Origin of the sequence: Dactylosporangium darangshiense (assembly GCF_039537565.1) — a bacterium.
Classification (GTDB): domain Bacteria; phylum Actinomycetota; class Actinomycetes; order Mycobacteriales; family Micromonosporaceae; genus Dactylosporangium; species Dactylosporangium darangshiense.
In genome coordinates, this window is the sequence record NZ_BAABAT010000005.1 from 56329 (window position 1) to 112365 (window position 56037).

The 56037-nt window shown below is 72.0% G+C and carries 55 protein-coding genes and 1 pseudogene (2 of these 56 cut by a window edge); 10 read left to right on the forward strand and 46 right to left on the reverse strand.

The window, feature by feature from the left end; genetic code table 11:
• The 4 genes in view from ABD901_RS12600 to ABD901_RS12615 are tightly spaced (at most 60 nt apart) and all read right to left on the reverse strand, a layout consistent with a single transcriptional unit that may run on beyond the window.
• Nucleotides 1-1033, reverse strand: partial view of a glutamine synthetase family protein gene (locus tag ABD901_RS12600; RefSeq protein WP_345124734.1) — the 5' portion only. The gene continues 320 nt to the left of window position 1, outside the view; only the first 1033 of its 1353 coding nucleotides appear in the window; its start codon is at nt 1031-1033; its stop codon lies off the left edge, out of view.
• Nucleotides 1034-1069: 36 nt separating this feature from the next.
• Nucleotides 1070-1810: a FadR/GntR family transcriptional regulator gene (locus ABD901_RS12605; RefSeq protein ID WP_345124737.1), complete on the reverse strand. Its 741-nt coding sequence runs from the start codon at nt 1808-1810 to the stop codon at nt 1070-1072.
• A 60-nt stretch (nt 1811-1870) separates the two neighbouring features.
• Nucleotides 1871-3433 carry an amino acid permease gene (locus ABD901_RS12610; RefSeq protein ID WP_345124739.1) on the reverse strand — a complete coding sequence of 521 codons (1563 nt, stop codon included), beginning with the start codon at nt 3431-3433 and terminating at the stop codon, nt 1871-1873.
• A gap of 11 nt (nt 3434-3444) precedes the next feature.
• Complete coding sequence (locus ABD901_RS12615; RefSeq protein ID WP_345124741.1) at nt 3445-4404, reverse strand: choline/ethanolamine kinase family protein; 960 nt, start codon at nt 4402-4404, stop codon at nt 3445-3447.
• Nucleotides 4405-4619: 215 nt separating this feature from the next.
• Between ABD901_RS12615 and ABD901_RS12620 the strand changes: the two genes are divergently transcribed.
• A complete protein-coding gene (locus tag ABD901_RS12620; protein ID WP_345124743.1) occupies nt 4620-7070 on the forward strand; it encodes a GcvT family protein in 2451 nt (816 codons plus the stop codon).
• A 7-nt stretch (nt 7071-7077) separates the two neighbouring features.
• On the opposite strand, the gene ABD901_RS12625 is transcribed toward ABD901_RS12620, so the two are convergent.
• Nucleotides 7078-7413 (reverse strand): YybH family protein, encoded by a 336-nt coding sequence (locus tag ABD901_RS12625; protein WP_345125541.1) that lies wholly within the window; start codon nt 7411-7413, stop codon nt 7078-7080.
• Between the two features lie 91 nt (nt 7414-7504).
• Between ABD901_RS12625 and ABD901_RS12630 the strand changes: the two genes are divergently transcribed.
• Nucleotides 7505-8374 (forward strand): LysR family transcriptional regulator, encoded by an 870-nt coding sequence (locus ABD901_RS12630; protein ID WP_345124745.1) that lies wholly within the window; start codon nt 7505-7507, stop codon nt 8372-8374.
• Between the two features lie 320 nt (nt 8375-8694).
• Here ABD901_RS12630 and ABD901_RS12635 read toward each other — a convergent pair whose 3' ends face one another.
• Nucleotides 8695-9393 carry an SDR family oxidoreductase gene (locus ABD901_RS12635; RefSeq protein ID WP_345124747.1) on the reverse strand — a complete coding sequence of 233 codons (699 nt, stop codon included), beginning with the start codon at nt 9391-9393 and terminating at the stop codon, nt 8695-8697.
• 104 nt (nt 9394-9497) lie between these two features.
• On the opposite strand from ABD901_RS12635, the gene ABD901_RS12640 reads away from it, so the two are divergent.
• Entirely contained in the window at nt 9498-10313 is an 816-nt protein-coding gene (locus ABD901_RS12640) for a helix-turn-helix transcriptional regulator (RefSeq protein WP_345124749.1), read from the forward strand.
• Here ABD901_RS12640 and ABD901_RS12645 read toward each other — a convergent pair.
• The 8 genes from ABD901_RS12645 to ABD901_RS12680 all read right to left on the reverse strand — a co-directional run bounded on the left by ABD901_RS12645 (nt 10310) and on the right by ABD901_RS12680 (nt 19744).
• Nucleotides 10310-10864: a hypothetical protein gene (locus tag ABD901_RS12645; protein WP_345124751.1), complete on the reverse strand. Its 555-nt coding sequence runs from the start codon at nt 10862-10864 to the stop codon at nt 10310-10312. The genes ABD901_RS12640 and ABD901_RS12645 overlap by 4 nt on opposite strands.
• 48 nt (nt 10865-10912) lie before the next feature.
• A complete protein-coding gene (locus ABD901_RS12650; RefSeq protein WP_345124753.1) occupies nt 10913-11752 on the reverse strand; it encodes a GNAT family N-acetyltransferase in 840 nt (279 codons plus the stop codon).
• Between the two features lie 126 nt (nt 11753-11878).
• Nucleotides 11879-13045 (reverse strand): flavodoxin-dependent (E)-4-hydroxy-3-methylbut-2-enyl-diphosphate synthase, encoded by a 1167-nt coding sequence (gene ispG, locus ABD901_RS12655; RefSeq protein WP_345124755.1) that lies wholly within the window; start codon nt 13043-13045, stop codon nt 11879-11881.
• A gap of 34 nt (nt 13046-13079) precedes the next feature.
• The gene (locus tag ABD901_RS12660) at nt 13080-14375 is read right to left on the reverse strand and encodes a M50 family metallopeptidase (RefSeq protein ID WP_345125544.1); all 1296 of its coding nucleotides are present in this window, start codon (nt 14373-14375) and stop codon (nt 13080-13082) included.
• The gene (dxr, locus tag ABD901_RS12665) at nt 14372-15565 is read right to left on the reverse strand and encodes a 1-deoxy-D-xylulose-5-phosphate reductoisomerase (RefSeq protein WP_345125546.1); all 1194 of its coding nucleotides are present in this window, start codon (nt 15563-15565) and stop codon (nt 14372-14374) included. The genes ABD901_RS12660 and dxr overlap by 4 nt, the downstream gene beginning before the upstream one ends.
• A gap of 337 nt (nt 15566-15902) precedes the next feature.
• Nucleotides 15903-17147, reverse strand: a complete 1245-nt coding sequence (gene aspS / locus ABD901_RS12670) for an aspartate--tRNA(Asn) ligase (RefSeq protein ID WP_345124757.1) — start codon at nt 17145-17147, stop codon at nt 15903-15905.
• Between the two features lie 297 nt (nt 17148-17444).
• Nucleotides 17445-18152 (reverse strand): DUF2786 domain-containing protein, encoded by a 708-nt coding sequence (locus ABD901_RS12675; protein WP_345124759.1) that lies wholly within the window; start codon nt 18150-18152, stop codon nt 17445-17447.
• A 5-nt stretch (nt 18153-18157) separates the two neighbouring features.
• Nucleotides 18158-19744: a Rieske 2Fe-2S domain-containing protein gene (locus tag ABD901_RS12680; protein ID WP_345124762.1), complete on the reverse strand. Its 1587-nt coding sequence runs from the start codon at nt 19742-19744 to the stop codon at nt 18158-18160.
• A gap of 193 nt (nt 19745-19937) precedes the next feature.
• Between ABD901_RS12680 and ABD901_RS12685 the strand changes: the two genes are divergently transcribed.
• Nucleotides 19938-20156: a DUF2631 domain-containing protein gene (locus ABD901_RS12685; protein ID WP_345124764.1), complete on the forward strand. Its 219-nt coding sequence runs from the start codon at nt 19938-19940 to the stop codon at nt 20154-20156.
• 116 nt (nt 20157-20272) lie between these two features.
• On the opposite strand, the gene ABD901_RS12690 is transcribed toward ABD901_RS12685, so the two are convergent.
• The 8 genes from ABD901_RS12690 to ABD901_RS12725 all read right to left on the reverse strand — a co-directional run bounded on the left by ABD901_RS12690 (nt 20273) and on the right by ABD901_RS12725 (nt 28584).
• Entirely contained in the window at nt 20273-21418 is a 1146-nt protein-coding gene (locus ABD901_RS12690) for a DivIVA domain-containing protein (RefSeq protein ID WP_345124766.1), read from the reverse strand.
• Complete coding sequence (gene rlmN, locus ABD901_RS12695) at nt 21415-22605, reverse strand: dual-specificity RNA methyltransferase RlmN (RefSeq protein WP_345125553.1); 1191 nt, start codon at nt 22603-22605, stop codon at nt 21415-21417. The genes ABD901_RS12690 and rlmN overlap by 4 nt, the downstream gene beginning before the upstream one ends.
• A gap of 76 nt (nt 22606-22681) precedes the next feature.
• Nucleotides 22682-23650: a phosphatidate cytidylyltransferase gene (locus tag ABD901_RS12700; protein WP_425556687.1), complete on the reverse strand. Its 969-nt coding sequence runs from the start codon at nt 23648-23650 to the stop codon at nt 22682-22684.
• Nucleotides 23650-24207 carry a ribosome recycling factor gene (gene frr, locus ABD901_RS12705; RefSeq protein ID WP_345124768.1) on the reverse strand — a complete coding sequence of 186 codons (558 nt, stop codon included), beginning with the start codon at nt 24205-24207 and terminating at the stop codon, nt 23650-23652. Before frr ends, ABD901_RS12700 begins: the two co-directional genes overlap by 1 nt.
• Nucleotides 24204-24995 carry a UMP kinase gene (pyrH, locus tag ABD901_RS12710; RefSeq protein ID WP_345124770.1) on the reverse strand — a complete coding sequence of 264 codons (792 nt, stop codon included), beginning with the start codon at nt 24993-24995 and terminating at the stop codon, nt 24204-24206. The genes frr and pyrH overlap by 4 nt, the downstream gene beginning before the upstream one ends.
• A 158-nt stretch (nt 24996-25153) precedes the next feature.
• Nucleotides 25154-25981 (reverse strand): translation elongation factor Ts, encoded by an 828-nt coding sequence (tsf, locus tag ABD901_RS12715; RefSeq protein ID WP_345124772.1) that lies wholly within the window; start codon nt 25979-25981, stop codon nt 25154-25156.
• Between the two features lie 36 nt (nt 25982-26017).
• Entirely contained in the window at nt 26018-26887 is an 870-nt protein-coding gene (gene rpsB, locus ABD901_RS12720; protein WP_345124774.1) for a 30S ribosomal protein S2, read from the reverse strand.
• A 425-nt stretch (nt 26888-27312) separates the two neighbouring features.
• Entirely contained in the window at nt 27313-28584 is a 1272-nt protein-coding gene (locus tag ABD901_RS12725; RefSeq protein WP_345124776.1) for a hypothetical protein, read from the reverse strand.
• A 695-nt stretch (nt 28585-29279) separates the two neighbouring features.
• On the opposite strand from ABD901_RS12725, the gene ABD901_RS12730 reads away from it, so the two are divergent.
• A complete protein-coding gene (locus ABD901_RS12730) occupies nt 29280-30458 on the forward strand; it encodes a pyridoxal phosphate-dependent aminotransferase (RefSeq protein ID WP_345124778.1) in 1179 nt (392 codons plus the stop codon).
• Nucleotides 30459-30463: 5 nt separating this feature from the next.
• Here the strand turns inward: ABD901_RS12730 and ABD901_RS12735 are convergent, their stop codons facing one another.
• From ABD901_RS12735 to ABD901_RS12750, 4 genes are all read right to left on the reverse strand, one after another.
• On the reverse strand, nt 30464-31681 hold the full coding sequence (locus tag ABD901_RS12735; protein ID WP_345124780.1) for a DNA-processing protein DprA: 1218 nt from the start codon (nt 31679-31681) through the stop codon (nt 30464-30466).
• The gene (locus tag ABD901_RS12740) at nt 31678-33192 is read right to left on the reverse strand and encodes a YifB family Mg chelatase-like AAA ATPase (RefSeq protein ID WP_345124782.1); all 1515 of its coding nucleotides are present in this window, start codon (nt 33190-33192) and stop codon (nt 31678-31680) included. Before ABD901_RS12740 ends, ABD901_RS12735 begins: the two co-directional genes overlap by 4 nt.
• Nucleotides 33192-33545, reverse strand: coding sequence for a YraN family protein (locus ABD901_RS12745; RefSeq protein WP_345124784.1), 354 nt, complete (start codon nt 33543-33545; stop codon nt 33192-33194). Before ABD901_RS12745 ends, ABD901_RS12740 begins: the two co-directional genes overlap by 1 nt.
• 161 nt (nt 33546-33706) lie before the next feature.
• Nucleotides 33707-34699 carry a bifunctional helix-turn-helix transcriptional regulator/GNAT family N-acetyltransferase gene (locus ABD901_RS12750; protein WP_345124786.1) on the reverse strand — a complete coding sequence of 331 codons (993 nt, stop codon included), beginning with the start codon at nt 34697-34699 and terminating at the stop codon, nt 33707-33709.
• 121 nt (nt 34700-34820) lie between these two features.
• Here ABD901_RS12750 and ABD901_RS12755 point away from each other — a divergent pair, with 121 nt between their 5' ends.
• The 4 genes from ABD901_RS12755 to ABD901_RS12770 all read left to right on the forward strand — a co-directional run bounded on the left by ABD901_RS12755 (nt 34821) and on the right by ABD901_RS12770 (nt 37974).
• The gene (locus ABD901_RS12755; protein ID WP_345124788.1) at nt 34821-35084 is read left to right on the forward strand and encodes an ACT domain-containing protein; all 264 of its coding nucleotides are present in this window, start codon (nt 34821-34823) and stop codon (nt 35082-35084) included.
• On the forward strand, nt 35081-35443 hold the full coding sequence (locus ABD901_RS12760) for a hypothetical protein (protein ID WP_345124790.1): 363 nt from the start codon (nt 35081-35083) through the stop codon (nt 35441-35443). The genes ABD901_RS12755 and ABD901_RS12760 overlap by 4 nt, the downstream gene beginning before the upstream one ends.
• Nucleotides 35444-35586: 143 nt before the next feature.
• Complete coding sequence (locus tag ABD901_RS12765; RefSeq protein ID WP_345125556.1) at nt 35587-36498, forward strand: tyrosine recombinase XerC; 912 nt, start codon at nt 35587-35589, stop codon at nt 36496-36498.
• Nucleotides 36499-36813: 315 nt separating this feature from the next.
• Entirely contained in the window at nt 36814-37974 is a 1161-nt protein-coding gene (locus ABD901_RS12770; RefSeq protein WP_345124792.1) for an aminotransferase class V-fold PLP-dependent enzyme, read from the forward strand.
• On the opposite strand, the gene ABD901_RS12775 is transcribed toward ABD901_RS12770, so the two are convergent.
• Nucleotides 37971-38537, reverse strand: a complete 567-nt coding sequence (locus ABD901_RS12775; RefSeq protein ID WP_345124794.1) for a M23 family metallopeptidase — start codon at nt 38535-38537, stop codon at nt 37971-37973. The genes ABD901_RS12770 and ABD901_RS12775 overlap by 4 nt on opposite strands.
• Before the next feature lie 138 nt (nt 38538-38675).
• Here ABD901_RS12775 and ABD901_RS12780 point away from each other — a divergent pair, with 138 nt between their 5' ends.
• Complete coding sequence (locus ABD901_RS12780; RefSeq protein WP_345124796.1) at nt 38676-38858, forward strand: hypothetical protein; 183 nt, start codon at nt 38676-38678, stop codon at nt 38856-38858.
• 38 nt (nt 38859-38896) lie between these two features.
• Here the strand turns inward: ABD901_RS12780 and ABD901_RS12785 are convergent, their stop codons facing one another.
• The 19 genes and pseudogenes from ABD901_RS12785 to ftsY all read right to left on the reverse strand — a co-directional run.
• Complete coding sequence (locus tag ABD901_RS12785) at nt 38897-39217, reverse strand: DUF2469 domain-containing protein (protein WP_345124798.1); 321 nt, start codon at nt 39215-39217, stop codon at nt 38897-38899.
• The gene (locus ABD901_RS12790) at nt 39214-39960 is read right to left on the reverse strand and encodes a ribonuclease HII (RefSeq protein ID WP_345124799.1); all 747 of its coding nucleotides are present in this window, start codon (nt 39958-39960) and stop codon (nt 39214-39216) included. Before ABD901_RS12790 ends, ABD901_RS12785 begins: the two co-directional genes overlap by 4 nt.
• A gap of 2 nt (nt 39961-39962) precedes the next feature.
• Nucleotides 39963-40421, reverse strand: coding sequence for an NUDIX hydrolase (locus ABD901_RS12795; RefSeq protein WP_345124801.1), 459 nt, complete (start codon nt 40419-40421; stop codon nt 39963-39965).
• Between the two features lie 21 nt (nt 40422-40442).
• Nucleotides 40443-41084 (reverse strand): signal peptidase I, encoded by a 642-nt coding sequence (lepB, locus tag ABD901_RS12800; protein ID WP_345124803.1) that lies wholly within the window; start codon nt 41082-41084, stop codon nt 40443-40445.
• 21 nt (nt 41085-41105) lie between these two features.
• Nucleotides 41106-41978: pseudogene (gene lepB / locus ABD901_RS12805) on the reverse strand (signal peptidase I); the annotation flags it as partial.
• Between the two features lie 718 nt (nt 41979-42696).
• Nucleotides 42697-43056, reverse strand: coding sequence for a 50S ribosomal protein L19 (gene rplS / locus ABD901_RS12810; RefSeq protein WP_345124805.1), 360 nt, complete (start codon nt 43054-43056; stop codon nt 42697-42699).
• Between the two features lie 131 nt (nt 43057-43187).
• On the reverse strand, nt 43188-43904 hold the full coding sequence (gene trmD, locus ABD901_RS12815; protein ID WP_345124807.1) for a tRNA (guanosine(37)-N1)-methyltransferase TrmD: 717 nt from the start codon (nt 43902-43904) through the stop codon (nt 43188-43190).
• A complete protein-coding gene (gene rimM, locus ABD901_RS12820) occupies nt 43901-44449 on the reverse strand; it encodes a ribosome maturation factor RimM (RefSeq protein WP_345125560.1) in 549 nt (182 codons plus the stop codon). Before rimM ends, trmD begins: the two co-directional genes overlap by 4 nt.
• A gap of 7 nt (nt 44450-44456) precedes the next feature.
• Complete coding sequence (locus ABD901_RS12825) at nt 44457-44714, reverse strand: RNA-binding protein (RefSeq protein WP_345124810.1); 258 nt, start codon at nt 44712-44714, stop codon at nt 44457-44459.
• Complete coding sequence (rpsP, locus tag ABD901_RS12830) at nt 44689-45150, reverse strand: 30S ribosomal protein S16 (protein ID WP_345124812.1); 462 nt, start codon at nt 45148-45150, stop codon at nt 44689-44691. Before rpsP ends, ABD901_RS12825 begins: the two co-directional genes overlap by 26 nt.
• 287 nt (nt 45151-45437) lie before the next feature.
• Nucleotides 45438-46094 (reverse strand): ribonuclease FAU-1 family protein, encoded by a 657-nt coding sequence (locus ABD901_RS12835; protein ID WP_345124814.1) that lies wholly within the window; start codon nt 46092-46094, stop codon nt 45438-45440.
• Entirely contained in the window at nt 46091-46741 is a 651-nt protein-coding gene (locus tag ABD901_RS12840) for a ribonuclease FAU-1 family protein (RefSeq protein ID WP_345124817.1), read from the reverse strand. Before ABD901_RS12840 ends, ABD901_RS12835 begins: the two co-directional genes overlap by 4 nt.
• 400 nt (nt 46742-47141) lie before the next feature.
• Nucleotides 47142-48215, reverse strand: coding sequence for an amidohydrolase family protein (locus ABD901_RS12845; RefSeq protein WP_345125562.1), 1074 nt, complete (start codon nt 48213-48215; stop codon nt 47142-47144).
• 55 nt (nt 48216-48270) lie between these two features.
• Entirely contained in the window at nt 48271-49809 is a 1539-nt protein-coding gene (ffh, locus tag ABD901_RS12850) for a signal recognition particle protein (RefSeq protein WP_345124819.1), read from the reverse strand.
• 398 nt (nt 49810-50207) lie between these two features.
• The gene (locus ABD901_RS12855) at nt 50208-52463 is read right to left on the reverse strand and encodes a [protein-PII] uridylyltransferase (RefSeq protein WP_345124821.1); all 2256 of its coding nucleotides are present in this window, start codon (nt 52461-52463) and stop codon (nt 50208-50210) included.
• A 28-nt stretch (nt 52464-52491) separates the two neighbouring features.
• Nucleotides 52492-52830, reverse strand: coding sequence for a P-II family nitrogen regulator (locus tag ABD901_RS12860; protein WP_190249674.1), 339 nt, complete (start codon nt 52828-52830; stop codon nt 52492-52494).
• A 27-nt stretch (nt 52831-52857) separates the two neighbouring features.
• Nucleotides 52858-54243, reverse strand: coding sequence for an ammonium transporter (locus ABD901_RS12865; RefSeq protein WP_345124823.1), 1386 nt, complete (start codon nt 54241-54243; stop codon nt 52858-52860).
• 174 nt (nt 54244-54417) lie between these two features.
• Nucleotides 54418-55206, reverse strand: coding sequence for a phosphotransferase (locus tag ABD901_RS12870; RefSeq protein ID WP_344611383.1), 789 nt, complete (start codon nt 55204-55206; stop codon nt 54418-54420).
• Nucleotides 55207-55311: 105 nt separating this feature from the next.
• A protein-coding gene (gene ftsY, locus ABD901_RS12875) for a signal recognition particle-docking protein FtsY (RefSeq protein ID WP_345124825.1) crosses the window boundary here: on the reverse strand, nt 55312-56037 show its 3' portion. The gene runs 516 nt beyond the window's last position; only the last 726 of its 1242 coding nucleotides appear in the window; its start codon lies beyond the right edge, outside the window; its stop codon occupies nt 55312-55314.

Here is a 56037-nt window from a genome sequence, read left to right on the forward strand (position 1 = left end):
CCCGCATGGACGGGCCGTGCCCGACGAGGCGCAGCGCGCACGTGCGGTTGTCCAGGCCCCAGCGCACCGCGGTCGGCGCGAACGAGCCGGCCTGGAAGCGCTTGTACGAGTTGATGTTGGGCGCGTAGAAGAGGGTGAACTCGCGCAGGGTGGCGAGGATGCCCGCCATCGCGCTGCGGAACAGCGGCGAGATGCCGTGTTCGCCGTCGCCGGCGACGGCCGGGCGCCCGTCGGCGGCCGAGCGCAGCGAGAAGTGGATGTGGCAGGAGTTGCCCTCGCGGGCGTTGGGCTTGGCCATGAAGGTGATGGAGACGCCCTCCTGCGCGGCGATCTCCTTCGCGCCGTTCTTGTAGAGCACGTGCCCGTCGGCGTTGGGCAGCGCGGCGTCGTAGCGGAAGGCGATCTCCAGCTGCCCGAGGTTGCACTCGCCCTTGGCACTCTCAGGTGTGAGCCCGGCACCAGCCATCTCGTTGCGGATGCGGCGCAGCAGCGGCTCCACGCGTGCCGTCTGCAGCAGCGAGTAGTCGGAGTTGAACAGGGTCACGGGCGTCAGCTCGCGGTACCCCTGCCGGAAAGCGTCCTCGTATGACTCCCGGAACGCGATGAACTCGAGCTCGGTGCCGGTCCAGGCCGTGTACCCGGCGCCGCCGAGCGCGCCGAGCTGCGCCCGCAGGATCTGCCGCGGCGAGGCGGTGACCGGCCCGCCGGTGAGCAGCTGCAGGTCGGCCAGGACCAGGGCGGTGCCGGGGTGCCACGGTATGCGGCGCAGGGTGGTGAAGTCGGGGATCATCGCGAAGTCGCCGTAGCCGCCGGACCAGGAGGACATCGCGTAGCCGTCGACGGTGTTCATGTCGACGTCGACGGCGAGCAGGTAGTTGCAGCCCTCGGTCCCGTGCGCGACCACGTCGGCGAGGAAGTGCGCGGCGTGGAAGCGCTTGCCCTGCAGCCGGCCCTGCATGTCCGTGACGGCGACGATGACGGTGTCGATATCGCCCTCGTCCACGGCGATGCGCAGCTGCTCGATGGTCAACATCGGCGTCCCCTAAAGGTCTAGAAACAAACCATAAGCTCAACCCAGCAGGCCGCGCAACAGCGCCGCGGTGGCGTCGCAGTGCTCCTCCATCTCCGTGCGGGCCACCACCGGGTCGCCCGCCAGGATCGCCTCGACCACCCGCTCGTGCTGGGCGTCGGAGTGGTCGAGGTTGCGCCGCAGCACCGGGATCGCGGCCAGGAGGCGGTCCAGGCGCAGCTGTACGTCGGCGATCGACGCGGCCACCGAGGTCGACCCGCTGGCGGCGGCGATGGCCAGGTGCAGCCGCGAGTCGTTGACCCGGCGGGTCATCGGGTCGCGCGTGCGCGCGGCGGCCAGGCACGCGACCAGGTGCGCACGGTCGGGCGCCGACAGCGCCCGGGTGGCCGCCAGGGCCGCCGCGCCGGACTCCAGGACCCGCCGGAAGTCCAGCGCGTCGTGCAGCGCGTCGCCCATCTCCCGGGCCAGGACTGCGGCGTCCGCCGCCTGCGCGGCGCCGGTCTCGCCGCTGGCCCGCACGACGAACGTGCCGCCGGAGCGCCCGCGGCGCGACTCGAGGAAGCCGGCCTCGCGCAGCGCGCCGATCGCCTCCCGCAGCGTGACCCGGCTGACCTGCAGCCGCTCGGCGAGCTCCCGCTCCGGCGGGAGGCGCTCCCCCACCGGTACCAGGCCCAGCCGGATCGCCTGGGCCAGCCGCGCGACGGTGATCTCGAAGGCGTTGCCGCCCCGCACCGGCCGCCACATCGGCACGCCCGACAGGGGCTCCGTCGCCACCGGCATCCGACCTCCCCGAGAGGGTCCCGGGCCGGCGGTCGACCGCCGGCCCGGGACCATCATCTCCTACTGCGTCTGCTCGGCCGCGTCCTGCGCCGCGGCCGCGTCGACGGTACGGATCGGGCCCTTGAACCAGTGCCTGGCCGACAACACCCACCACAGCGCGGCGCCGCCGACCACGACGAGGAGCACGAGCGGCGCGTAGTTCACCGCGGTCCAGGTGAAGTTCTCGTTGCCCGGAACCGCGGCCGGGCTCAGCGGCAGGATGAAGTAGATCGACACCACGATGATCTCGATCACCGCGATCCAGCCGAGCACCTTGTACTTGCTGCCGAGCGTCCACGGGCCGGGCACGAACCGGTCGCCCATCCGAAGGCGCAGGTAGATCGGGATGAGGAACGCGACGTAGAGGCCGATGACGGCGACGGAGACGACGGCGTAGAACGCGATCGGCGCGCCGGACGGGCTCTTGTACAACGCGGGCAGCGTCAGCACCAGGCCGGCGATCGTCGCGCCGATGATGGCGTTGACCGGCGTGCCGTTGCGGTCCACCTTGGACCACAGCCGCCAGCCGGGCACCGCGCGGTCGCGGCTGAACGCGTACGTCATCCGGGACATGCTCGTGATGCAGCTCATGCCGCAGAAGAACTGCCCGATCGTGGAGATGAGGATGATGGCCTTGTAGGCCAGACCGGTGCCGAGCGCGCTGGCGAACACCGACTTGGACGACCCGGCATCGGCGTTGATGGCGTTGACGTCGGTCGCGGCGAACAGGAACGCCAGCAGCAGGATCCACCCGCCGATCGCCGAGTAGAAGATGGACTGCCACAGGCCCCTCGCGGCCGCGCGCGAGGCGCCGACGGTCTCCTCGGAGACGTGGGCACAAGCATCAAAACCGGTGATGGTGTACTGCGTGAGCAGGAACCCGAGCGGCAGCACCAGGAACCAGTAGGTGTTGTTGGAGTACCCCGAGTTGTTGAACCTCTCGGTGAAGACGAACTCCAGGCTCTGGTGCTTCTCGGGCACGATGACCAGGATCAGCACGACCGCGGTCGCGCCGGCGACGTGCCACCACACCGAGACGTTCTGCAGCACGTCGATGATGGTGTGGCCCCAGATGTTGATCGCCATGTGCGCGGCCAGGATGATCACGAACAGCAGGAACGTGAGGTTGAGGTTCTTGCTGTCCCAGCCGGTGTAGGCCTCCAGCACGTAGCTGAAGAACGTGGCGCAGCCGTAGTCGACCGAGGCGGTGACCGCGATGAGGCCGATGAGGTTGAGCCAGCCGGTGAACCAGCCGTGCACCGGCTTGCCCATCCGGGCCGCCCACCAGTAGATGCCGCCGGCCGTCGGGAACGCCGAGACCAGCTCCGACATGCAGAAGCCGATGATCAGGATGAAGATCGAGATGATCGGCCAGCCCCACGAGATGGCGACCGGGCCGCCATTGGTCCAGGCCTGGCCGAAGGTCGTGAAGCAGCCCGCGAGGATCGAGATGATGGAGAACGAGATGGCGAAGTTGGAGAACCCGCTCCACTTGCGGCGGAGCTCCTGCTTGTAGCCCAGTTCGGCGAGTCGCTTCTCGTCGTCGTCGATCGGCAGGTCGGCCTGCGTCGGCGATGCCGACATGGGCACCTCCTCTAATGGTTGGGGGTGGTGGGGTTCCTTCCGGTCACCGTGCCGATGAGCCGGCCGAGCTCGGGGTCCTCCAGCGCGCGCCGCGCCTGGCCCCACTTGTCGGCCGCCTCCGCCTCGTAGTCGAAGCCCACCGCACCGTCGCCGCGGGCGGCGGCAAGCAGTCCATGGTGGACGGTGAACCACAGCGCCCAGGTCACGTTGGACGCGATGTGAAACAGCCGGACCCGCGCCAGCAGCGCCGGGGTCAGCCCGTCGCCGAAGTACGCGCCGGCCAGCCGACCGGTCAGATCTGGGTCGTAGTCCGCCTCGGCGGCGATGTCGCCGAGCTCGAACGCCGGGTCGTTGTTGCCGGACAGCTGGTAGTCGATGATCCGCACGCCACTGGACGTGGCGATGAAGTTCTCCGCGAGCAGGTCGTTGTGGCAGGGCACGTGCGCCAGCGGCGCCGCGTGCAGTGCCGACCGCACGGCGCCCACCGTGGACTCGTAGTCCCGGTAGCCCGCCGGCAGCGGCAGGTCGTGGCGCCGGCAGATCTCGAGCAGCTCGGCGCGCTTGATGAAGATGTCGAAGTCGTTGCCGAACGCCGGGCCGGCGTGCAGCCGCCGGCACGCCTCGGCCAGCGCCGGCACCACCTCGGGCCGGCGCACCTCGGCGGCGCTGAGCGTGCGCCCGTGCAGGAACTCCAGCACGATCGCCGGGACGTCGGGCAGCTCGGCGTACACCTGCGCGCCGACGCTCGCCGCCGCCAGGCGCGTGTTGACGATCTCCTGCTCGGGCGCGACGCCGAGTCCGGCCGCCGACACCGCGGGCTCGAGGACCCGCAGCACGTACGGCACGCCGTCGACGTCGATCCGGTACACGTGGTGCGACAGGCCCCCCTGCAGTCGCTGCCACTGCACAGCGCGGCCCATCCACGACGGGACCCGCTGCAGCAGGTCCGCGACCGACGGCACCGCACTCATGGCATCCGGCCCCTTCGCCGCATTCCACCGCCGGCCGAATTCGGGCGAAGCCAGGCCTTTAACCCGGCGTACTCGAAGTGATCGGCGTCATGGTGGGACAGAGTTAACGCCCCTGTCAGCCGCTCGTCAAGAGCGGTCCTCGCGTTTACGAAGCCGAAACGGTTGGCACATGTTCAGACCTTTTCCGCCGCCCGCCCCGGGGCCACAATCATGCGATGTCGATCGAGTCGGACCTGCCCCGCGCGGCGCGCGCGGTCGTGGTCGGCGGCGGCGTCGCCGGTTGCTCCATCGCGTACCACCTCGCCCGGCTCGGCTGGACCGACGTGCTGCTGCTGGAGCAGCACGCCCTGACCGAGGGCACGACCTGGCACTCCGCGGGCTTCGTCGGCCAGCTGCGCTCCACGGTCAGCCAGACCCGCATGATCATGTACTCCTCCGGCCTCTACGCCGAGCTGCGCGAGCTCACCGGCCTCGACCCCGGCTGGCGCGGCGTCGGCGGGCTGCGCCTGGCCACGACCGCCGAGCGCGTCGAGGAGCTGCGCCGGCACGCGAGCGCGGCCACCACCTACGGCCTGGACATGGCCCTGCTCGGCCCGGCCGAGACGCTCGACCGGCTGCCGCTGCTCAACGTCGCCGACGTGCGCCTGGCGGGCTGGCTGCCCGGCGACGGCTGGCTCGAGCCGGCCCGCCTGGCCGCCGCGCTCGCCGCCGGCGCCGAGCGCCTCGGCGTGCGCATCGCCACCGGCGTGCGCGTCACCGGCGTCGCGGTCGAGGGCGGCCGGGTCCGCGGCGTCGTCACCGCCGCCGGGACGATCGCCGCCGATGTCGTGGTGAACGCGGCGGGCGCGGCCGCGGGCCACGTCGGTCGCCTCGCCGGCGTCGAGCTGCCGATCGTGCCGATCAAGCACCAGTACGTCGTGACCGACCCGCTCGGCGAGGCGTCCACGATGGACGTCCCGACGGTGCGCGACCCGGACCGCATCGTGTACTTCCGCGGCGCCGAGGACACCGCCCTGCTCGTCGGCGGCTACGTCCGCGCCCCCGCGCCCTGGCGGCCCGGCACCGGCGCGCCGCTCGACGAGCCGCGGACCCTGTTCGAGCCCGACATGGCCAAGTTCGCCGAGTCGTGGGACAACGCCCGCCATCGCGTCCCGGCGCTGCGCGAGCTCGACGTCGCGCGGGTCGTGCACGGCCCGGAGGCGTTCACCCCCGACGGGGAGTTCCTGCTCGGCGAGACGCCGGTGGCCGGGTTCTGGGTCGCGGCCGGGTTCTGCGTGCACGGCCTCGCCGCCGCCGGCGGCGTCGGCAAGGTGATGGCGGAGTGGATCGCCGAGGGCACGCCCGAGTACGACGTGTCCACGATGGACGTCCGCCGCTTCGGCGGCTACGCCGGCAGCCGCCACTGGGCCGGCGCCCGGGCGCTGGACGGCTACTCGCGCTACTACGACATCGTCTACCCCGGACAGGAGTGGGCGACCGCGCGGCCGCTGCGCCGCTCCGCGATCTGGCCGCGCCTGGCCGAGCTCGGCGCGGCGCTGGGCGAGAAGGCCGGCTGGGAGCGGGTCAACTGGTTCGGCTCCAACGCGGGCCTCACGCCGCAGGCTCAGCGGCCCAAGGGCTGGGCCGGGCGCAACTGGTCGCCCGCGATCGCCGGCGAGGTCGCGGCGACCGCCGAGGCCGCGGGCCTGTTCGACCAGTCGTCCTTCGCCAAGCTCGACGTGCGCGGCGCGGGGGCGCTGGGCCTGCTGCAGCACCTGTGCGCCAACGACGTCGACCGGCCGGTGGGCGCCATGACGTACACCCCGCTGCTCAATGCCCGCGGCGGCGTGGAGGCCGACCTCACCGTCACCCGCCTCGGCGAGGCGCACTTCCGCGTCGTCACCAGCACCGCCAGCGGGGTGCGCGACGCCGACTGGATCCGCAAGCACGCCCTGGCCGCGGGCGCCGACGTCCTCGTCGACGACGTCACCGGCGCGCACGGCTGCCTGTGCCTGTGGGGCCCCCGCGCCCGCGACATCCTCCAGCCGCTCACCGACACGTCCCTGGCCGGCCCGGACTTCCCGTTCATGCGCGCCGTGCGCCTGTTCGCCGGCCCAGTGCCGGTGCTCGCGCAGCGGGTCACGTTCGTCGGCGAGCTCGGCTGGGAGCTGTACGCGCCGACGGAGTACGTGCTGACGCTGTGGGACCTGCTGCTGGAGGCGGGCGGACCGCTCGGCCTGCGCCCGGGCGGCTACCGCGCGATCGACTCGATGCGCCTGGAGAAGGGCTACCGGGTGTGGGGCAGCGACCTCACCACCGACGCGAGCCCGTTCGCCGCCGGCCTGGACGCGTTCGTGCGCCTCGACAAGCCGTTCCTCGGCCGCGACGCGCTGCTCGCCGAGCGCGACGCCGGCGGGCCACCGCGCGTGCTGCGCTGCCTCGTGCTCGACGACCCCGGCACCGTCTGCCTGGGCGGCGAGCCGGTCCGGGTCAACGGGGTGCCGGCCGGGCGCGTCACGTCGGGCGGCTTCGGCTACCGGGTCGGCGCCTCGATCGCCTATGCCTACCTGCCCGGGGACGTCCCGGCCGGCACACCCGTGGATGTGTCGGTCTTCGATCGCTGGGTTCCGGGTGTGGTACGCCAGGAGCCCCTCTACGACCCGAAGATGCTCCGCGTGCGCGCCTGAGCGGTGCTCAGTCGCGCTGCTCGGGACGGTCGATCACGCGCAGCCAGCTGCCGTCGGGCTGCCGGCGCACGACCTGCACCCGGCCGCCGGTGCCGTCCTTGGCCTTCGTCGAGGTGAGCGCCAGGTCGCCGTGGTGCACGGTCGGCAGCGCCTCCTCCACCTCGAAGCGCGGCACGTGCCGGAGCATCTGCTCGCAGACCGCCCGGATGGCGTCGCGCCCGACGGTGGTGCTCCCCGGCGGGTACGCGAGCACCGCGTCCGGCTCGTACAGCTCGGCCAGCCCCGCGGCGTCACCGGCGTTGGCGCGCTCGACGAACAGGCGCGAGATCTCCTCCGGGGTCATCGCCTTCTTGGTCGTGTCCATGCCTCCACCCTGCGCCGCCGGCAAGCAGAACTCCAAGAGCGGTTCCTGATCCGATCTAGAATCAACGGTTATGGAGCTGCACCAGCTCGAGTACTTCGTGGCCGTCGCCGAGGAGGCCGGCTTCACGCGCGCGGCCGAGCGCCTGCGCGTCGCCCAGCCGGGCGTCAGCGCCCAGGTCCGCAAGCTGGAGCGCGAGCTCGGCCAGCCGCTGCTGGACCGCTCCGCCCGCGCGGTGCGCCTGACGGCGGCCGGCCACGCCGTCCTGCCCTACGCCCGCGCGGCCCTGGCAGCGGTGGAAGGCGCCCGCCAGGCCGTCGACGAGCTCGCGGGCCTGCGGCGCGGCCGCGTGGCGATCGGCACGGTCACCTCGCACACCGTCGACCTGGCGGCCATCCTCGCCGACTTCAACGCCCGCCACCCGGCCGTGGAGATCACCCTCGTCGAGGACGCCTCCGAGCGCCTCGCCGATGCGGTGCGCGAGGGCCGCCTGGACGCCGCGATCGTCGCCTTCGCCGAGGTACCGGAGGGCCTGTCCGCCCACGTCGTCACCGACGAGGAGATCGACGCCGCCGTGCGGCCCGGCCACGAGCTGGCCGGCCGCGACACGATCCCCCTCGCGGAGCTGCGCGGCCAACCGCTGATCTGCCTGCCCCGCGGCGGCGGCATCCGCGCCATCCTCGACGCGGCGTGCGCGGCGGCCGGCTTCGCACCGCACGTCGCCTTCGAGGCCGGCTCCCCCGCCGTGCTGTCGCAGCTGGCCGCCCGCGGCCTGGGCGTGGCGATCCTGCCCTCGTCGATCGCGCGCCACCGCGCGCAGCTGCACCCGCTGCGCATCGTCGAGCCGGTCCTGCGGGGGCGGCTGGGGCTGGCCTGGCGCGCGTCCGGCCCGACCAGCCCTGCCGCGGCAGCGTGGCTCGCACACGCCCGCACCTACCTGTAACCCGCCACCGCGCGCCCCCGGCCCGTGGGCAGCTACCGCGGCCGGCCGATAAGTCGGGCGCTGGCGCGCCACGACTTATCGGATTTATCTCCCGACAGGGCATAAGTCCGATTCCACGGCCTGGACAAGCGCTCGGGCGGCCACTACTGCGCGGCCGCGCCGTCGCCCTCCCGGCCACGCGACCACGCCCTCGCCCTACCGGCCACGCGACCGCGCCGCCGGCACTCACGCCCTCACGGCCGCGCCGCCGCGCCGCCGGCGCTCACGGCCACGCGGCCGCGGCGTCGGCACTCACGGCGACGCGGCCGCAGCGTTGGCAATCACCACGGGACGGGGCCCTCGTCGTCGATGAGGCCGCCGGTCGGGCCGTCCTCGGGCAGCGTGGCCAACCGGATCGCCGCGACCGCGCCCTGCTCGGCCGTGCGCGGCCCGGAGTGCATGTTGAGGTCCGTCGCGCAGTAGCCCGGATCGGCGACGTTGACCTTGATCGGCGTGTCGCGCAGCTCGTTGGCATAGGCGAGCGTGACCGCGCTGAGGGCCGACTTCGAGGAGTTGTACGCCAGCAGCGGGTTGCGGGCGTAGACGTGATCCGGCGTCGAGGCGTAGGCCAGCGATCCCAGGCCGCTGCCCAGGTTCACGATCCGGGCCGCCGGCGCACGGCGCAGGGCCGGCAGCAGCGCGTTGGTCACGGCCACCACGCCGAACACGTTGACCGCGTACGTCTCCCGCAGCATCTCCAGCGGCGTCGCGCTCGGCGGCGCGCCGCGCTCGAGCAGGACGCCGGCGTTGTTGACGAGGACGTCGAGCACCTCGATGCGCTCCGCCAGGCGCGCGATCGAGTCCTCGTCGGTCACGTCGAGCTGCACGGCGGTCGCGCCGATCGCCTCGGCGGCCTCCTTGCCGCGGATCGGGTCGCGGGCGCCGAGCAGCACGGTCAGGCCCAGCTCCCGCAGGCCGCGCGCGATCTGCAGGCCGATGCCCTTGTTGGCCCCCGTGACGAGGGCGGTCTTCGTCGTCATGCCCCCAACCGTCGGCCCCGGCGGCGCCCGGCGGGAGAGACGCATCGAACATCGGATCGGCGGTCCCTGGTTGGGCGGGGCGGGCATCGCGCAGCATGGAGGGCATGAACCGGGTACAGCTGGCCGAGTTCCTCAAGGACCGCCGCGCGCGCGTGAGCCCCGCCGACGCCGGGCTGCCCGCCGGTGCCCGGCGGCGCACGCCGGGGTTGCGCCGCGAGGAGGTCGCCCAGCTGGCCGGCATCTCCGTGGACTACTACGCCCGGCTCGAGCAGGGCCGGGGGCCGCACCCGTCGCGGCAGGTGCTCGCCGCGCTCGGGCGCGCGCTGCGGCTGTTCGAGGACGAGCGCGCGTACCTCTTCCGGCTCGCGGGCGAGCAGCCGGGGCCGCCGGCCGGGCCCAGCCAGGTCGTGTCGGCGGGCATCCGGCACCTCCTCGAGCGGCTCGACGACACCCCGGCGTTTGTGATCGACGCGAAGTACGACCTGCTGGCCTGGAACCGCATGGCGGTGCGGCTGATGGGCGCCCCGCCGCCGGAGCGGAACATGATCTGGAACGCGTTCTGCGGTCCGTGGCCGATCACGCCCGACTCGCCGGCCGAGGTGCTCGCGTTCGCCGACGAGTCGGTGGCTGACCTGCGGGCGGCGTCGGTTCGCTACCCCGACGACGAGGGCATCCGCTCGCTCCTCGCGCGGCTGCACGCGGCCAGCCCCGAGTTCACGCGCCGGTGGAACGAGCACCATGTGTGCGTGCGGCGTACGACGGTAAAGACGGTCACCCATCCCGAGTACGGCGAGCTGACCCTCGAGTGCCAGCTGCTGCACGCCGACGAACAGGGCCAGCGGGTGGTGTTCTACACCGCGGCGCCCGGCTCGCGCACCGCCGACATCCTGTGCGGCCTGCGCGAGCACGCCAACGCCTAGAGCGTCCGGGTCGTTTCCTCGGAAGGCACGTCCTGGTCTTCTTCGTCCTCCACCCGGCGGGTCGCGTCGGGACCCGCGAGCTGCGTCGCCGTCTCCGACTGGCGGCTCAGGCGCATGGTGACCAGTGCCGCCTGCCGGGACAGCCCGCCGACGACCGCCGGCACCAGCGGCAGCAGCCAGTCGGCGACGAAGCCGGTGGCCGGCAGGTGCACGACGATCAGGGCGGCGAACGCTGCGGCGGCGCCCTCGGCGATGCCCCGCCAGCCGGCCCGGCCCGCGGCGGAGGCGGCCTCGCGGCGCGGCGTGCGGGCGTTGAGCGTCTCGGCGGCCGCCAGGTCGCGGCGGCCGAGGTTGTAGCCGAAGACTCCGGACGCGGCGGTGAGGCCCATGACCGTCGAGACGAGCCAGCTGCGGGTCAACAGGTACGCCACGCCGAGCGCGGCGCCACCGGCGAGCAGGGCGACGAAGGCGCGCAGCCACTCCTTGCGGTCGCCCGGATACCAGTAGTAGCGGGTCTCGTTCGGCCCGATCTGCCGGGTCATCTGGCCCATGCGAGCATCCCTAGAACAAAACGAGCATTCCCAGAACAAAACCCGAAGTTAGAACAAAACCGTCGCGAACGTGCCGACCTGCTCGAAACCGCAGCGGTCGTACACGCGGCGCGCCGACGTGTTGTAGTCGTTGACATACAGGCTGACCGATGGCGCGACGCGGCGCAACGCATCGCGGACCACGGCGGCGATGCCGGCGGTGGCCAGGCCCCGCCCGCGCAGCTCGGGGTCGGTCCACACGCCCTGGATCTGTGCGGTATGGCGGGTCACGACGGCGAGCTCGGCCTTGAACACGACCCGGCCGTTGTGGAAGCGCGCGTAGGCCCGCCGGGCCCGCACCAGCTCGCCGATGCGCTCGCGGTAGGAGCGCTCGCCCCCGTCGGCGGTCGGCGAGACGCCGACCTCCTCGGTGTACATGGCGACGGCGGCCGGGAATAGCAGGTCGAGCTCGTCGGGGCGCACCAGGCGGACCTCGGGGTCGGCCGGCACGGACGACGGCTTGCTGATCGCCATGAGCGGCTGGTTGGGCCGCACGTCGCGGGACGGGCCCCAGTGCGGCGCGAGATGGGACCACAGGCCCAGGACGGCGTCGGCCGAGCCGACGATCGACGAGCAGCCGCGGGGCTCGCCGGCGACCATCTCGGCGAACGCGGCGACGGCGGCGGGCGTGGCGTGCACCGGGATGAGGTTGGCCCCGATCCAGCACAGCGACTCGAGGTTGCGGCGCGAGCCGTAGCCGAAGATGCGGGCGTCCTGGCGCCACCAGGCGAGTCCGGCCATCGAGACGCGCTCGGCGACCTGGGCGCCGCCGTACGGGTCGCGGTCGAGCAGGCGCTCGACCGAGCCGCGCTCGGCGTCGCCGAGGAGGCGCGCTGCCACCGTCAGCATGCGTACCAGCCTGCCAGATCCACCAGGGTATGGCTGCACATACCCACCGGCCAGTGAAGGCGTGCCCCGCCCGCCGTGAGGCGGGGTTCACCCGGAAAAACGCCCCTTTCAGGGGCAACTACGCGATCAGTGCACCGTCACCGACGGGCCGAGGCCGCGCAGCTCCTCGGGCAGGTCCACGCCCTGCTCCTCGGCCAGGCGCAGGGCCTCCTCGACGAGGGTCTCGACGATCTGCGACTCGGGCACCGTCTTGATCACCTGGCCCTTGACGAAGATCTGGCCCTTGCCGTTGCCGGAGGCGACGCCGAGGTCGGCCTCGCGGGCCTCGCCCGGTCCGTTCACGACGCAGCCCATGACGGCCACCCGCAGCGGCGCCGGGAACCCGTCGAGGGCGGCGGTGACCTGCTCGGCCAGGGTGTACACGTCCACCTGGGCCCGGCCGCAGGACGGGCACGAGACGATCTCCAGGCCGCGCTCGCGCAGGCCGAGCGCCTCGAGGATCGCGTTGCCGACCTTGATCTCCTCGACCGGCGGCGCGGACAGCGAGACCCGGATGGTGTCGCCGATGCCCTCGGCGAGCAGGGCGCCGAACGCGACCGAGGACTTGATCGTGCCCTGGAAGGTGGGGCCGGCCTCGGTGACGCCGAGGTGCAGCGGGTAGTCGCACTGCTCGGCCAGCTGCCGGTAGGCGCGGATCATGACGACCGGGTCGTTGTGCTTGACCGAGATCTTGATGTCGCGGAAGCCGTGCTCCTCGAACAGCGAGCACTCCCACAGCGCCGACTCGACCAGCGCCTCGGCGGTGGCCTTGCCGTGCTTCTCCAGCAGCCGCTTGTCCAGCGAGCCCGCGTTGACGCCGATGCGGATCGGCACGCCGGCGTCGGAGGCCGCCCGGGCGATCTCCTTGACCTTGTCGTCGAACTGCCGGATGTTGCCCGGGTTGACCCGCACCGCGGCGCAGCCGGCGTCGATCGCGGCGAAGACGTACTTGGGCTGGAAGTGGATGTCGGCGATGACCGGGATCTGCGACTTCTTCGCGATCGCCGGCAGCGCCTCAACGTCGTCCTGGCTGGGCACCGCGACCCGCACGATCTGGCAGCCCGACGCGGTGAGCTCGGCGATCTGCTGCAGGGTCGAGTTCACGTCCGCGGTGAGCGTCGTGCACATCGACTGCACCGACACCGGCGCCCCGCCGCCGACGGGAACCGTGCCGACCATGATCTGACGGGACTTGCGCCGGGGCGCCAGCGGGGGCGGCGGCACGGCGGGCAGGCCAAGGCTGACTGCGGTCATTGAAGATGCCCTTTACCTTCGCAACGAAGAAGTCTTACTTGAGCGTGATCGGGTTGACGAAGTCGGCGGTCACCGTCAGCAGGACGAAGACGCCGAGGACACCGATCACGGCAAGCGTGATCGGCGCCAGCTTGTAGTAGTCCACGCGACCCGGGTCGGGCCGGCCGCGCCGGGCGGCGATGAAGGACCGGACCCGCTCGAACCAGGCGATCGCGATGTGCCCGCCGTCCATGGGTAGCAGCGGGAACAGGTTGAAGATGCCGAAGAACAGGTTGAGGGTCGCGAACAGCATCAGCAGCGATGCCCAGTCGCCGAGCTCGAACAGCTCCCCGCCGATGCGGCTGGCGCCGACGACGCTGACCGGGGTCTCCGGGTCGCGCTCACCGCCGAGGATCGCCGAGAACAGGTTGGGGATGCGCTGCGGGATGGCCTGGAGCGACTCGAACGTGCGCCCGACGAGCGAGGCGGTCATCGAGGCGGTCTGGCCGACGCCGTCGACGGCGCCGTAGCGCACGACCGGCAGGTCCTTGTACTTCAGGTCGACGGTGATGCCGAGCAGCCCGGCACGCTCGAGGTCGGCGTCGGTGACCTTGTCGGCCGGGGTCTGCGTGTCCTGCTTGAGCCGCTTGGTCTCGGGGATCGTGACCTCGCCGCTGCGGATTTCAGTGCCGCGCTTGTACTGCACCACGACCGTCTGCCCGACGTCGTTCTTGAGCTCGTCGCGCAGCGCCTGGTTGCCCTGGATCGGGTGGTTGTTGATGCTGACGATGATGTCGCCGGGCTGCAGGCCCAGCGACGAGGCGGGGCTCTTGGGGTCGGTGCTGGGGTCGCAGGCCTTCTGCGTGCGCGTGGCCGGGTCGTAGACGTAGGTCTTGCTCACGCACTGGCTGACCGCGCCGACCTTCACGGGCACCTCGTTGGCCCGGTTCACGTCCGGGATGCCGACGAAGGAGAACAGGACCCACAGCGTGATCAGCGCGAGCGCGAAGTGGGTGATGGAGCCCGCGGCCATGACGATGGTGCGCTTCCACACGGGGTAGCGCCACATGGCCTTCGGATCGTCGGCGCCCGGCTTGCCCGTCTCCGGGTCGATGTCCTCCTCGGCGGGCGTCATCCCGACGATCTTGACGAACGCGCCGAACGGCAGCGCCTTCAGCCCGTACTCGACGCCGTTACGCTTGAACGCGAAGATCGTCGGGCCGAACCCGATGAAGTACCGGGTCGCCTTCATGCCGAACCAGCGGGCGGACCAGAAGTGCCCGGCCTCGTGCAGCGCGACGGCAATCAGAATGCCCAGGGCGAACACGACGATGCCCAGCGCAGCCATCAGACCCCTTTCCGGTCGACGCCCGCGGCGATCAGCGCACGGGCATGGGCCCGCGCCCAGGACTCGGCGGCGAGCACGTCATCGACGGTACCTGGTTCGGCGAAATCCGGGGCGTCGGCGAGCGTCCGCTCGAGCGTCTCGACGATGCCGAGGAAGGGCAGATCACCGGCTGTGAACGCGGCAACACACTCCTCGTTGGCCGCGTTGTAGATCGCCGGGCGGCATCGGCCGGCCTCGCCGGCGGCCTTGGCCAGGGAGACCGCGGGGAACGCCTCGGCGTCCAGCGGCCGCAGCTCCCACGTGTGCGCGGCGGTCCAGTCGACCGCCGGTGCCGCGTCCGGCACCCGGTCGGGCCAGCCCATCGCCAGGGCGATCGGCAGGCGCATGTCGGGCGGGCTGCACTGGGCGAGCGTGGAGCCGTCGGTGAACTCGACGAGGGAGTGGATCACCGACTGGGGGTGAACCATCACCTGGATGGCGGAGTACGGCACGCCGAACAGCTCGTGCGTCTCGATCACCTCCAGCCCCTTGTTCACCAGGGTGGCGCTGTTGATCGTGACGACCGGCCCCATGTCCCAGGTCGGGTGCGCGAGGGCCTCCTGCGGCGTGACGCCGACGAGCTGCTCGCGGGTGCGGCCGCGGAAGGCGCCGCCGGAGGCGGTCAGGATGAGCCGGCGCACCTCGCCGCGGGCGCCGCCGCGCAGGCCCTGCGCGAGCGCGGAATGCTCGGAGTCGACGGGCACGATCTGCCCGGGCGCGGCCGCGGCGCGCACCAGCGGGCCGCCGGCGACCAGGGACTCCTTGTTGGCCAGGGCCAGGATGCGCCCGGCGTGCAGCGCGGCGAGCGTGGGCGCGAGCCCGAGGGAGCCGACGACGCCGTTGAGCACCATGTCACACGGCCACTGCGCGAGCTCGGTCATCGCGTCGGGCCCGGCGAGGATCTTCGGCAGCCGGAACTCGCCGCTCGACCAGCCGCGGCGCTGCGCCTCGGCGTAGAAGGCGAGCTGCAGGTCCTGCGCGACGCTGGCGCGGGCCACACCGACGGCCTCGACGCCGAGCTCGAGCGCCTGTGTCGCCAGCAGCTCCACGTTGCCGCCGCCGGCGCCGATCGCGACGACCCGGAACCGGTCGGGGTTGCGCCGCACGATGTCGATCGCCTGGGTGCCGATCGACCCGGTGGAGCCGAGGAGCACGATCTCTCGGGGGGTCACACCCTCATTGTGTCAGGCCGCGGGCGCACATACCCGGGCCGTGCACCCGGCCCGCTCCGAACCTTCACCGGAGGTACACCCGAATCATTGTCCTATGTGGATTCGCGCCGGGGTGCGGCCGGCGCATTCCCCCCGCCGGCCGCACCTTACGTGGCGTCGCCCGTCACCGCCGGAATTGATCAACAGCGGCTTGAGCTGGGCCGATGTGATGCGCGCACGGCGCGCCCCCATCCGTCAGCGCGGTGAGTCCCAGATGCCGTCCCCGTTCGTACGCATGTATTAATTATAGATCATCACTTGTTGCGTGGCAATCGAATTACTACGGCGCCAGGCGGTGCAGGTCCCGCGGGAAGAGCGTCGTCTCGCGCACGTTCGCGGCACCCGTGAGCCGGGCCAGGAACCGCTCCAGGCCGATGGCGAAGCCGCCGTGCGGCGGCATCCCGTGCCGGAACGCGGCCAGGTACCCCGAGAGCCCCTCGGCCTGCGGGCCGAGCGCCTCCACGTAGTCGGCGTAGCGGTGGCGCCGCTGGCCGCCGGTCACCAGCTCCATGCCGCGGAACAGCAGGTCGAAGGAGTTCGACCAGCGCGGGTCCGACGGCTGCGGATGCGTGTAGAAGGGACGTTTCGCCATGGGGTACCCCTCGACGTACACGAAGTCGGAGCCGTGCTCGGCCAGTGCCCACGCGCCGAGCGCCCGCTCGTGCTCGGGCGCGAGGTCCGGCTCCGCCGGGTCGGCGCCCACCAGCCGCAACGCCTCGGCGAAGTGCACCACCGGCACCTCGTCGGGCATCCGCACGGGCTCGGCGCCCGGCAGGCCCGCCGTCGCGGCGGCCGACATGGCGCGCACCACCCGGGTGAGCACGGCCATCACGTCGCGGTGGTCGCGCACGAAGCCGAGCTCGGCGTCGAGGGAGGTGTACGTCGCCAGGTGCCGCGACGTGTCGTGCGGCTCGGCCCGGAACACCGGCCCGACCTCGTACACCCGCTCGAACACCCCGACCATCGTCTGCTTGTAGAACTGGGGTGACTGGGCGAGGTACGCCCGGCGGCCGAAGTAGTCGAGGGCGAAGACGTTGGCGCCGCTCTCGGTCGCGGTACCGACGATCTTGGGCGTCTGGATCTCGGTGAACCCGAGGCCGTCGAGCGTGACCCGGAACGCCTTGACGGCGGCCGCGGACGCGGCGAACACGGCCCGGCGGGCGGGGTGGCGCAGGGTCACCGCGGCGTGGTCGAGCAGCGCCGGCAGCCCGGCGTCGACGGCGGGCCGGAACAGCTCCACCGGCGGCGGCTCGGCCTCCGACAGCACCTCGATCGCCTCGTACGCCACCTCGAACCCGCCCGGCGCGACGTCGTTGGCCACGACCGTGCCGGTGACCTCGACCACGGACTCCTCACCCGGCACGGGCAGGCCGGGCGGCACCACGACCTGGGCGAGCCCGGCCCGGTCGCGCACGACCAGGAACGTGACCCGGGCCAGCTCCCGGCGCCGATGGACCCAGCCGCACAGCCGGATCGAGGCACCCACGTGCTTTTCCAGTTCGCCGGACATTACGCGGTACGACATCAGACACCTCCTTGGGAAGGACGCTCCCCGGAGGCGTGGGCGATGGGGCCGGTCGCGGTGCCACCACACCTTCGCCGCGGCGGGCCTGCCGCGGCCTCTCGGCCCCGGTGACGTGGGGCCGGTCCGGCGGGGCATCGCGGCGGTCGTCAGGCGCCGCCCCGCACCGTCGAGCATGACGCCCCGCCCGCGACGCCGCGACGCATTTCCGCCGCCGGGCGCGGGATATGTCGGGCGCTGGCGCGCCACGACATATCCACATTTATACCCCGTCGGCCGGAAAGTCCGAATCAGCCGATCTCAGGCGCTGGTGACCTCGTTGGCGCGGTCGTGTCCCACGCGCGGCGCGCCCAGGTCGGCGCGGCGCCCGGCGGCGTCACCGGCCTCGAAGCCGCCGCCGGTGAGCCGGCGGCGACGGCCGGTGCGCACGTTCGGGTACTCGGCCTGGACCGCCCGGTCGACGGCCTGCTCCCGGTCGGCGAGGACCACCGCGGTGCCCGGCGCCTGCGACTCCCGCTCGGACGCGGCCCGCGAGGCCTCGGCGAGGCGCTCGGACACGGCCGCGCCGAAGCCGACCAGCCACGAGCGCCGCCACGCGGCCGGCTGCTCGCCGTCGGGCACCGCCTCGCGCAGCAGCCCCCGCGCCGCCTGCACGAGCAGGGACGCGAACAGCAGCTCCACGCCGGCCACGTCCGGCTCGAAGCCGAACAGGTGCACCGAGATCCGCAGCCCGTCGGTGGTGCGCCGCTCCAGCCGGATCGACCGGCAGCGCAGCGCCGCCGCCACGACGTGCAGCAGGTACGCCTTCTCCCGCAGGTAGGGCGCGTCGAGCTCGACGCGCCGGTTGCCGACCGCGGCCGGGCGCTCCTCGCGGGCGTCGAGCAGCGCCTGGTCGATGCCGTACTTCGCGATGAGCGCCGCGGCCTTGGCGGTGAGCGCCTCGGCCTCATGCGGCGTGCACGCCGGGTCCTCGGCCTTGGCCAGCAGCTTGCGGACCTTGTCGAGCACCGGCCCTATTCGCCGTCCGCCGGGACGGTCACCGTCTCGGCGCCGGGCGCGGGGGTGCCCGCCGGACGGGAGCGCAGCTCGTGCCCGACGCTGGTCAGGCAGCGGCCGCTGGCCAGGTCGAACTTCCAGCCGTGCAGCTGGCAGGTCAGCGTCTTGCCGTCGACGATGCCGAAGCGGGTCAGGTCGGCCTTGAGGTGCGGGCAGCGCCGCTGCACGATCCAGTCGCCGAGCTTGATGTCCTCGGCGTCGGGCTTCTGCTCGGCGTACCAGCCCTCGGCGTACTGCAGCCGCTCCTCGGACAGGCACTTGAAGAACGCGTAGACGAACTCGTTGTACTGCCCGATGCGCGCCGCGGAGAACCGGCACGACAGGAACAGCGAGTTGACCCAGTCGACCTCGCCGATGTGCAGCAGGTGCTCGACCAGGGCGCGATCGGTGCGGAAGCGGTAGCGGACCTTCTCGTCGTTGTAGACGCGCACCTGCTTCTCGGGGAAGTCCACCACGATCGACTCGACGGACTCGCCATCGTAGCCGACCAGGTCGAAGCGGACCGGGCCGCCGACGCCCTTCGCGAGGTACACCGACTCGTCCAGCAGCGGCTCGATGCGCCGCTGCATCTCCTTGAGCACGTCGACCTCGGGGTGGCGCCAGGTCGCCTTGGCCGCCTCGATCATCGGCCGCTTGCGCTCGCGCATCTCCTCGAGGTGCTCGACCTTGTGCGCGAAGAACTCGGCCGGGTCGACCGGGTGCGTGGTGTCCGCCGAGCCGGCCGTGACCGTCATCACCGAGCCCGGGAGCAGGACGGTGGAGTTGGTGCCGCCGACCTTGGCGTACTCCTCCTGGAACACCCACTGGTCGGGGAAGATGTTGCCCTCGTCACCGAAGATGTCGTTGAACTGCCACAGCTCGTCGTCGAGGAAGCACGGCGGGCCGGCGATCGGCACCACGTGCGAGGCGCGCAGGTCGTCGATGTACCGGAAGGTACGGTCGAACTGCCGGTCCCGCTTCTGCTTGCCGAACGCGCGCTTGGCGGCCTCCGGCAGCTCGTAGACCATCGGGTACCAGATCGCGCCGGAGAACTGCAGCAGGTGCACGTCGACGTGGCCGAGCGCGTTGAACGTGGTCAGGTCGGTCGGGCGGGCGTCGTTCTGGTTGAGCACCCGGATCCCGTCGTACTCCACCCACAGCGACGAGTCGCCGATCGGCCCGTCGGTCGGCGAGGTCAGCGCCTGGATCATGATCTTCAGGCCGCCGTCGAGCTCGTGCACCTGCTCGGTCTTGGTCTCCAGGAACCGGGTGAACCCGAGCGCCTCGAGCTCGTCGCGCATCTCGCTGGTGGGGAACTCCGGCAGCAGTACCGTCGCCTTCTTCGACACGAACCGCTTGAGGTGCTCGGCGTCGAAGTGGTCGCGGTGCAGGTGGGACACGTAGAGGTAGTCGCAGTCGCCGAGCGTCTCCCAGTCCAGCAGGGAGTTGTCCGGGAAGGGGAACCAGGACGCGAAGTAGGCGGGGTTGACCCAGGGATCGCACAGAATGCTCCCGGCCGCCGTGTCGATACGCAGGCTGGCGTGGCCGGTCCCGGTGATACGCACCGTGCTTCCTCCTATATCGGTACCCGCGGTCGCGCTTCTCGCTGTTCTCAACGCCGTGTCGCGCCCGCACCGACGCTACCCGACCGACCCGCAACCGTCCCCGCCGGTGCCGCATGCCAGACTCAGTGCTGGAACCCTGTGCCCGCCTCGCGAAGCCCGCGCCGGCGGGGCCGACTGCCCGAAAGGACGAGCCGTGTCCGAGCACGAGCCAGTGACCTCTCCCGACCAGCTCAAGCCGGGTCACCCGCGCGCGGCGCGCATCGGTGCGGCCGTCTCGGCGCTGATCCTGCTCAGCATGACCATCGGCAACCACCAGGGCCGCATCGAAGACATCTTCCTCATCGCCGGCGCCGGGCTGCTCGTGCTGGCGCTCGTCGGCGACTGGGTGCTTCGCCGCAACGGCCTGCGCTGAGCCGTCCGCTCGGTCACACTGCGTGACGCGAGCGTTTGTCGTGTTTCGAACTGTGCACAAAGTCAGGGGCGCGCCCGGTGTACACCGGGCGCGCCCCTTCTACGTCACGTATTCGGTCAGCGACGTCGCGTGACGATGTCGCGGACCTCCTTGAGCGCCGCGTCGACCTCGGCCTCGAAGTAACCGCCGGGCACCAGGTTGAGGTGCGACGGGTCGAGGTCGCCGTCGGTCAGCGGGCCGCCCCGGCCGGTCAGCGAGGCCATGACGCCCTCGAAGAGCCGGTCGACCTGCGCGCGGTCGTAGCCGCTGCCGAAGCGGCGCAGCTGGAACGTGCGGCGCAGCTGGTCGATGCGGGCCACCTCGCCGGACTGGTGCTGCACCGGCGGGCCGTACGGGTCGGCGCCGGGCGGCGGTCCGCCGTACGGGTCGCCGGGGGGCGGGCCGCCGTAGGGGTCACGGTCCGGCGGGCCGCCGTATGGGTCACGGTCCGGCGGGCCGCCGTACGGGTCCCGGTCCGGGCCGGGGCCGGGGCCGCCGCCGTAGGTCGCAGGCTCGGGCCGGTCCATGCGGATCTCGGCGGTCATGTCCGCGCGCGGGCCGCGCGGGCCTTGGTCGTAGGGGCCGCGGTCCTCGTCGAACGCGCCGCCGTAGGTGGGCTCGTCGTAGCGGCCGTAGCCGGGGTCGCGCGGCGGCGGGCCGGCCGGCGGCGGGGCGGGCCGGGTCGGCAGGGGCGCGCCGGGCGGCGGGCCCATCCGGTCCATGGGCGGGGGGCCCATGCGGTCCATCGGGGGCGGACCCATGCGGTCCATGGGCGGCGGGCCCATGCGGTCCGGCGGCTGAGGCACCATGCCGGGGCGCTCAGGCATGCGCTGCGGCTCCATGCGCTCCGGCATCCGCTGCGGCTCCATGCGCTCGGGCATGCGCTGGGGCTCCATGCGCTCCGGCATCCGCTCGGGCGCCATGCGCAGCTCGCCGCTGCGCGAGTCCAGGGCGCGGCCGTAGCCGCCGCCACCACCGCTGCCGCGCTCCTCGTGCTCGGCCAGCTGCCGCTCCACCCGGTCCAGGTGCAGGTCGACCTGCCACTCGTCGTACCCGCCGAAGCGCACGCGGAAGACCACGTCGTGCACTTCCTGCGCGCTCACCGGCGCACCCGTCGGGTCACCGGCGAGGGTTGCCTCCACCCGGTCGAGGAACGAGTCGACCTCGTCGACCTTGTATCCCCGACGCATTGCACGGCGCCGGAACCGCTGACCCTGACTCACTGTGTCTCCTCGTTCGCTCGCCGTGCTAGCAAGCCGCCTTCACGCTCTCCCACCTTGCCACCTCCGGAGGCCGCAAGCTGCCCGCAGGCTCCGTCAATCTCCCGACCTCGGGTGTCACGCACCGTAGTGGGAACACCGGCAGCGCGCAGCCGCCGGACGAACTCCCGCTCAACCGGCTTGGGGCTGGCGTCCCACTTGCTGCCCGGCGTCGGATTGAGCGGGATGAGATTGACATGTGCGAGACGGCCGGACAAGAGCCGGCCGAGCAAATCCGCCCGCCACGGATGGTCGTTCACATCCCGGATCATTGCGTACTCAATGGACACGCGCCGGCCGGTGCGAGCCGCATACTCGAACGCGGCATCAAGCACTTCGGCGACCTTCCAACGTTGGTTGACCGGTACGAGCGTGTCGCGCAGATCATCATCGGGTGCGTGCAGCGACAGCGCAAGCGTCACCGACAGCCCCTCCTGCGTCAACCGTCGCATGGCGGGGACCAGCCCGACGGTCGACACCGTGATGTGCCGCTGCGACAGCCCCAGGCCCTCCGGAGCCGGCTCGGTCAGCCGTCGTACCGCGGCGATGACCCGGTTGTAGTTGGCCAGCGGCTCGCCCATGCCCATGAACACCACGCGGGAGAGCCGGTCGGGGCAGCCGGGCAGCGCGCCGCGGGCGGCGAGCCCCGCGAACCACACGACCTGGTCGACGATCTCCGCGGTGGACAGGTTGCGGGTCAGCCCGGCCTGGCCGGTGGCGCAGAACGGGCACGCCATGCCGCAGCCGGCCTGGCTGGACACGCACACGGTGACCCGATCCGGGTAGCCCATCAGCACGCTCTCCACGAGCGAGCCGTCGTGCAGGCGCCACAGCGTCTTGCGGGTGGCGCCATTGTCTGTAGCAAGTTCGCTGACCGGCTCCAGCAACGGCGGCAGCAGCGCCTCGGTGATCGCGGCGCGGGTGCGGGCCGGCAGGTCGGTCATCGCCTCGGCATCGCGCACGAGGCGGCCGAAGTAATGCGCGGAGACCTGCCCGGCGCGGAAGGCGGGCTCGCCGAGCTCGGCGACGGCGGCGCGGCGCCCTGCGAGATCGAGGTCCGCGAGGTGGCGCGGTGGCAGGGCGGGACGGCGGCCGTCACTCGTGGTGGCGGTCGCGTTGCCGGAGAGGTTCAGTACGGGAAGTTGCGTCATGACTTTTCCAGTGTCCCATGCCGCGCGGCATGTTCTCCAAGACCGCTGGCCAGCGCTGTAGGGCGAACGTCTCGAATTAGCTGGGGTTCCATGGGACGAGGAATGCCAGGACCGCATACGCGGTGGGCAGGGCCAGCAGGACCGAGTCGAGGCGGTCCATCAGGCCGCCGTGCCCGGGCAGCAGGTTGCTCATGTCCTTCACGCCGAGGTCCCGCTTGATCAGCGACTCGCCGAGGTCGCCGAGGACGGAGGCGATCGACACGGCGACGCCGAAGATCGCGCCGTGCCACCAGACCGCGTCGTCGAGCAGCAGCGGCAGGGCGATCGCGCTGCCGGCGCCGGTCCACACGATCGAGCCGGCGAAGCCCTCCCAGGACTTGGCCGGGCTGACCGACGGCGCCATGGGGTGCTTGCCGAGGAAGACGCCCGTGGCGTACCCGCCGGTGTCCGACAGCACCACCGCAAGGACGGTCACCAGGACCCGCACGCTGCCGTCGTCGGCGGGGTAGGCCAGCAGCGCGGCGAACGAGCCGAGGAACGGCACGTAGACGGCGATGAGCGCGCCCGCGGTGACGTCGCGCTGGTAGTTGGGGACGCCGTCGGCGAAGCGCCAGACGAACACCAGCAGCAGCGTGGCGAGCAGGCCCAGGGGCAGCCGCTCCGCGCCGCCGAACCAGGCCAGGCAGACCATGAGGGGCGCGCCGAGCAGCAGCGGCACCAGCGGGGGGCGCGCCTTCTGGACGCCGACCGCCCGGACCATCTCCCACACGCCGACCAGCACGGCGACGATGACCAGCCCGAGGAACAGCCACTTGTCGAGCGTGAACAGGGAGACCACGACCAGGCCGCCGAGCCCGGCACCGACCCCGATGGCGGCGGGCAGGTTGCGCCCCGCCCGGCTCTTGCGCTGCGGCGCGGCTTGCTCCTGCGTCGGCGGCTGGTCGTCGCTGGACGGCTCGTCGGACGGCGCGGGCGCGGCATCGTCCTGCCGCGCCCGCGTCGACGACGGGTCGGGGGCCCGGTGAGCCCGGTCGAGATGGGCCATCAGACCTCGAGTAGCTCGGCTTCCTTGTGCTTGAGCAGCTCGTCGACCTGCGCGACGTACTTGTGCGTCAGGTCCTCGAGCTCCTTCTCGGCGCGGCGCACCTCGTCCTCGCCCGCCTCACCGTCCTTGACGATGCGGTCGAGCTCCTCCTTGGCCTTGCGGCGCACGTTGCGGATCGCGACGCGGGAGTCCTCCGCCTTGTTGCGGGCCACCTTGATCATCTCGCGGCGCCGCTCCTCGGTCATCTGGGGCAGCAGGATGCGGATCTGGGTGCCCTCGTTGTTCGGGTTCACGCCGAGGTCGGAGTCGCGGATCGCCTTCTCCATCGCGCCGATCTGCGACGCGTCGTAGGGCTTGATGATCGCCATGCGGGGCTCCGGGATGGCGATCGAGGACATCTGCGGCAGCGGGGTCGGGGTGCCGTAGTAGTCGACCATCACCTTGCCGAACATCGCCGGGGTCGCGCGGCCGGTGCGAATGACCGCGAACTCCTCCTTGGCGTGCTCGATCGCACGCTCCATCTTCTCTTCGGCCTCGAAGAGTGTCTCTTCGATCACGTGGTCTGTCCTCCTCGATCCGGGACGGGCTCGGCGGTGATGAGTGTGCCGATCCTCTCACCACTCAACGCGCGAGCGACGTTGTCCTCCCCCTCGGCGCCGAAGACCAGCATCGGCAGCGCGTTTTCCTGGCAGAGGCTGAACGCCGTCTGGTCCACCACCCGCAGGCCCTGCAGCAACGCCTCCGCGAAGGTGAGGTGGTCGAGCTTGCGAGCGGTCGGATCGGTGCGCGGATCGGCGGTGTACACGCCGTCGACGCCGTTCTTGCTCATGAGCACGGTGTGCGCGTGGATCTCCAGCGCGCGCTGCGCCGCAACAGTATCGGTGGAGAAGTACGGCAGGCCGGCGCCGGCGCCGAAGATCACCACACGGCCCTTCTCCAGGTGGCGGATCGCCCGGCGGGGAATGTACGGTTCGGCGACCTGGGCCATGGTGATCGCGCTCTGCACGCGCGTGTCGATGCCTTCCTTCTCCAGGAAGTCCTGCAGCGCCAGGCAGTTCATGACCGTGCCGAGCATGCCCATGTAGTCCGCGCGGGAGCGGTCCATGCCGGCGCGGGAGAGCTCGGCGCCACGGAAGAAGTTGCCGCCGCCGACCACGACCGCGACCTGCACGCCGCGGCGGACCACGGCGGCGATCTGGCGGGCCATGCCACGCACGACGTTGGGGTCGACGCCGACGGCGCCGCCTCCGAACACCTCACCGGAAAGCTTCAGCACGACGCGCCGCGCCCCGGCGGGGGCGGGGGTCAGGGACTGCCTGGCCGCTTCGACGGCGGTGTTCGTCATGTGGGCACCCTTCTGTATGTCACCTGCTGGTTTGCCACCTGCGGCTCCTGGCGGCGCCACCGGTGGTTCCGTGCGGGAAGGTCGCCTTTTGCGGAAAGGGGGTCACGGTCTCCCTGTTCGGTGGACCGTGACCCCCTCACTTCCCGTTGTGCGCCCGATCAGGCCTGGCCGACCTCGAACCGCACGAACCGCGTCACGTCGATGCCGGCCTCGGCCAGCACCTGCTTGACGCTCTTCTTGTTGTCGCTCACCGAGGGCTGCTCGACCAGGACGAAGTCCTTGAAGAACGCGTTGACCCGGCCCTCGACGATCTTCGGCAGCGCCGCGTCGGGCTTGCCCTCCTCGCGGGCGGTCTCCTCGGCGATGCGCCGCTCCGACTCGACGACGTCGGCCGGCACCTCGTCGCGCGTGAGGTACTTCGGCCGCATCGCGGCGATCTGCATGGCCACGCCGCGGGCGTCGTCCTTCGCCGCCTCGTCGTTCTTGCCGGTGAACTCGACCGCGACGCCCACCTGCGGCGGCAGGTCGGGGCTCTTGCGGTGCATGTAGATCGCGACCGGCTCGCCCAGCACCGCGATGCGGTTCACGACGAGCTTCTCGCCGATGCGCGCCGACTCGGCCTGGATCAGGTCGGCCACGGTACCGTCGCCGATCTTCGAGGCCAGCAGCCCGTCGACGTCGGCCGGCTTGATGGCGTCGACCTGCTGGGCCAGCTTCTGGCCCAGCTCGACGAACGCCTCGTTCTTGGCGACGAAGTCGGTCTCACAGTTGATCTCGACCAGGCCCGCGCCGTGGTGCGCGACCAGGCCGTTGGCGGTGGTGCGCCCGGCGCGCTTGCCGACGTCCTTGGCGCCCTTGATGCGCAGCAGCTCGACGGCCTTGTCGAAGTCGCCCTCGGCCTCCTCGAGCGCCTTCTTGCAGTCCATCATGCCGGAGCCGGTCAGTTCGCGGAGCCGCTTGACATCAGCGGCGGTGAAGTTGGACATGACTCTCTCTCGCTCTGTGGATTAACGCCTGGGCTGTTATGCCTGGGTGTTGTCTTCGGCGGCGGGAGCGGCAGGAGCAGCCGGCGCAGCCGGAGCGGCGGCGGGGGCGGCGGCTTCGCCGGACTTGGCGCCTTCGAGCAGCTCGCGCTCCCACTCGGCCAGCGGCTCGTCGCCGGCCACGACGCCCGGCTCGGGCTTCTGGTCGGCCCGGGTGGCGCGCCCGGACCGGGCGATCAGGCCGTCGGCGACCGCGTCGGCGACCACGCGGGTCAGCAGCGCCGCGGAGCGGATGGCGTCGTCGTTGCCCGGGATCGGGAAGTCGACCTCGTCCGGGTCGCAGTTGGTGTCGAGCACGGCGATCACCGGGATGCCCAGCTTGCGGGCCTCGTCGACCGCGATGTGCTCCTTCTTGGTGTCGATCACCCAGATCGCCGACGGCAGCTTCTGCATGTCGCGCAGGCCGCCCAGGGTGCGGCTGAGCTTGGTCTGCTCGCGCGACAGCTGCAGGGTCTCCTTCTTGGTGTACCCCTGCGCGGTGCCCGTCAGGTCGAGGCTCTCGAGCTCCTTCATGCGCTGCAGCCGCTTGTACACCGTCTGGAAGTTGGTCAGCATGCCGCCCAGCCAGCGGTGGTTCACGTAGGGCTGCCCGACGCGCGTCGCCTGCTCGGCGATCGCCTCCTGGGCCTGCTTCTTCGTCCCGACGAACAGCACCGAGCCGCCCTCGGCGACGGTGTTGCGGATGTAGTCGTACGCCTTCTCGATGTAGTCGAGCGTCTGGCGCAGGTCGATGATGTAGATACCGTTGCGCTCGGTGAAGATGAAGCGCTTCATCTTCGGGTTCCAACGGCGGGTCTGGTGCCCGAAGTGCACGCCGCTCTCGAGCAGCTGGCGCATGGTTACGGCCATGTCGGCGGGATCCTTTCGATCCTGGTTGTTCACGGCGGGCCGGTCGGACCGTCGTCCTGGCGCCCGGTCGTCGGCCGTTCTCACCCGTTCGGGCACGCCGTAGCTCGAGGCTCCGGCGCGTCGTATTCGGGACCAGGGCGGCCGCCGCCCTTGAATGCTCGCCCGGCGCGGAAAGAATTGCGGCCGGGCTAGGGAGGGCGCGCGAGGTCGACCACACGGTGTGCGGTCGCCGGTGGAAAGTGTACGCGCCGCATCCCGGCGGGATCGAATGCCCCCGGTGGCGTGTTGTTCGCCCGGTTATGCCGGGTTTGCGCGCACCACGGAACGTAACGCGGGCCGGACAGGCGCTGGATTTTCCGCGCCCGCCGACCCGTCTAATTATACGTTTTGTTCCTGTTGTCGATTATGCGGCGGTGGGTCGACGACTATGAGGCGGCGAGGCCGGCCGCGACGAACAGCAGCAGCGCCACGGGTAGATAGGCCAGCGGCGTACGCAGCCAAGCCCGCACTCCCGGCGCCGCCGCGGCCGCCCCGCCGATCAGCCCGTACAGCCCGAGCGCGAACATCGGCAGCGCCGGAATCATGAAGATCCCCGCGAGCGTGCCACCGGCCGGAATCGCTTTGGCGGTCATCGCGCTGATGAACAGCCGCAGTACCGGCACCTCGAACAGGATCGTGAGCAGCACCAGCACGACGGCCAGCCCCGGCCGCTTGCTGCGGTACACGGCCCCTCCCGGCTCCCCCGCTGCCGCCCCCGCCCCGTACTGCTGCGGCGCCGGCACGGCCGCGGTCAACGCGGTCGGCGCCGCGAACGCGTTCGTCGCCCCGGTCGGCCCGCTCGACACCGGCCCGCCCGAGACCGGCCCGCCGGACACGGGCCCGGCGCCGCCGGCCCCCGCCCCGAGCGGGCTGGTCACGCCCTGCCCGGCCATCCCGCCAGGCATCCCGCCGGCCATTGCGCCGCCCAGGCCAGGCCCGGACGCGCCCTGGGCCGGGAGCCCCGGGATCGGCGCGCCCGACGAGGACAGCCCCGCCGACACCCCGGGCTGCGGCATCCCGCCACCCGGCACGCCACCGCCCATGAGCCCGCCGCCCTGCGTCCCGCCCATGAGCCCGCCACCAGGTGCGCCGCCACTCGCGAGTCCGCCCGCTGCTCCACCGCCGCCGAGCCCGCCGGGCGCGCCGCCGCCGACAAGCCCGCCAGCTGCTCCGCCCCCAGCCGCGCCACCGCCGCCGCCCGAGACCGGCCGCTGCAGCGAACCGCGGTCGAGCGCCTCGGACCGCCGGGACCGCCCGGCGAACTCCCCGGACAGGTCGCCCGTGTCGACGGACCGCCCCGCGGCGCCCGGCGCCCCGAACTGCCCGCTCGGGCTCTCGCTGTAGTTCAGCGCGTCGGCGCCGTACCCTCGGCCCCCGCGCGGCTCCGGAACCCGGTACCCGCCGTCGTCGTACTCCCGCTCGTCCGCGTACCGCGTGGGCGTGTACCCCCGCTCCTCCGCGTACCCGCGATCGTCGCCATACCCTCGATCGGCGTCATCGCGCCCACGGGAGTCCCGGGACCGCTCGTCCCAGTCCCTGTCGTCACGGCCCCGATCGTCCCGGCGGTCGTCGTACCCGCGCTCGTCGTATCCACGGTCGTCCGGGTACCAGCGCGAATCCGCATCCGGGTCCGGGTTGAAGTTCCGGCGTCCATCCACGGTCCGTCACGGTAGGCCCTCGACATGATCCTCGCCACCCGGCAAAGGTGCCTGTAATCTGCGTCGCCTTCGCGCATCCCTCCCCGTACGTCAGCCTCGCCCTCCACCGCTCCTGCTCATCACCGTTGCGCCCCCGGTCTACGCCCCTGCTTCGGCAGCCGGTTCGCCACCGCTCGGCCGTACCAGGGCTCGGCTCCGGGCCGGCCCAACTCCTGCCACAACCGTCGCGCGACCCTCGGCCGCCTGAGGCTCCCGTCCGCCCAGGTCGCCCGGCCGTAGCAGCCCACGACTCCCGGCCAGCCCATCGCTCGCCACAACCCCGGCGGCACCTGCGCCCGCCTGCGTTTCGCCCCTGCGCGAGCACGCCCGGGCGCCGCACCAGCGCTTCCGGATGCGCCACCAGCACGTCCGGACGCCGCACCAGCACTTCCGGATCCGCCAGAAGCACGCCCGGACGCCGCACCCGCCCGGCCAGGCAGCCCACCAGTGCGGCCAGGCGGCGCACCAGCGCGACCGGACTGCCTACCACCGCGGCCAGACGGCCCACCAGCACGGCCGGGCGACCGATCGTCTGGGCCGGGCGGCGGCTTCCGTGCTCCGGCCAGTCGGGCGGGCTCAGGGCGTATCGGACTCCCTCTGGCCCGAGCGACGCTCTCCGGTGCGGCCCCGGCCGGGTCGGGTCGCATACTCGGTGGGTGACTGACGCCTCGCGTGACCCCCTCGTCGCCCGCATGCGCCCGTTCGGGACGACCATCTTCGCGGAGATGTCGGCGCTGGCCGTGCGCACCGGCTCCGTCAACCTCGGCCAGGGTTTCCCCGACACCGACGGCCCCACCGCCATGCTCGACGCGGCGGCCGCGGCGATCCACGCCGGCCGCAACCAGTACCCGCCGGGCCCTGGAATCCCCGAGCTGCGCGCCGCGATCTCCGCTCACCAGCGGGCGTTCTGGGGCCTGGAATACGACCCCGACGGCGAGATCCTGGTCACCGCCGGCGCGACCGAGGCCATCGCCGCGAGCATCCTGGCCCTGTGCGAGCCCGGCGACGAGGTCGTCTGTTTCGAGCCGTACTACGACTCCTACGCCGCCTCGATCGCCCTCGCCGGCGCCGTCCGCCGCCCGGTCACGCTGCGGGTCGACAACGGCCGGTACGCCTTCGACCCCGCCGAGCTGCGCGCCGCCTTCGGCCCGCGGACCCGCCTCGTGCTGCTCAACTCCCCGCACAACCCGGCCGGCAAGGTCTTCACCGCCGCCGAGCTGGCCCAGATCGCCGAGCTGTGCGTCGAGTTCGACGCGTTCGCGGTCACCGACGAGGTGTACGAACACCTGGTCTTCAGCGACGCCGCCGCCCCGCACGTGCCGCTCGCCGGGCTGCCCGGCATGCGGGAGCGGACCCTGCAGATCTCCTCCGCCGGCAAGACGTTCTCGTGCACGGGCTGGAAGATCGGCTGGGTGTGCGGCACCCGCACCATGGTGTCGGCCGTGACGCGGGTCAAGCAGTTCCTGACGTACGTCAACGCCGGCCCGCTGCAGCCCGCCGTGGCGGTGGCGCTGGACTCGCCGACGTCCTACTACCAGGAGTTCCGCGACGACCTGCAGCGCAAGCGCGACCGCCTGTGCAAGGGCCTGACGGAGGCCGGGTTCGCGGTGCTGCAGCCCGAGGGCACGTACTTCGTGACCGCCGACATCACCCCGCTCGGCGGCACCGACGGGGTGGAGTTCTGCCTGTCGCTGCCGGAGCGGTGCGGCGTCGTCGCGGTTCCGACGCAGGTCTTCTACGACGACGTGGCGGCCGGCCGGCGACTCGTGCGGTTCGCCTTCTGCAAGCGCGACGAGGTCCTCGACGAGGCGGTGGCCCGGCTGCAGCGCCTCTGACGGCCTCATCGGTCCTCCTCCTCGCCGACCTCGGCACGCGGGTGGCTGCGCAGCCGGTACCCGTCCACGCTCGACACCACGAACCCGAGCTCCTCCAGCAGGGGCAGGGTGCGCCGAGCGTCGCGCCCGCTGACCCCGGCCACGGCGGCGATCTGCTCCGCCGACGTGGCCCGCCGCGCCCGCACCGCGTCGAGGATCCGCGCCTGCAGCGGGTCCAGGTCGTCCTCGGGCCGGTCCGCCCCGTGGATCGGCTCCGCGAGCTCGCCGACGCTGCCGATCTCCTCGATGATCTCCTCGACCCGCGTCACGAGGACCGTGCCCGGCTGCCGCAGCTCGATGTGGCAGCCGACCGACATCGCGGAGTTGATCGGCCCGGGCACGACCATCGCCGAGCGTTGCAGCAGCCGGGCGTACCCGAGCGTGTTGCGCGCCCCGCTGCGCGAACCGGCCTCGACCATCACCGTCCCCCGGCTCGCCGCCGCGATGACCCGGTTGCGCGTCAGGAAGCGCGTCTTGTGCGGCATCGTGCCCGGCGCCCACTCGGTCACGAGCAGCCCCTCGGCCCCGATCTGCTCGAGGACGGCCGCGTTCGCCGCCGGGTACGCCCGCTCGATGCCGCACGCGAGCACCGCCACCGTCGTCCCGCCCGCGATCAGCGCCCCGCGGTGCGCCGTGACGTCGACGCCGAGCGCGCCGCCGGACACCACCGTCCAGCCACGCCCGGCAAGCCCGAAGGCGAACTCGGAGGCGACATATCCGCCGTACCCCGTGACCGCCCGCGCCCCGACCACCGACACCGACCGCTCGAGCGTCTCGGCGAGCCCGAGCGGCCCACGCAGCCAGACGCACATGGGCGGATCGGTGTCCCGGCGCAGCATGTTGCCCTCCCGGCTGGCCCGCACCAGGTCGTCGAAGGCGCCCGGCCACTCCGCGTCGGCGGCGGTGACGATCCGCGCCCCGAGCCGCCCTGCCAGCTCCCCCATCTGCGCGGCCACCTGCTCCCCGGCATCGGCGGCGCCGTGCAGCCCGGCCGAGCGCAACCGCGCCCGTACGGCCCCGGTCAGCTGATCCGAGATCCCGTACCCGCCGATCACCCGCGCCAGCGCCTCCTGCGCCCCGACCGAGCGCACCAGCATCCCCAGCTCACGGCAGCCCGGCTCGACGAGCGTCCCGAGCGCCATGCGAGCCGTCCGCTCCTCGCTCACCTGCGTTTCGTGAATCATCGGACCGTCCTCGACCGCAGCTCGAGCGCCTCGCACACATCGCCGGCAACGGGCCTCTCCCGCCCGTCAAGATCGGTGATCGTCCAGGCGACCCGCACCGAGCGTTCGAATCCGCGAGCCGACAGCCGGCCACGATCCATCTCGACGGTCAGCGGATGCAGGACGGCCCTCGACAACCGGAACTTCCGGTCTCGCAACACCGCCGCCGGTACTTCGCCATTCGTTTTGGCCAGCCCGCTCCACCGCTCGCGCGCCGCCTCCCGCGCCTCGACAACCCGCTCGGCGACCACGGAGGACGGCTCGACCTGCTCGGTGTCCAGGAGCGCGGCCGAGCGGACAGGGTCAAGATCTACCTGAATGTCGACCCGGTCCATCAGCGGGCCCGAAAGTCTGGCGTGGTACCGCCGGCGGACGATCGACGGGCACTGACACATCTGCCGGCCGCCCGGTCGGGCGCACGGACACGGGTTGGCCGCCATCACCAGTTGCGCCCGGGCCGGATAGACCGTCTCGCCATAAGTGCGCCTCAGCCGCACCTGACCCTGCTCCAGCGGCTGCCGCAGCGCGTCGAGCACGCCGGACGCGAACTCCGCGCACTCGTCCAGGAAGAGCACGCCGTGATGCGCGAGGCTAATGGCCCCAGGCTTGGCCAGGCCCGATCCCCCGCCGACGAGCGCGGCGACCGATGCGGTGTGGTGCGGTGCCTGGATGGGCGCCCGGCGCATCAGGGTGCTGCCGGGGGCGAGGGTGCCGGCGATCGAGTGCAGCGCGGTCACCTCGATGGCCTCCTGATCGTCCAGCGGTGGAAGCACACCGGGCAGCCGGGCCGCGAGCATGGTCTTGCCGGCACCCGGCGGCCCGAACATCGCCACGTGATGGCGACCGGCGGCGGCGAGCTCGATGACCCGCCGGCCCCGCTCCTGACCCAGCACGTCGGCAAGGTCCAGCGCGGATGCCTCCGGTGGCGGCCGTTCAGCCGCCGGATTCAGAAGGGTCTGCGAGCCGTACAGATAGCCGATGATCCGGCCGAGGCAGTCGGCGGCGCGGACCTCGATGTCGGGGACCAGGCGGGCTTCGGTGACGTTGGCCAGGGGTACCACGGCGAAACTGACGCCGGCGCGGCTCGCGGCCAGGACGGCCGGGAGCACGCCGCGGACCGGGCGGACCGTGCCGTCCAGGCCCAGCTCGCCGAGCACGACCGCGTCGGCGAGGCGGCCGATCGGCAGGTCCGCCCCGGCCGCGAGCACCGCGATCGCGACGGCGGCGTCGAAGCCGGAGCCGTGCTTGCGCACGTGAGCTGGGAGCAGGTTGACGGTGATGCGCTGCTGCGGCCAGTACGCCCCGGAGTTGTGAACCGCGGCGCGGACCCGGTCGCGGGCCTCGCTGAGCGCGGCGTCCGGCAGCCCGGAGACCACCAGGCTCGGCAGGCCGGGCGCGACGTCTGCCTCGACCACGATGACCTCGCCGACGACGCCGTGCAGGGCGACGGAGCGGACCATGGCGTACCCCATCAGAACGCCCCGCGCACGTGCTGGACCGCCACCGACCGGCTCACGAGCACGCCCACCACGTCGAAGCGCACCTGCTCGCCGCGGATGTCGTTGGCCGCGAGCCACATTCGCGCGAGCGTGCGCAGGCGGCGGACCTTGGCGGGCACCAGTGCCTCGATCGGCTGGCCGTACCGGGTGCTCCGGCGGGTCTTGACCTCCACGAACACCACGTCGTCGCCGTCGCGCGCGACCACGTCGAGCTCGCCGGCGCGGCTGCGCCAGTTGCGGTCGAGCAGCACTAACCCCTGTGACACGAGGTATCGGCAGGCGACGCGTTCCCCAAAGCCGCCGACGAGCTGGTTGTGGTTCGTCATGCGGGCGACTCTGACCGATCGCGGCGATCAACGCGGCGCGATGAAGACCAATCTGTGGATAACGAGGTGCTTGTGGATAAAAAACGGACATTTATTTGATCTTGGTATGCGGTGGGCCGGCGCCGCAGGTCAGCGTGGATGTGGCCGTTATCTGGCCGATTTCAAAAATTTCTCCGCCAGTGCTGGTGGACGAGGTCCTTGCCGTACGCCGGCTTGCGCTCCTCGCTGTCCAACACGAACCCGGCGCGCTGGTAGATGCGGCGGGCGCTGTCGAGGATGTCGTGGGTGAACAGGACCATCTCGCGATAACCGGCGCTCTTGGCGAACCGGATGCACTCGTCGACCAGGCGACCGCCGACACCCATGCCGCGGGCGCTGGGCTCGACGAGCAGGAGCCGGAGCTTGGCCGTGACGGGCGCGGCCGGAACGCCCCCGGCGGCCACGTCGCCGCGCCCGGAAGCGTCGTCGACGGCCGATTCGGACGGGTCGGCCCGGACGCAGAAGATCGAGCCGACCGGCTCGCCGTCGATCTCGGCGATCCAGCCACGGTCCCAGCGCGGGTCGTGCGAGTCGGCGTAGTCGGCGACGATGCGTGCGACCAGGCCCTCGAACTCGTCGTTCCAGCCGTACTCGGAGGCGTAGAGCGCGCCGTGGCGCTGCACGACCCAGCCGAGGTCGCCGGGCCCCGGCGGGCGCAGCACGACCGTCGGCGCGGACGCGACGCCGCCGCCGAGGATCGACTGGATCGCGTCCATGGCGCCGATGAGCCGGCGCCGGTCCGCCTCGGTCACCGCGTCGAGCAGGGTGGCCGCCTGCGCGTCCGAGCGCTTGTCGAGCTCCGCCTGGGCGGCCCGGCCCGAGTCGGTGAGCCGGATGCGCTGCTTGCGCGCGTCCGCGTCCGAGCGCTCGCGCACGACCAGGCCGTCGTTCTCGAAGCGGCCCAGGATGCGGCTCAGGTAGCCGGCGTCCATGTCCAGCCCCTGCCGGAGGTCGGCGACGTCCAGCGCGGGCACGGGCGCGGCCGCCAGCTCGTACAGCACCCTCGCCTCGGCGAGCGAGTAGGGCGAGTCGAGCAGTCCGGCACGCAGCACGCCGATCAGGTTGGTGTAGAAGCGATTGAACTGCCTGAATGAGGCGACAGACTCGATAGTCATAGTTGACATCGTCATGCTAACCGTTGACGCTGTCAACGATTTCCCCGAAAGCCGCGCGACGTGGCGTCGTAACTGATGGGAAACGCAGCGTCGTCAGGCTTGCCCCATGTCGCTACGTCGCGTGATCGTCGAACTCCCCGACCGGCCCGGCTCGCTCGGGCAGGTGACCACCCTTCTCGGCCGCCTCGGCGTCGACATCCGCCAGATGCGCGTGCTGAGTCGCGACGGCGCGGTGGCCAGGGACGAGTTCGTGGTCAGCGTGCCGGGCGCCGTCATCGACAGGTCCCTGCCGGCCCTGCTCGAGGAGATTCAAGGCGTCCGCGTGCTTGCAATCGCGCCAACCGATGCCGATAGCGGGATAGCGAGCGCTATCGTGGGGGCATGACCGCTCCTGTCGACAAGCTCGTGGGGCTGCTCGAGACGCTCCCGCCCGCAGAACGTCAAGAGATCACCGTCTGGCTGCTCAACCGGACCGTCCCGGCGGGCCCGGGCGCGTTGCTCGCGAGCGCCGCGCTGCGCGGTCGCAACCTCGTGGGCGTGCCGGATCTCGGGCCCGAGTCCGGTCACGGCGCCCTGGGCGGCTCGCTGCCGGCGGGCGAGGAGAGCCAGCTCGTCACGTTCCGCCTGCCGGCCGAGCGGCACGCCGAGCTGCGCGCCTGGTGCACCGAGCACAGCTTCACGATGGCCGCCGTGGTGCGCGGCCTGATCGAACGGTTCCTCGAAGAGCAGCAGCAACGCCGTTGACGCCGCAGCCGCCTCACGACGCGACCGCGCCGACCGGCCCGGTCAAGGCCGGACCGGCCGCCGCTCGCACGCCCAGGACGCCCAAGACCGCCCCCGGCGCCGGCAGGGCCAGGGCGCCCGAGAGCGCCGCGGGCACGGCCGAGATGCACGAGCGGCTGCCCGCCGCCATGCGCGACGCCGTGGATGACTTCGCCCGCCACCTCGCGGCCGAGCGCAACCGGTCCGTGCACACGGTTCGCGCGTACGTCGGCGATGTCGTATCGCTGCTGGACCACGCCGCGGCCGGAGGCGCGCAGGCGCCGGCAGAACTGACGCTGGCGATCCTGCGCGGGTGGCTCGCGCGCAGGCGCGCGGCCGGCGACGCGCGGACGAGCCTCGCCCGGCACGCCGCCTCCGCGCGGACGTTCACCGCCTGGGCCAAACGCGAAGGGCTCCTGGAAACGGATCCCGGGCAGCGGCTGGCGAGCCCCAAGGCCCACCGCGACCTGCCGACCGTCCTGCGCGCCGAGCAGGCCGAGACGCTGGTGACCTCGCCGTCGGGACGCCCGGACGCGGTCGGGCTGCGCGACCGGGCGGTGCTGGAGCTGCTGTACGGCACGGGCATCCGCGTCAGCGAGCTTTGCGGCCTCGACCTCGGCGACGTGGACCGGATGCGGCGCGTCGTGCGGGTCGTGGGCAAGGGCGACAAGGAGCGGGCCGTGCCGTACGGGCTGCCCGCCGACCAGGCGCTGACCGCCTGGCTGCGGCACGGGCGACCGGCGCTCGAGAACGCCCAGAGCGGGCAGGCGCTGCTGCTCGGCACGCGCGGAGGCCGGCTGCAGGCGGGCGCGGCGCGGCGGATCGTCGACGGATACGCGCGGGCGGCCGGGCTGCCGCACACCTCGCCGCACGACCTGCGGCACTCCGCCGCCACGCACCTGCTCGAAGGGGGCGCCGACCTGCGCTCCGTCCAGGAGATGCTCGGGCACGCCTCGCTGTCGAGCACCCAGATCTACACCCACGTGTCGATCGAGCGGCTGCGTAGCGCGTACGAGCAGGCGCACCCGCGCGCATAGCGAACGCGACGCCCGCACGAACGGCAGGCCCGTACGGACGCCAGGACCCGCACGGAACGGGACGCGAAGACGAGCGCGGACAGCCGAAAGCGTGCCGCCGCGGGGCAACGACGGGCCGCGGGCGCAGCTAAGGCCGACAGGGCGCAGACACGAGAACGGGGCCGAGGCGCGCCGAGCCGCGCCGAGGCGCGGGCCCGCACCGCTGAGGAAAGGCCCAGCCGAAACGCGCGCGGAAGCGTACGAAGCGGGTGTCGGCGGGGGTGGTGTGGGGACAAGCCCCGCCACACACGCACAAGGAGCCCTAAGATCGTGGATGTGTCCGCACCCGAGCCGCTCCCGGGCGCGCGGCTGCTGTTCTCGCACGACGCAGCCGTCGCGCACCTGAACCACGGGGCGTTCGGCATGGTGCCGATTGCCGTGCAACGGGCCCAGCAGCGCCTCCGCGAGGAGATGGACGCCAACCCGCACCGGTTCTTCGCCGTAGGGCTCGAGGAGCGGATCGCGCACGTGCGCCGGCACCTCGCCGCGTTCGTCGGGGCGGATCCGGACGGGACGGCGCTGGTCGAGAACGCCACGACGGGCACGTCGATCGTGCTCGGGAGCCTTGGCCTGGGTACCGAAGACGAAATCGTGACGACCGATCACGGCTATGGGGCCGTGGACCTGGCCGTGGCGGCCACGTGCCGGCGCACGGGGGCGGTCCATCGGGTCGCGCGGGTGCCGCTCGTCGCGGACGACGCGACGATCGTGGCGGCGGTGGTGGAGTCCATCACCGCGCGGACGCGGCTGGTGATCGTCGACCACATCACGGCCGCCACCGCGCGCGTGTTCCCGGTCCAGGGCATCGTCGAGGCGGTGCGGGCACGGTGGGGCGAGCGGGTCGCGATCCACGTCGACGCCGCGCACGTGCCGGGCAACCTGGACCCGGCGGTGGGCGAGCTGGGCGCGGACTTCTGGACCGGCAACCTGCACAAGTGGGCGTTCGCGCCGCGCGGCACGGCGCTGCTGTCGGTCGCGCCCGCGTGGCGGGAGCGGATCCGGCCTCTGGTGCTGTCGTGGCACGTCGAGGCGAGCTTTCCGGACAGCCTCGAGTGGGTCGGCTCGCACGACTACACGTCGTGGCTCGCCGCGCCGACCGGGCTGTTCGTGCTGCGCTCGCTCGGCGTCGCCCTCGTGCGGAGGCACAACGCGGCGCTGGCCGAGCACGGCCGGCGCGTCGTCGCGGACGCGATCGGCGCTGAGGTCCCGGCGGCGACCGGGCTGCCGATGGCGTTGATCCCGCTGCCCGCGGGCGTGGCGGCCGATCCCGCGGCCGCGACGGCGCTGCGCCGGCGGATCTCCGATGAGCTGGCCGCCGAGGTCGGGCTCTCCGCCTGGCGCGGGCGCGGCTACCTGCGGCTGTCCGCGCACGTGTACAACCGGCCCGAGGACTACCAGCGGCTCGCCGAAGGCCTGCCGAAGCTGCTGATCCGCTAGCCGAGCGGAAACAACCGCACGCGTGCCTGGCGTATCAGGGTGAGCGGGTCGAGATACACCCCTTCGTCGGTGCGCAGCCCCCAGTGCAGGCAGGCGGCGACGGGACAGCCGGGGTGCCCGGGTCTCAGTCGGCCCAGCGGTGTACCAGTGGAAACGGCTTGGCCTTGGACAACGTCCGGGTCGACCGGCTCGTAGGTGGTGCGCACCCCGCCCGGATGCTCCACGCTCACCACCGGCCGCCCGCCGACCATCCCGGCGAAGATCACCTTGCCGGGGCCGGCGCTGCGCACGAGCTGACCGGGCACCCCGGCCAGGTCGACGCCGCGATGGCCGGCCGAGTAGCGGTCCGACGGCGGCTCGAAGCCCCTCGTGACGGTCACGGGGCCGTCCAGCGGCGGCTCGTAGACCGACTCAGGGGACTCCTGGGCGGGCGGCGGGGCCGGCGGTTCCTTGGGTGGTGGGGTGGCGAGCGCGGAGCTGACAGCGGCCACCACAGAGCTTGCGGCGGCGACGGCGGTGGCGGCGAGGACAAGCAGCCCGACCCGGGCCAGCGTCTTGAACATGGCCGGCAGCCTGGCTCAAACGGGCGCGCCCGGCAAACCCGATCATGGCTATTCTGTGGATAACTGGTGCTTGTGGATAACCCGCGGGCGGCCCGAGAAAAGTGCTATAAGCGGCGGACAAAACGGGAGGCAAGCGGCATGAACATATTGAAGGCCGTACTCGTCGTGGTGGGCCTGATCGTGGTCGGGATGCTCGCCTGGGCGCTGCTCAAGCTGCTTCTGAGCCTGGTGCTGTACATCGTCGTCGGGGCGCTCGTCGTGGGCGGCGTCTGGTACGCGTACAACCGTTATGGCCGGCCGACGCGGACCCGGCGTCGCTAGAAAATTTCTCGGCGGGTCCGCGCGGCGCGGGGGCGGGCTCAGCCGCCGAAGGCGTTGTCGGGCAGCGAGATGTCCGGCTTCTCGAGCTCCTCGACGTTGACGTCCTTGAACGTCATGACCCGGACGTTCTTCACGAACCGGGCGGGCCGGTACATGTCCCAGACCCAGGCGTCGTGCATCACGACCTCGAAGTAGACCTCGCCGTCCGAGTTACGCACGTGCAGGTCGACCTGGTTGGCCAGATAGAACCGGCGCTCGGTCTCCACCACGTAGGAGAACTGACGGACGATGTCGCGGTACTCCCGGTAGAGCTGGAGCTCCATCTCGGTTTCGTACTTCTCGAGATCTTCGGCGCTCATCGCGGTCCGCCTTCCATAGCCACATTGTCGCCCACTTGCGCCGGAACCCGTACGGCCTCGCCGGGCGCCACGCCGACGTTACCGCGCCTTTGCCCCGGCCGCCCCACCGCCGCCACGTTCGCGTACGAGAAACGGTGCTCGGGGCACGGGCCGTGTGCGACGAGGGCCGCGCCGTGGTCCGGAGTCGAATAGCCTTTGTGCTCGTCGAAGCCGTATTCGGGGTACGACTCATGGAGCTCTTCCATGATGCGGTCTCGCGTGACCTTCGCCACCACGCTCGCGGCCGCGACGCACGCCGCGACCTGGTCACCCTTCCACACCGCGAGGCCGGGAAGGCCGAGGCCGTCGACCTTGAAGCCGTCGGTGAGCGCATAGTCGGGGCGCACCGACAGGCCCGCGAGGGCGCGGCGCATGCCGGCCAGGTTGCACACGTGCAGGCCGCGGCGGTCGATGTCGCCGGGCGGGATGATCACGGCGCTCCACGCCTCCGCGCGCTTGACCACCTGCTCGTAGACGCGCTCCCGCGCGGCCGCGGTCAGCAGCTTCGAGTCGTTGAGCTCCTCGATCTCGCCGCGGCGCCCGGGCGGCAGGATGACGGCGGCGACCACGAGGGGTCCCGCACAGGCGCCACGGCCCGCCTCGTCGGCGCCGGCGACCCGATCGAAGCCTCGCCGCTGCAGTGCCCGCTCGAGGGCCCAGAGGCCCGCTGCGCGGTGCACGACGGTGCGCGGGGGCGCGAGCATGCTCAGCCCACCTCCCGCACCAGGTCGGCGAGGTCGCCGGGGTAGAAACGCTCCCCCGTCGCGGCGAGCTCGTCCGCCGACCACCAGCGCGTGGAGTCCACGCTGGTCACCTCGTAGTCGTCGAGGTGCGTCAGGTCGGCGGTGAACGCGTCCGCGCGCACGACGAAGAACGACTGCTCCTGCGAGTACCACCGGCCGTCGAAGGGGAACTCGACGCGGTCGGTGCGCACCGGGCCGACGAGGTCGTCGGCGGTGATGCGCAGCCCCGTCTCCTCGTACACCTCGCGCACGGCCGCGTCGGCGAGCGACTCGCCCGCCTCCAGACCGCCGCCGACGGTGAACCAGTAGCGGTGCTCGGGGCGGGCCGGATCGCATCCGCGCAGCAGCAGCACGCGCCCGGACGGGTCGAGCAACAGCACCCGGGCCGCCCGGCGGTCGATCTCTGCGGCAGCCTCCGTCATACCGACGAGACTACGACGTCATCACCTGGTTGTCGGATCCGGCACCTTGTCGAAGGTGTCCGGCACGGTGAGCCATTTCGCGCGGTTGAACGGCCAGAAGACCACGAAGGCGCGGCCGATGACGGCGTCATCGGCAATGGTGGCCTGGTTCGGATCCTTGGTGCGGATGAAGTTGTACCGCGAGTCGCCCGATCTCGACCGGTGGTCGCCCATCACCCACAGCCGGTCCTTGGGCACCGTGACGTCGAACTGCTCTTCGCTCGGCAGGTCCTGCAGCCCGTCGGGGCTGGCGTAGATGTAGGACTCGTCCAACGGCTGGCCATTGACGGTGATGCGCTGCTTGTCGTCACAGCACACGACGTGGTCGCCGCCGACGGCGATCACCCGCTTGATGAAGTCCTCTTCCGACGGGTCGTTGCGCCACGAGTCCGGCGCCTGGAAGACGATGACCTCGCCACGGTGCGGGGAGCGGAAGTCGTACACCAGCTTGTTGACGAGCACCCGGTCCTTGATCAGCAGCGTGTTCTCCATCGATTCCGACGGGATGAAGAACGTCTGGAGGACGAAGGCCCGCACCACGACGGCGACGATGATCGCCACGCCCAGCAAAACCGGCAGTTCACGCCAGAAGGTACTGGGCTTTTTGGTCTGCTCGTCAATCACGCCCTGAAGGGTACGTGCTCGTCACCATCGCCGACGTCTCAACCGTCGCTGACGCGCCGAACGGGTCGAAAGCGTGAGAGACACCGCCAACGGGGCAACCAAGATGTCCGGCACCAACGGCGCGAGCGGCGCACGAGTGACGGCCGGGCCCGGTGGCCCCAGTGCCGCCGGTTTCGGGACGTTCTTGAAGGTGTCGGGCACCGACAGCCAGCCCCAGCGGCTGCTCGGCCACAGGATGACGAACGCGCGCCCGATCACGTTGGAGATCGGGACCTGGCCCTGGCAGCGCGAGTCCTGCGAGACGCCGCGATGGTCACCCATCACGAACATCTGGCCGGGCTGGACCTTCACCGGGCCGAAACGCCGCGCCGTGCACTGTTTCGGGTTCGGGGCGGCGTCCAGCGGCGAGTCCTCGTACAGGTACGACGACTCGTCGAGCGGATAGCCGTTGACCGTCACCCGGCCGTCCACGTCGCAGCACGCGACGGTGTCGCCGGGCAGGCCGATGACCCGCTTGATGAAGTCCTTCTCTCCGGGTTGGGAGAAGCCCACGAGATCGCCCACGGTACGACCGAGCTCAGCGAAGAAGCCGGCGTCCTTGTCGATCTGGTTCTCGGGCGCCCACGTGTCGGGACCGGTGAAGACGACGACCTCGCCGCGCTCGGGCTCGCGCACGTCGTAGAGCACCTTGTTGACCAGGACGCGGTCGCCGACGAGGAGGGTCTCCTCCATGGAGCCCGACGGGATGAAGAACGCCTGCACCAGGAACGTGCGGATGAGCACGGCCAGGCAGAAGGCGACGATCAGCAGCAGCGGCAACTCCTGCCACAGCGGCATGTTCTTGCGCTTGCGGCGGACCTTGCTGCGCCATGACGAGACGGAGTCGTCATCGTCGTAGCTGCCGCGCCCCCGCGCGCGTGACCCCGAGCCCGACCCCGACCCGAGGGAGCGCTCGCCGCGGTCATAGCTGCGCTCGTACCGCTCGCCGCGATCGCGCCGGTCACCGTACCCGGGCTCGTCGTAGGCGCCGTCCTCCTCGAACGCGCGGTCGCGCACCATCGGCGGCTCGTCGCGGTCCCAGCGGCCCCGTCGCGAGCCGTACGGGTCGTCCCAGGCCCGGCTGGGCCGGTTCCAGTCGCCGCCGCCCCGGTCGTCGCGCTCGTAGCCGCCGCGTCCGGGCACGATGTCGCGCCCGGGGGCGGTGTCGTGGCCAGAGGCGGTATCGCGGCCGTAGGCGCCGTCACGACCGCCTTGGGCGTCGCGGTCGTCACGCGTCCAGCTGCCGTCGTAGGCTCGCTGCCCCTCGACGGAGTCCGGCCGGCCCGTGGTGGCCCAGTAATCGTGGCCCGGGTAGCTGACGCCGCCGAAGGGTTGTTGCTGCCCATGCTGCTCGCCCGCCTGGTCGAGGTGGCGGTTGCGTGGGTGGGGGTCGTCGGCGCGATCGTCGTAACCATCGCGGCCGTAGGGGTCGCTTGCCATCGGCGTCAGCCTAGAGGCACAAGACCACTTTGGGGAGTCCGGCTCCGCCTGACCGAAAGACCCGGTCCCGGACACGACACAGGGAGGGAACGCAACGCGCCCCTCCCTGTCGACGATCCGGCGAATCGCAAGGTCAGCTGCTGACCTTGGTCTCGCGCTTCTCCTTGATCTTGGCCTTCTTGCCACGGAGATCGCGGAGGTAGTAGAGCTTGGCGCGGCGCACGTCGCCGCGGGTCACGACCTCGATCCGGTCGACAGCCGGGCTGTTGACCGGGTAGGTGCGCTCGACACCCACACCGAAGCTCACCTTGCGAACCGAGAAGGTCTCCCGCAGGCCGGCGCCCTGGCGACGGATCACGACGCCCTGGAAGACCTGGACCCGGGACCGGTTGCCCTCGACAACCCGGGCGTGCACCTTGATGGTGTCGCCGGCGCGGAAGCTCGGGATATCGGTCCGCTGCGACTGTGCGTCCAGCGCGTCCAGCGTGTTCATCGCGGCTGTTCCTCGTCACTCAAGGCACGCCCGCATACCGCGGCGCGCGAGGGTCATTTGATCATGAGTGCCCGGCACATCTGCCCGCGGCAACCTCACTACTTTGCCACATCGACGCGTCGAACCTGAAATCAGGCCCCTTGATCGGTACCGCGGGAGCGTTCCTCCAGCGCCGCGATGAGGTCCGGACGCCGCTCCGCGGTGCGCTGCAGTGCCTGCTCACGCCGCCACCGGGCGATCCGGCCGTGATCACCCGAACGCAGGATTTCCGGCACGTCGAGACCGCGCCAGCTGGGCGGCTTCGTGTACATGGGCGCCTCGAGCAGGCCGTCTGCGTGCGACTCGTCCACGAGGGAGTCGGCGTTGCCCAGCACGCCCGGTAGCAGGCGGGTGATCGCCTCGAGCACCACGAGCACGGCGACCTCGCCGCCGAAGAGCACGTAGTCGCCGAGGGAGATCTCGCTCACTCGCATCCGCGCGGCGGCGTGGTCGAAGACCCGCTGGTCGATGCCCTCGTACCGCCCGCAGGCGAACAGCAGGTGGTCCTCGGCGGCCAGGGCGCGCGCGGTCGCCTGGGTGAACGGCGCGCCGGCGGGTGAGGGGACGATCAGATGGGTCTGCGGGCCGGCCAGCTCGTCCAGGGCCTGGCCCCACGGCTCGGGGCGCATGACCATGCCTGGGCCGCCGCCGTACGGCGTGTCGTCGACGGTGCGGTGCACGTCGTGGGTCCAGCGGCGCAGGTCGTGCACGGCCAGCTGGAGCGTGCCGCTCGCGCGCGCCTTGCCGATCAGCGACAGGTCCAGCGGCGCGAGGTACTCGGGAAAGATCGTGACGACGTCGACCCTCATAGGTCGAACAGGCCTTCCGGCGGGGTGATCACGATGCGGCGCCCTGGCACGTCGACCTCGGGCACGATCTCGCGGACGAACGGGACCAGGCCGGTGCGACCGTCCAGCAGGCGGACGACCAGCAGGTCGTGCGCGGGCGCGTGGTCGATGCGCAGCAGTTCACCCACGCGCTCCCCCGCGGCGTCGACGACGTCGAGGCCGACCAGCTCGTGGTCGTTGAACTCGTCGGGGTCGTCGCTGGCCGGGATCGTGGCGCTGTCCACGCACAGCAGGACGCCGCGCATGTCCTCGGCGAGGTTGCGCTCGTAGATGCCATCGAAAACGATGAGGAGACGGCCCTGATGTGGGCGTACCGACTCGATGGTGAGGGTCGGCGGGGGCTTCCAGGCGCCCGGGGGCACCGTCTGCAGATGCCGGACCGCCGTCGAGTCGGTCTCGAGGACCGACCCGACGGCGAAACGTTCTGCCGGCGCATCCGTGCGCACGTCCACGACGACCTCGCCCCGGACGCCGTGCGCGCGGATCACCTGGCCGACGACGAGCAGCATGCGGTCAGTACGCGTCGACGATCTCGACACGCACGCCACGGCCGCCGATCGACGTGATGACCTGCCGCAGCGCCTTGGCCGTGCGGCCACCACGCCCGATCACCGTGCCGAGGTCGTCCGGGTTGACCCGGACCTCCAGCCGCTGACCGCGACGGGAGTCGACCATGCGCACGCGGACGTCGTCAGGGTTGTCGACGATGCCCTTGACCAGGTGCTCCAGCGCCGGGCGCAGCACGTCAGGCCTCCGCGCCGGCGCCGGCACCGGACTGCTCCTCCGCCTGCGCGGCCGGAGCCTCGGCCTCGGCCTTCTTCTTCGGTTCGGCGGCCTTCTTCGCCTTCGGCGCGTCGGCCAGGCCGGCGGCGGCCTGGGCCTCCGCCTCGTAGGTCGCGCGACGGTCGGGCGCCGCCGCGGCCACCTTCAGCGGCTCGGCCGGGGCGGGCAGGCCCTTGAACTTCTGCCAGTCGCCGGTCTTCGACAGGATGGCCCGCACGGCCTCGCTCGGCTGCGCGCCGACGGAGAGCCAGTGCTGGACGCGGTCGGAGTTGACCTCGATGCGCGAGGGCTCCTCCTTCGGGTGGTACAGCCCGACGAATTCGATCGCCCGACCGTCGCGCTTGGTGCGCGAGTCGGCGATGACGATGCGGTACTGCGGGTTGCGGATCTTGCCCATCCGCAGGAGCCGGATCTTGACGGCCACTTGGTTGCTCGCTCCTGGATCTGTTGGAAGCCGAGCGACCGCCCGGACACCGTGGGGATGGTGCCGTCGGCTGCTCTGTTGGACTGGCGCGACGCCGGGTTAGAGGGCTCGGACACGCACCGGATACCAGCAGACCATTGTGCCAGACCCACTACCGTGCGCAAAAACCGCCCCTGCCACCTGCCCGCACCGCTCGCGGCCGGCTCAGCCGGTGACATGCGCCGCCTCGCCGGGTCCTTTGCCGGTACCTCGCCGCCGGCTCCCGCGTGTTGCCCGCCGCCTCGCGCTCAGCGCAGGGGCGGGCGGTCCCACCCGGCCGGCAGGCCCGGGATCTCCCACCCGGCCGGGGGCACGAAGTCCGTCCAGGTGCCGTCGAACGGGAAGCCACCCGCCTCGATCTCCTTGACGACGCGGAGGCCCTCCTCGCGTACCGCCGCCTCGTCATCGACCCAGTAGTGCTCGGGGATGGCGAGGCGCTCGAGGAACTCCTCCTCGTCCTTCCACTGCCAGCTGCGGTCGGGCGCGACGAGGATGTCGAGGTCCTCGTCGGTCACGTCGACGCCGGAGGCGCCGTCCGGGTCGCTCCAGCGGATCGCCGGGCGTTCCAGGTTGACGTACCACCCGGTGAACGCGTCGGCGTCGCTGCGGAACCACCACACAGAGTGCGCGGGGTCGCCGGGACGGTGCAGCTTCAGCACGCCCGGCCCGTTCCAGGTGCCGTGCCTGAGCGCGGTGCCGAGGGTGACGTACTCGGCGAAGGGCATCGTGCGCATCCCCCGCCCGTCGCCGGACACCTCGTTCACCACGGGCGTGTTGCGGGCGATCCACAACAGCAGCCCGCGCTCGTCGTCGGACACCACGCGCGCGGGCCGGACCCAGCCGATCCGCCCTCGCCGCACGTTGCGGTGCACGACCACCTGGCCTGGCGTGAACACGACGCTCAACCGCGCTCCCTCGGTCGGTCCCAGCCCGCGGTCACGGGCTCCGGGATGGTCCAGCCGGCCGGCGGCCGGAAGTCGGTCCAGGTGCCGTCGAACGGCCACACGCCCGCCTCGATGGCCGGGACGATCTTGCGCCCTTGCGCCCAGACCGCGTCGGGGTCACTCACCCAGTACGCGTCCGGGTACGCCAGGCGCTCCTCGAGCTCGTCCTCGTCCTTCCAACCCCAGCGCCGGTCCGGCCACACCCAGATGTCCAGGTCCTGGTCGGTCAGGTCGATCCCCGCGACCGCGCCGTCGTCCCACGCGACGCCGGGCTCCTCGAGGTTGACGTACCACGCGCGGAAGTTGTGCTGCGGGTCGAAGAGCCACCACACCGAATACGCGGCCGAGCGCGGATGAAACTTCAACGTGCTCGGCCCGCGGTACACATCCTGGATGATCTTCTTCGGCGTCTCGATCCACTCGCCGAACGGCATGTCCCGCGGCCCCTGGCCGTCCTCGGTCACCTGGCGGATCAGCGGACTTCCCGTGGCGAGCCACAGCCGCGTGCCCTGCTCGTCGTCGGAGACGACTCGGGTCAACGGCGCCCAGACCAGCGTGTCACGGGCGAAATGCCGGTGCAGGACCGGTCTTCCGGGACGCAGCGGCACGTTAGCGATTGTATTCGGCGCGCGCCCGCGCCTCGACGACCATCGACCCGGGCGCCGTGTGACAACGGCCTCGCCTTGTGGTCCATCGCCGCCCACGGGCCGCCGCGCGGACGCGTCACTCCGAGCGCGGACCTGGCTCTTCGCTCGTGGACCCGGCATTTCGCGCGCGGACCTGGCACTTCCGCGCGCGGGACGGCACTTTCGCGCGTGGGGGCGGCACTTCGCGCGCGTGGGGGCGGCACTCCCGGCGCGGGGGCGGCACTTCGCGCGCGAGGGCGGCACTTCGCGCGCAGGTGCGGCTGTTTAGGGCGCGGGTGCGGCACTTCGGGCGCCCACGGGCGGGAGTGCAGGCGCGGGGGCGGGGCGGGCGGCTTTGCCGCGCGGAGGCGGTGCGGGTGGGTCAGCGGATCACGCGGCCGCGCAGCACGATGCGGCGCGGGCGGAGCAGCGTGGTGAGGTCGGTGCGAGGGTCCTCGGCGTAGACGACCAGGTCGGCCAGGCCGCCCTCGACGAGGCCAGGGAAGCCCAGCCACTCGCGGGCGCCCCAGGAGCCGGCTCGCAGCACGGTCTCGGCGGACAGGCCCGCCTCGCGGTGCAGCAGGAGCATCTCCTCGGCGGCCAGGCCGTGGTCGATGCCTCCGCCCGCATCGCTGCCGACGTAGATCGGCACGCCGGCCTCGTGCGCCGCACGGACCACGGAGGGGAAGCGGTCTCGGAGGGCGAGCATGTGCCTGGCGTACAGGGGGAACTTGTCCTCGGCCTGCGCCGCGATGCCGCCGAACGTCGCGATGTTGATCATCGTCGGGACCAGGGCGGTGCCGCGGCGGGCCATCTCCTCGATGTCGTCCTCGGCGAGGCCGGTGCCGTGCTCGACGGAGTCCACGCCCGCGCGGACGAGCGCGGCCACGGACTCCTCGGCGAAGACGTGCACCGCCACCCGGGCGCCGGCGGCGTGCGCCGCCGCGACCGCGCCCGCCATCGCGGTGACGTCCCACGCGGGGGCCAGGTCGCCGCTGCCGCGGTCGATCCAGTCGCCGACGAGCTTGACCCAGCCGTTGCCACGAGCCGCCTGGCGGGCCATCTCGCCGGGCAGGTCGGCCTCGCCGACCTCGACGCCGATGTCGCGCAGGTACCGCTTCGGGGGCGCCACGTGCCGGCCCGCACGCACGAGCCGGGGCATCTCGGGGTCGTCGTCCAGTGACGGGTACGGGATGGGCGAGCCCGCGTCGCGGATGGCCAGCACCCCGGCGTCGCGGTCGACGACGGCCAGCGACCGGGCCTGGTCGACGTCGTCGGAGGGCCGGCCGCCGGACTGGATGCCGAGGTGGCAGTGCGCGTCGACGAGGCCGGGCAGGACGTAGCCGTCGTCGGCGACGGTCAGTGCGCCCGCGACCGGCTCGAACGTGACTCGGTCGCCGACCAGCCACAGGTCGCGCCGCTCACCGGACGGCAGCAGCGTCCCCCGCACATGCAGCGCGGGGCCGCGCTGTGCGGCGGACTCGGGATTCGGCGCGGGCACGGCGAGCGGCTCAGGCGTCCTTGTCACGCTTCTGCAGCTTCGAGAAGTCGAGCTTCGGCAGGCGGAACCCGGGCGGCATGCCGGCCGCGTTCGGGTCCATCGAGGCCGGGTCCAGGCCGGGCGGGAGCTGGGGCATGCCGCCGCCGAGGCGCGGCTGGCGCATGCCGCCGGTGTTGCCGCTCTTGGTGCCCTTGCGCTTGTTCTTCGGCGACTTGGTCGCCTTGCGGCGGCCGCCGGGCAGGCCCATCATGCCGCCCATCTGCTTCATCATCTTCTGCGCGTCGGCGAAGCGGGTCAGCAGCTGGTTGACGTCGGTGACCGACACGCCCGAGCCGTTGGCGATGCGCACGCGGCGCGACGCGTTGAGGATCTTCGGGTTGGAGCGCTCCTTCGGGGTCATGGAGCGGATGATCGCGGTGACCCGGTCGAAATGCTTGTCGTCGATCTCGGCGAGCTGGTCCTTCATCTGGTTCATGCCCGGCATCATGGCCAGCACGTTGGCGATGGGGCCCATGCGGCGCACGGCCTGCAGCTGCTCGAGGAAGTCCTCGAGCGTGAAGTCCTGGCCGCCCATGAGCTTGGCGGCCATCCGCTCCTTCTCGTCGTCGGCGAAGGCCTGCTCGGCCTGCTCGATGAGGGTGAGCACGTCGCCCATGCCGAGGATGCGCGAGGCCATCCGGTCGGGGTGGAAGACGTCGAAGTCCTCGAGCTTCTCGCCGGTGGACGCGAACATGATCGGCTGGCCGGTGACGTGGCGGACGGAGAGCGCCGCGCCACCGCGCGCGTCGCCGTCGAGCTTGGACAGCACCACGCCGGAGATGCCGACGCCGTCGCGGAATGCCTCGGCGGTGGTGACCGCGTCCTGGCCGACCATGGCGTCGATGACGAACAGGACCTCGTCGGGGTCGACCGCGTCGCGGATGTCGGCGGCCTGCTGCATCATCTCGGCGTCGATACCGAGGCGGCCGGCGGTGTCGACGATCACGATGTCGCGCATCTGGCGCTTGGCGTGCTCGATCGAGTCGCGGGCGACCTGGACGGGGTTGCCGACGCCGTTGCCGAGCTCGGGCGCGTACACCTCGACGCCGGCCCGGCCGCCCAGCACCTGCAGCTGGTTGACGGCGTTGGGCCGCTGGAGGTCGGCGGCGACGAGCAGCGGCTGGTGGCCCTGGCCCTTGAGCCACCGGGCGAGCTTGCCGGCGAGCGTCGTCTTACCGGAACCCTGCAGACCGGCGAGCATGATCACGGTCGGCGGGTTCTTGGCGAACTGCAGCCGCCGCGCCTCGCCACCGAGCGTCGCGACGAGCTCCTCGTGGACGATCTTGATGACCTGTTGGGCCGGGTTGAGCGCCTGCGACACCTCCACGCCCCGCGCCCGCTCCTTGAGCCGGGCGATGAACGCCTTGACCACGGGCAGCGCAACGTCGGCCTCGAGCAGCGCGAGCCGAATCTCGCGCGCGGTGGCGTCGACGTCGGCGTCGGTGAGCCGCCCCTTGCTCCGCAGCTTCGAGAAGATGCCGGAAAGCCGGTCACTCAGGGTGTCAAACACGACGGATCCGTCCTCGGGTGTAGGAGTCCCTTGAAGGGTACGCGACCGCGGACACCCCGTCGCGGCCCGCAGCGCCGCGCAACCGCGCGTGACGACCTCCGCAACGCGGCAACCTGGCCTTCTCACGCTTCCGAGCGGCGATATTTGTGACCGATTCGTCCAAATTACTCCCTAACTCGGGAGATGTGGCGCTCCTCCCCGCTGCGAGCGCCGAGCGGAGACAAGCGCCCGTCATGAATGCGGCGCGGACCGGACGCGGCGCGAGCCGGGCGCGGACCCAGGCGCGGGCGCGGGCGGCCGGGGGCGCGGGCGGCCGTGGACAGGGCACGGACCCAGGCGCGGAAGTGGGCCGGACGGAGCTATCGAGGGCTCGTGCCCACGCCACGCGCGCAGCGGCCTCAGGACGGGGCGGCGGCCCGGAGAACCGCGGCCTCCACGCGGACGCGGGCGTCCGTGTCCCAGGTCCCAGCCAGGTAGAAGGCGTCGACCACCTCGCCGCCGAGGGTGGAGATGCGGGCCGAGCGTACGTCGGCGCCGACGTCGCCGAGTGCGCTCGCCACCCGGAAGAGCAGGCCGGGAGTGTCCGTGGCGCGCAGCTCCAGGACCGTGGCGTCCGTCGCGGCCGACGGGGGCTGCCACACGACGCGCGGGGGCGCGGTGGTGCTGCGGCGGGTCGAGCGTTCGCGGGCGGCCAGGCGCTCGGCCACCGGGAGGTCGCCGGTGACGGCGCGGCGCAGGTCGGAGACGACGGCCTCGCGGTCGATGTCGCCGCCGTAGCGGGGCTGGACGGCGCAGACCATGCGGGCCAGGCCGTCCACGGTGACGGTGTCCGCGGTCACGACGTCGAGGCGGTGCAGCGACAGGCAGCCGGCCACGGCCGCCAGGAGGCCACGGCGGTCGTTGGCGGTGACGGCGACCGAGTCGATGTCCAGGTGTACCGATGGAAGGCGCGACGGGACCGGGAGCTCGGCGGCCGGCGACGGCGGCGCCGCGACCACGCCGGTGTCCAGGGCGCGTTCGACGTGGTGGACGAGTTCGGCGATGAGCCGGCCCTTCCACTCCGACCAGGCGGCGGGGCCGGTGGCGGCCGCGTCCGCGCGGGCCAGGGCGTGCAGCAAGGAAAGGGTGGAGGGGTCGCCGACGGCGCCGGCCACGGTGGCGATGGTCTGCGGGTCGGACAGGTCGCGGCGGGTGGCCGTGTCGGGCAGGAGCAGGTGCAGGCGGACGACCTTCTCGACCTGTGCGACGTCGGTGGGGCTGAGGCCCAGGCGCTCAGCCGCGGCGGCGGCGATCGGGGCGCCGACGATGCTGTGGTCGCCCGGGAGGCCCTTGCCGATGTCGTGCAGCAGGCCGCAGAGCACGAGCAGGTCGGGGCGGTCGACGTCGCGTGTGAGGCGGGCGGCCTGGCGGGCCGTCTCGACCAGGTGGCGGTCGACCGTGTAGAGGTGCACGGGGTTGTGCTGGGGCAGGCTGCGCACCCGCGCCCATTCGGGCAGCCAGTTGACGACCAGGCCGTACCGGTCGCACGCCTCCCAGACGGAGATCATCGACGGGCCGCTGCCGAGCAGGGTCAGCAGGGCGTCGCGCGCGGGGGCGGGCCACGGGCGGGGCATCGGGCCGGCGAAGCCGCCGAGCCACTCGAGGGTCGCGTGTGCGATCGGCAGGTCGGCGCGGGCGGCGGCCGCGGCCACGCGCAGCGGGAGGGCGGGATCCGGGCGCGGGGTGACGGCGGCGCGGGCGAGCACCACCTCGCCGCGCTGCTCGACGACGTCGCGGGCCAGGGGGCGGCGCTCCTCGTGGCCGCGGCTGCTGGGGGCCGACCAGCGGTCGACGGCGCGCCAGGCGTCGTCGCTGGCGTAGGCGATGGTGCGGGCGGCCTCGGCGATGCGGCGCAGCACGTCGTCGCGGTCGCCGAGGTCGAGCAGCTCGGCGACCTCGTCGCGGTCCTGCGCGAGGAGGCGGTCGACGCGGCGGCCGCGCACGGCGTGCAGGGCGTCGCGGACGTCGAGCAGGGTGCGGTGGGCGCCGCGGACGGCGGGGCGGGGGCCGTCGGCGACGCCGGCGAAGCCGATGCCGCGCAGGACGCCGAAGTCGCGCAGGCCGCCGCGGGACTCCTTGACGTCGCCCTCGAGCAGGAACGCGAGCTCGCCGTGTGCGTTCCAGCGCTGCGTGGTCAGGGTGCGCAGGCCGGGCAGGAGGTGCCGCGCCTCGCGGCGCCACTGTGCGACGGCGTCGGCGTGCAGGCGGGCCAGGAGGGCCTCGTCTCCGGCAATGAGGCGGGCGTCGAGCAGGCCGAGGGCGACCTTGAGGTCCTCGCGGGCCAGCGCGAGCGCCTGCTCGGGGCTGCGCGTGGAGTGGTCGAGGGCGAACTTGGCGTCCCAGACCTGGTACCAGATCCGGCTGCCGAGCTCGTCGGCCGCCGCCTGCGCGCCCGCGCCGCCGTCGTGGAGCAGGACCAGGTCGAGGTCGCTGCGGGGTGCGCACTCGCGCCGTCCGAGGCCGCCTACGGCGACGAGGGCGGATCCTGAGGTACCACCGCCGGCTTCGGAAAAAATCTTCGAGAGCCATTCGTCGATCGCGGCCGAGCGCTCAGCACGCGCGTCGGCGCCCGCCCCGGTGGAAAGGACCGGAGCGGGCGCCGACGGTTGTGTCATGTGAGTGAGGATAGAGATCAGTGGCGGCTTAGAGCGCGTCGAGCCCGCGCTCGCCGGTGCGGACCCGAACGACCTCGTCGACGGACGTGACCCACACCTTGCCATCACCGATCTTGCCGGTGCGGGCGGCGGTGACGATGGCGTCGACGACCTTCTCGAAGTCGAGCTCGTCGGTGACGATCTCGACCCGGATCTTCGGCACGAACTCCACCGTGTACTCCGCACCGCGGTACACCTCGGTGTGGCCCTTCTGACGGCCGTATCCCTGGACCTCGCTCACGGTGAGGCCGGCCACGCCGAGCGCGTGGAGCGCCTCCTTCACCGCGTCGAGCTGATACGGCTTGATGACCGCGGTCACCAGCTTCATGCCCATTCCCTCCGACATTCCTCGACGCTATCCGGCTACCGTTTCCGACGCCGGGGCTTCCGCCGCCGGCGCGGGGGACTTGCTCGTTCCGACGCCCGCGAGGGCGAAGGCACCGCCCGCGCTGCTGGTGCCCGGGGTCATGTCGTAGGCGCTCTCCGCGTGCTCCGCGATGTCGATGCCCTCGACCTCGGCCTCGGTGCTGACCCGGAAGCCGACCGTCTTCTCGATGATGAAGGCGAGCACGAAGGCGACGGCGAACGAGTAGACCGTGACGATAGCGCTCGCGCCGGCCTGCGCGCCCAGCTGGCCCGCGCCGCCGCCCATGAACAGGCCGCTCTTGGCGCCAAGAGCACCGGTGATGGCCGAGTTGAGCTTGTCGTTGGCGAAGAAGCCCAGCCACAGGGAGCCGATCCACCCGCCGACGAAGTGCACGCCGACCACGTCGAGCGAGTCGTCGAAGCCGAAGCGGTACTTCAGGCTGACCGCGAGGGCGCAGACGATGCCGGCGACGAGGCCGAGCAGCACGGCCGCCCAAGAGTCGATGAAGCCACACGCGGGGGTGATGGCGACGAGGCCCGCGACCGCGCCCGAGGAGGCGCCGACGAGGGTGGGCTTGCGGTCGCGGATCCACTCGACGATGACCCAGCCGAGGACGGCGGCGGCGGTGGCGACCTGGGTGTTGACGAAGGCCAGGCCGGTGACGCCGTCGACGGTCAGCTCCGAGCCGGCGTTGAAGCCGAACCAGCCGAACCACAGCAGGCCGGCGCCGATGGCGACGAAGGGCACGTTGTGCGGCTTCATGGCCTCCCGCGGCCAGCCGACGCGCTTGCCGAGGACCAGCGCGACGCCGAGCGCGGCCGCACCGGCGTTGATGTGCACGGCGGTACCACCGGCGAAGTCGAGCGGGTGCAGGTGCTGGAAGATCCAGCCGCCGCCCCACACGTTGTGGGCGACCGGGAAGTACACGAGCGTGGCCCAGCCGAACGCGAACAGCAGCCAGCCGCCGAACTTCGCCCGGTCGGAGATGGCGCCGCTGATCAGCGCGACGGTGATCACGGCGAACGTCATCTGGAAGACCATGAAGACGTACGTCGGGATGCCGATGCCGCTGGCGTTGTCCGTGGTCGCGCCCCACATCTGGTCGATGTAGGTCTTGCTGCCGAAGTACTGGCCGAGGTCGCCGAACAGGCCGCCCGCGCTGTCGGTACCGAACGACGCGCTGAAGCCGTAGAACAACCACAGGATGCTGACGAGCCCGATCGTCGAGAAGCTCATCATCATCATGTTCAGGACGCCCTTGGAGCGGTTCAGGCCACCGTAGAAAATGGCCAGGCCGGGCGTCATGAGCAGCACGAGCGCGGTCGATACGAGAAGCCACGCGGTGTGGCCGGTATTGATAGTCACTTCAGGCACGCGGGCCTCCTGGTGGTCGAGATCCTCCCTCCCGACCTTCGAGGCAGCGTCGCCCTCCAGCCGGTTGCGCGAGAGCTTCCCGGGCCCACGTTTCACGCACCGGCGCTGCGCGGTTTCTACTGCGTCACGTCATGTTTCCAGCGTGTGAAGAAACGTTCACACATCGGAAAACGACTACCGCAGCGCATATTCCAGCGTGTGTCGCTCGTAATCGATCAGACGCAGGTCACGCACGGGACGCCGCAGATGTCCCTTGTGCACGATTCGCACGAAGGCGGGGTCGCCGGCCGCCGCCATGCGCCGGATGCCCTCGATGTGATCGACGATGCGCTTGCGGATCACGCGCACGAGGCGGTGCCGGTCGCGCGGCGTCAGCCCGTACGCGTCGGCGAACATGCGCAGCCGGCGCGGGCGGTTCGGGCGTTTCCAGCCCAATGTGTACGAGTCGCGGTCGGAGAACAGCGGGACCCACGTCCACGCCGCGTACGCCACGTCGTAGATCCGCGCGCCCGGCGACGCCAGGTCGAAGTCGATCAGCGACAGGGTCCCGTCCGGGCGCCAGATGACGTTGTGCGGCGCCGCGTCGTGGTGGCAGATCACCTCGGTGTCCGGCGGCGGCGGGCCGAACGAGCGCCACACCGCGTTGGGCGGGGGCCGGAAGCCGGCCTGGGCGTCGTGGAACATCCGCAGCATGGTCGCGACGGTGACCATCGCCTCGTCGGTCACCCAGTGCGGCGCCAACGGATACTCACCGCACTCGCCTTCGAGATATTGCAGTACCTCGCGGCCGCGCTCGTCGATACCGTACGCGCGCGGCGCGCCGGTGAACCCGACGTACTCGAGGTGGCGCAGCAACGCATGCACAGCGGGCGTCCAGGGGCCCGCATTGCGGCGCACCGTGTCGCCCGAGCGCACCACGACGGAGGTGTTCCCGCCATGGAGCGGGATCTCCTGCTGCGTCACGTGATCGTCCTTCGCTGACCTGACGGGGGGAACCGTGCTGTCGTGCTGTTGGTGGCCGCCGGGAGAGCGCGACCGGGCCTTACCGTCCCAAGGTACCGTCCGAGGTTACGCGTCCGCGCCAACGAGGGCGTCGACGAACTGTCGGGCATCGAACGGAGCGAGGTCGTCGGGGCCCTCGCCGAGGCCGACGAGCTTCACCGGAATGCCCAGTTTGCGCTGAACCGCGATGACGATGCCGCCCTTGGCGGTGCCGTCGAGCTTGGTCAGCACCACGCCCGTGACGTCCACCACCTCGGTGAACACGCGCGCCTGCTCCAGCCCGTTCTGCCCGGTCGTGGCGTCGAGGATCAGCAGGGTCTCGTCGACCGGCCCGTGCTTCTCCACCACCCGCTTGACCTTGCTGAGCTCGTCCATCAGGCCGACCTTGTTCTGCAGCCGTCCGGCGGTGTCGATCAGGACCGTGTCCACACCGGCATCAATACCCCGTTTCACAGCGTCGAACGCCACCGACGCCGGATCGGCCCCTTCCGGGCCCCGCACGACGTCGGCGCCGACCCGTCCGGCCCACGTCGCCAGCTGCTCGGCCGCGGCCGCGCGGAAGGTGTCGGCGGCGCCGAGCATCACGGTGTGGCCGTCGGCCACCAGCACCCGGGCGATCTTGCCGCACGTGGTGGTCTTGCCCGCGCCGTTGACCCCGACGACGAGCAGCACCGCCGGGCGGCCGTTGCGCGGCGTGGCGGCCAGGGAGCGGTCGCGGTCCGGGTCGAGGGCGGCGACCAGCTCGGCGGCGAGCATGTTGCGCAGCTCGGTCCCGGTGGCGGTGCCGTGGAT

What these genes read in the sequence shown, in the direction of transcription:
- ABD901_RS12605 (WP_345124737.1), bottom strand. Translation starts at nt 1,810, where the DNA reads ATGCCGGTGGCGACGGAGCCCCTGTCGGGCGTGCCGATGTGGCGGCCG.
- ABD901_RS12610 (WP_345124739.1), bottom strand. Translation starts at nt 3,433, where the DNA reads ATGTCGGCATCGCCGACGCAGGCCGACCTGCCGATCGACGACGACGAG.
- ABD901_RS12615 (WP_345124741.1), bottom strand. Translation starts at nt 4,404, where the DNA reads ATGAGTGCGGTGCCGTCGGTCGCGGACCTGCTGCAGCGGGTCCCGTCG.
- ABD901_RS12620 (WP_345124743.1), top strand. Translation starts at nt 4,620, where the DNA reads ATGTCGATCGAGTCGGACCTGCCCCGCGCGGCGCGCGCGGTCGTGGTC.
- ABD901_RS12625 (WP_345125541.1), bottom strand. Translation starts at nt 7,413, where the DNA reads ATGACCCCGGAGGAGATCTCGCGCCTGTTCGTCGAGCGCGCCAACGCC.
- ABD901_RS12630 (WP_345124745.1), top strand. Translation starts at nt 7,505, where the DNA reads ATGGAGCTGCACCAGCTCGAGTACTTCGTGGCCGTCGCCGAGGAGGCC.
- ABD901_RS12635 (WP_345124747.1), bottom strand. Translation starts at nt 9,393, where the DNA reads ATGACGACGAAGACCGCCCTCGTCACGGGGGCCAACAAGGGCATCGGC.
- ABD901_RS12640 (WP_345124749.1), top strand. Translation starts at nt 9,498, where the DNA reads ATGAACCGGGTACAGCTGGCCGAGTTCCTCAAGGACCGCCGCGCGCGC.
- ABD901_RS12645 (WP_345124751.1), bottom strand. Translation starts at nt 10,864, where the DNA reads ATGGGCCAGATGACCCGGCAGATCGGGCCGAACGAGACCCGCTACTAC.
- ABD901_RS12650 (WP_345124753.1), bottom strand. Translation starts at nt 11,752, where the DNA reads ATGCTGACGGTGGCAGCGCGCCTCCTCGGCGACGCCGAGCGCGGCTCG.
- ispG (WP_345124755.1), bottom strand. Translation starts at nt 13,045, where the DNA reads ATGACCGCAGTCAGCCTTGGCCTGCCCGCCGTGCCGCCGCCCCCGCTG.
- aspS (WP_345124757.1), bottom strand. Translation starts at nt 17,147, where the DNA reads ATGTCGTACCGCGTAATGTCCGGCGAACTGGAAAAGCACGTGGGTGCC.
- rlmN (WP_345125553.1), bottom strand. Translation starts at nt 22,605, where the DNA reads ATGACGCAACTTCCCGTACTGAACCTCTCCGGCAACGCGACCGCCACC.
- ABD901_RS12700 (WP_425556687.1), bottom strand. Translation starts at nt 23,650, where the DNA reads ATGGCCCATCTCGACCGGGCTCACCGGGCCCCCGACCCGTCGTCGACG.
- pyrH (WP_345124770.1), bottom strand. Translation starts at nt 24,995, where the DNA reads ATGACGAACACCGCCGTCGAAGCGGCCAGGCAGTCCCTGACCCCCGCC.
- tsf (WP_345124772.1), bottom strand. Translation starts at nt 25,981, where the DNA reads ATGTCCAACTTCACCGCCGCTGATGTCAAGCGGCTCCGCGAACTGACC.
- rpsB (WP_345124774.1), bottom strand. Translation starts at nt 26,887, where the DNA reads ATGGCCGTAACCATGCGCCAGCTGCTCGAGAGCGGCGTGCACTTCGGG.
- ABD901_RS12735 (WP_345124780.1), bottom strand. Translation starts at nt 31,681, where the DNA reads ATGATTCACGAAACGCAGGTGAGCGAGGAGCGGACGGCTCGCATGGCG.
- ABD901_RS12740 (WP_345124782.1), bottom strand. Translation starts at nt 33,192, where the DNA reads ATGGGGTACGCCATGGTCCGCTCCGTCGCCCTGCACGGCGTCGTCGGC.
- ABD901_RS12745 (WP_345124784.1), bottom strand. Translation starts at nt 33,545, where the DNA reads ATGACGAACCACAACCAGCTCGTCGGCGGCTTTGGGGAACGCGTCGCC.
- ABD901_RS12750 (WP_345124786.1), bottom strand. Translation starts at nt 34,699, where the DNA reads ATGACTATCGAGTCTGTCGCCTCATTCAGGCAGTTCAATCGCTTCTAC.
- ABD901_RS12760 (WP_345124790.1), top strand. Translation starts at nt 35,081, where the DNA reads ATGACCGCTCCTGTCGACAAGCTCGTGGGGCTGCTCGAGACGCTCCCG.
- ABD901_RS12765 (WP_345125556.1), top strand. Translation starts at nt 35,587, where the DNA reads ATGCACGAGCGGCTGCCCGCCGCCATGCGCGACGCCGTGGATGACTTC.
- ABD901_RS12775 (WP_345124794.1), bottom strand. Translation starts at nt 38,537, where the DNA reads ATGTTCAAGACGCTGGCCCGGGTCGGGCTGCTTGTCCTCGCCGCCACC.
- ABD901_RS12780 (WP_345124796.1), top strand. Translation starts at nt 38,676, where the DNA reads ATGAACATATTGAAGGCCGTACTCGTCGTGGTGGGCCTGATCGTGGTC.
- ABD901_RS12785 (WP_345124798.1), bottom strand. Translation starts at nt 39,217, where the DNA reads ATGAGCGCCGAAGATCTCGAGAAGTACGAAACCGAGATGGAGCTCCAG.
- ABD901_RS12790 (WP_345124799.1), bottom strand. Translation starts at nt 39,960, where the DNA reads ATGCTCGCGCCCCCGCGCACCGTCGTGCACCGCGCAGCGGGCCTCTGG.
- ABD901_RS12795 (WP_345124801.1), bottom strand. Translation starts at nt 40,421, where the DNA reads ATGACGGAGGCTGCCGCAGAGATCGACCGCCGGGCGGCCCGGGTGCTG.
- rplS (WP_345124805.1), bottom strand. Translation starts at nt 43,056, where the DNA reads ATGAACACGCTGGACGCGCTGGACGCACAGTCGCAGCGGACCGATATC.
- trmD (WP_345124807.1), bottom strand. Translation starts at nt 43,904, where the DNA reads ATGAGGGTCGACGTCGTCACGATCTTTCCCGAGTACCTCGCGCCGCTG.
- ABD901_RS12855 (WP_345124821.1), bottom strand. Translation starts at nt 52,463, where the DNA reads ATGACACAACCGTCGGCGCCCGCTCCGGTCCTTTCCACCGGGGCGGGC.
- ABD901_RS12860 (WP_190249674.1), bottom strand. Translation starts at nt 52,830, where the DNA reads ATGAAGCTGGTGACCGCGGTCATCAAGCCGTATCAGCTCGACGCGGTG.